Source organism: Methylocystis sp. Se48 (genome assembly GCF_056269425.1).
The window spans coordinates 1,878,295-1,932,224 of sequence record NZ_CM149850.1; the positions used below are offsets into that span (position 1 = coordinate 1,878,295).

A 53,930-nucleotide genomic window follows, 5' to 3' on the forward strand; every position below is an offset into this window, starting at 1 on the left:
GCGCGCGGGTCAGAAGCGTGTCAGCGGCGACCGGGCCGCTCATGGCCGGGAAGCAATAGGCGATGAGCGGCGGAAACGGCGCGGGCCTCGGAATTGCGAAAGGCTTGAGCGCCGCGTTCGCATCGGTCGCCGGGCCGCCTGCCGCGAGAGCGCGTCGGATCGCCTCTCGCGCCTGAGGCGAGGCGAGCCGCAGCTCATCGTCGGCGCCGCGCAGGAGAAGCGCCTTGCGCGCCGGCTCGTTGGAAAAGACCGCCTGTCCGGCTTCGTCGACGGCGACCACGCCGATGTCGAGGCGTTCCAGCGCCTCGCTGAGACGGATACTGAGCCGTTCCGCTTCAAACAGGCGCAGCGACAGCCGGAAGGCTTTTTCCACATGGCGAGCGAGAGCGTGAACGACATCCAACTCCTCGCGCGTGAACGGAGGCTTCGCCTTCGCCCGCTGCACGCTGATCATGAGACTGACCTTTGGTTCGGGCGCCACGCTCGCCGCGCCGAACCAGCCAATGCCGAGACTGGGCAGGAATTGCGTGTAGATCGGGTGCGTCTCGATCTCCTCCGGCGTGGCGACGTCCGCGTCGCACAGCACGTCCTTCTCGCCGGCGTAAAGCGCCTCGGCGCCGCGGATGGTGCGGATGTCCAGGCGCCACCAGTGCTTTTCGAAGGCTTCCTGCCCATGCTGGAGGGACGGCGAGACGATCGTGCCGAAGCCCTCGCCCTCGCGCCGCCAAATGAGCACCGCGCCCACATCGCCGAAGACGCCGGCGATCGACTGCAGCGCAACGGGCCAAAGCGAGGGATCGGCGGCTGCAGAGTAAATGGCCTCGACGGCGTGGCTGAAACGCTTGTCCATGATCGGAAATCTTCAATGAAAACGAAGCCGGCAAATAGAGGTTAGCGCGACGAACTCCTATTCAAGAAGAGCGATTCTCGCCGCGGCTTTCAGCAAATGCTCCTCGTCCGGTTTCTCAGCCTTCACGACGTCGAGCCCCAGCGCCTCCAGCGGCGCCGCGACCTCTTGGGAAAGCGCGACATGCGCGATGGTCGTGAGCCGCGGCGCCAGTCCGGCGGCTTTCGCCAGCGCGAGAAAAATTTCCACGCTGCGGCGGGAATAATGCAGGGCGACGTCGATCTCGCCAGCGGCCAGCGCCGCCCGCGCGTCCTCGGAGAGCGTGCCGGCCGCTTGCGCCGCGTAAACGTCAACCGCCGTGATCGCATGCCTGGCCGCACGGAGTCCCGCCTCGAGCGCGGCCTGACGGTCCCTGCCCGCTAGATAGAGGAAATGCGCCGGCTCGGGATAGCGGGCGAGCAAGAGCGGCAGGATCGCCTCCGCATTTCCGGCGACGATGTCCGGGCGCCATCCGCGCGCCTCGGCGACCTTCGCGGTCTTGGCGCCGACGGCGTGGAGAGACAGGGCCCTGAAAGCTTCCGCCTCGGCCCCGGCGCATTCAATTCCCTTGGCGCTCGACGCCAGAACGGCGTCGTAGTCTCCGGCGGGAATCGACGCGCCAGTGGCGGCGATGTCCAAAACGGGAGAGAGCACGGGCGCAAAGCCCATGGCCCGCAATTTCCCGGCCGTTCGCGCCGCGTCCTCTGGTGCGCGCAGCACGAGGACGCGCGTCACATCAGCCCCGCGACGCCATGAGGAAGCTTCAGCGCGATTTCGTTTCCGGCGTCCGCGCCGATCATCGCCGCGTCGATGGCGCGGCCCTTGCGGCGCGCGCTCCACATCTCGCTGCCGTCGGCTTTCAGCACCTCGCCGTAGAAGGACAGGTCGCCGCCGGCGACGGCCGCATGGCCCGCGATGGGCGTCCGGCAGGAACCGTCGAGCGCCGACAGGAAGGCGCGCTCGGCGGCGAGCGCGAGGCCCGTCGCTTCGTCGAGGAGGGGCGTGAGCGCCTCCCGCGTTTGTGGATCGTCCGCGCGCGCGGTGATCCCGATCGCGCCCTGTCCGACGGCGGGCGGGAAATCCTCGAGCGGCAGAAGCGCCGTGGCGCGGTCGGCGAGGCCGAGGCGCTTGAGGCCCGCCAGCGCAAGCAGCGTGGCGTCGATCTCTCCGCTTTCGACCTTGCTCAGCCGCGTGTGGACATTGCCGCGCAGCAGCGTCGTCTTCAGGTCCGGGCGTTTGCGTTTGACCTGAGCGGCGCGGCGCAACGAGGCCGTGCCGACCACGGCGCCCGGGGGCAGGGAGTCGATCGTCGCGCCGCCCCGACCGATCCAAGCGTCGCGCACGTCCTCCCGCGGCAGATAGCCGGCGATGACGATTTCGGCGGGAAGATGCGTCGGCAAGTCTTTTGAGGAATGGACCGCAAGGTCGATCCCGCCGGCGACGAGGGCCGAGTCGAGCTCCTTCGTGAAAAGCCCCTTGCCGCCGGATTCGGAAAGCGGGCGATCCTGAATCTGGTCGCCGGTCGTCTTGATGATCTCGACCGCGAAATGGTCCTCGCCGATGCCATGGGCTTTTGCGAGTAGGGCGCGAACCATATGGGTCTGCGCGAGCGCGAGCGGACTGCCGCGTGTGCCGATGCGAAGGCTTTTGACCGTCATGAACCGTTCCAGCGTAAGAGGCGGTCGGACTATAAGGGCGGAGACGGGAAGGGCAAGCCGGCGGACTCGTCCTTGCTTGCCCGGGCGCCGCGAGGGCGGTTTTTTGGACGGTAAAACCCTATCCCCCTACCGCTGGGCCGTGCTGGCGCTCGCGACGCTGGCTCAGGTCGGCGGCTGTTTTCTCGTGCAGGGCCTCGGCGCGCTGGGGCCGGCGTTGCAGGCGGCGTTTGCGCTGGACGCGGCGCAGGTGGGCCTTGCCATGACCGCCGCGCAGACGACGCCCATCGTGGGCCTCCTCATCGCCGGGGCGCTGCTCGACCGTTTCAGCGAGCGGCTGATCGTCGGGACCGGCGCGGCGATGGTCGCGGCCGCGCTCTTTGCGGCGGCGCGAGCGGAAGGCTACGGCGGCGTCCTGTTCTGGCTTGTCGTCGCCAGCGTCGGCTATTGCACGGTGCAGCCGGGCGGCGGGAAGGTGGTGGCGGCTTGGTTTTCGTCGGATGCGCGCGGCTTCGCGATGGGCGTGCGGCAGGCGGGCCTGCCGCTCGGCGCGGCGCTCGCGGCGCTGATCCTGCCCGTCGTCGCGGCGCGCGACGGCTGGCGCGCGGCCTTCGATCTCGGCGCCTCGGCGGCGCTTTTGAGCGGGCTTCTCTTCGCCTTCGCCTACCGGGCGCCGCCCGACGCTTTGCCGGAACGCAAGCGCGCGCGGGGACTGTGGCGGGATAGACTGAAGGAGATCGCGCCGCGCCTGCCGCGCATCGTCTGGCCGGGCGTGACGCTCGTGAGCGTGCAGTTCTGCATCACCGTCTATCTGCCGCTCGATCTGCGCGACCGATTCGGCGCGCCGCCCGAAACCGGCGTGAAGATTCTCTTCGCCGCGCAAGTCGCCGGCGCGCTGGCGCGCATCCTGCTCGCCGCCTGGAGCGACCGAAGCGCGCGGGGCCGCTATTTTCCGCTCGCCGTCAGCATGACGGCGATCGTGGCGGGGATCGCGGCCTATGTCGCCGCGCCCGGCGCGCCGCTTTGGGCCGTCGCGCTCGTCGCGGGCTGGCTCGGATTTTTCGGTTTCGGCTGGTACGGACCCTGGATCGCGCTCGTGAGCGAAGCCGCGCCGAAGGGCGCAGTCGGCTTCATGATCGGCCTCGCCATGGCGATCAATCAGATCTTCGTGGCGCTCGCGCCGCCGGCCTTCGGCGCACTGCGCGACGCGACGGGAACTTTCGCATGGGGATGGGGCGCGCTCGCGTTCGGCGTTCTCGCGGCCCTGTTGCGGGCTAGTCCGCGCTCGGCAGGCGGCGCATGACGAATTCGATGCGGCCGTCGTCGAGTTCGCGCCAGAACTCGATCTCGGTCATGTAGGCCGCTTTGGGATAGCGGTCGAACCATTCGCGCGCCTTCGCGCGGGCGTCGAGGCGCGGCAGCGTGAAGGTCTCGCGCCGCCAGCCGTCGGCGCCGGCGCGGCTCTTGCCGGCGAGCCTGCGCGCGATGTCTCTCGGCGCTTTCGATACGCTCATACTGACGCTCCCGCGATCGCGAAAGGATAACGCGCGCCGGCCGGAAAGGGGAGTCGCGATTCGCGAATGGGAACCGCTCGCGCCGCCGCCTTCCCCGGCTCGACCCGAGCCTTTATCCTCGCGCATGTTTCAGGGAGATGAACGAATGCGGCGCCTGCATCTTGCGATCCTTTTTTGTCTCGCCGCCGCGCCGCCGGCGCGCGGGACCGCCAATCTCGACTGCGAGATCGCCGACAAATCCGTCGTCGGCCGCATCGGCGCGATCATGGGAACGCTTCCCGGCCTCATGCAGATGGAAGGCGCCTTCGAGCCTCGCGCCGCGGGAGTTCCCGAGGATTTCCGGAAAGTGACGCTCTCGGGCGAAAATCTGCCGCATAGCTGGGTGCGCGGAAGGGATATCCGGCTTCACGCTTACAAGGAACGGGAGAAGGGGGCTTTCGGGAGCTTCGAGCTCGTGATCGAGGCGAAAGGAACCGGCGAAACCTATCGCGGCGGCTATGAACTGACGGTCCGCTTCATGCCGATGTAGGGGGCTCCGGAGGCGAAGACGATCACGCTGAAGGGCAGGGCGTCCTGCACCCTCGGCTGACTCGGCGCGCTTGTCGCTTTTCGCCGCTCACGTCTCACAAACGAACCGCGACCGTCGAATGGGCGCATCCCCCGCGCAACTTGGCGGGCGCCAGACTTTCCCGCGCCGCGAAAGGACGCTAGACCAACGTCATGAGCGACCGCCCCACCTATATGATCTCCACCGCCATTCCTTACGCCAATGGCGCGCCCCACATCGGCCACGCCTACGAGCGCATTGCGACGGACGCCTTCGCGCGCTTCAAACGGCTGGATGGCTATGACGTTCTGTTCATCACAGGCATGGACGAACACGGCCAGAAGATGCAGCGGACGGCCGAAAAGGAGGGGCTGACGCCGCAAGGGCTCGCTGACCGCACCGCCGCGCAGTTCGCCCGCATGGGTGAGGCGCTGAACGCCCGCGCCGACGACATCGTGCGCACCACCTCGGCGCGTCACAAGGAGACCGTGCTCGAAATCTGGCGGCGCATGGAGGCGAATGGCGACATTTATCTCTCGAAATACGCCGGCTGGTATTCGGTCCGCGACGAGGCCTATTACGACGAGAGCGAACTCGCGGAGCGGGACGGCAAGAAATACGCGCCCACTGGGACGCCGGTCGAATGGGTGGAGGAAGAGAGCTGGTTCTTCCGCCTCTCGGCCTATGCGGACCGGCTGCTGGCCCATTACGAGGCCAACCCGGATTTCATCACGCCCGAGCATTACAGGAACGAGATCGTCGCCTTCGTGAAGCGCGGCCTCTCGGATCTCTCCGTTTCGCGCACCACTTTTGACTGGGGAATTCCGATCCCGCCGAGCCCGCAGACGACAGCCAATCATGTGATGTATGTCTGGGTCGACGCGCTGACCAATTACATCACGGCGACAGGCTGGCTCACTGGCGGAGACAAGGCGCGCTACTGGCCTGCCGACGCCCATGTCATCGGCAAGGACATCACCCGCTTCCACGCCATCTACTGGCCGGCCTTCCTGATGTCGGCGGGCGCGCCGCTCCCTAAGCGGATCGTCGTACACGGCTTTCTGTTCTCCCGTGGCGAGAAGATGTCGAAATCGCTCGGCAATGTCGTGAGCCCGCAGGATTTGATCGACCGCTATGGCGTCGACCAGCTGCGCTACTTCTTTCTGCGCGAAATTCCCTTCGGTCAGGACGGCAATTATTCGCATGAAGCCATCGTAATGCGGATCAACGCCGATCTCGCCAACGATCTCGGAAATCTGGCGCAGCGCTCCTTGTCGATGATCGCCAAGAATTGCGCGGGCGCCGTGCCGAAAAAGGGCGCGTTCACGGACGCGGATCGGGAGATTCTCGCCCAGGCGGCGGGCGTGCTGGCGAAGGCGCGGGCGGCGATGGACGCCTACCAGCCCCACCATGCGCTTGCCGAGATTTTTCGCGTCGTGGCCGAGGCCAACCGCTATTTCGCGGGGGAGGAGCCCTGGGCGAAAAAGAAGACCGATCCGGCGCGCATGGAGACGATCCTCTACGTGACCGCCGAGACGCTGCGCCGCCTCGCAATCCCCTTGCAGCCCTTCATCCCCGAGGCGGCCGGCAAGCTCCTCGACCTGCTGGACGTCGGCCCGGACGAACGCGACTTCGCCCATGCGGGGGAGGCCAACGCCCTGCAGGAAGGCGCCCCGCTGCCGCCGCCGGCGCCGGTGTTTCCGAGATATGTGGAGGAGGAGGGGGCCGGTTAGCCCTCAATCGAAAAGCGGCAGGTCCAGCTCCGGCCTTCGAATCGTTCGCCTCTTCGGTCGAACCAGACCGCTATTTCGCACGAAATCTAGGCTTTCTGCGATCAAGGTAAGCCTGTCTTGAAGCCGGGAAGGGGACCAGAGTTCAAGCGACTCGAGCGAAAATCGCTTTACCACGCGCGTGCCAGTAAGTGGGTCAGCGCTTACATCTACATACTCGACATCCGACTTCGTGCCGTAGAATTCAGTGTCAAGTAGAAAAGTCTTATGGATGGTGGCTACCATCGCGATTTGCTCTCGGTTGAGCGCAAAACCTTTTCGCGGCTGCAAATAGAAAAGCTTCACAGTGCCATCCTCAACGAAAAAGAAGGGCACTCGATAGCCTGAATGGAGATCGCGCCCGAAGGCGAATTGGCGACGAGGAAGGTCGAATACCTGGGTGGAGCGCCCGAAGGCCACAGGTGCCGCAAGCCTTACAACTTCTTCATTTGAAATACGGCCTTGTTTTGTTTTCTCCCGAACGCAAGACGCCGTCAGCGCACTCAGTCTATGTAACCCCTTGTATCCTTGCTTAACGGCACGTGTGCTTGAGAGGTAATTCCAAGGGGTGCTGTCAGCATCGTAATAGCCGAGCCAATACGAGATCATCTCTTTTCGGGTTGAGCCTTCGGCCCGAGCCAATTCTGGCACAGGGGGTACCGGTAGATTAGTCATGCATAACCTTTCTTTTGTTTCTCGCTTCGTCGCTTTGCCTCCTCCCCAAACCATTTCATTATTAGTTCATTGGGGATTACCATCCCAGGTACCGCGCGCTTTTCTGCCTCACTCCATATAGTATGCCATGGCGAACCTTCTTCATGCGTCAAATCTGAAAGTGTAAAGGCGTGAAATCTCGAATAGTAATCGAAAATGTTTGCAAGAAATTTCTCCGTTTCATCGTCAAAGTGATAGGGTGTTTCCTCGAAAATACAAGTTTCGATATTAAATGAAGTGAGTTTTTCTGAAATTGGCCGCGCGCCTAGTCCTTTTAGTTGCTCGTACACAACCCGATTCACCGGTCCATGCTTCCAAGCTTCAAACGGCTGTGCGATTAAAGGCCGCTGATACTTTGCTAGATGCCAAGCATGAGCGAAATACAACACCTTTAGCAGTGTCATGACGGTTAGTTCCATCGAGTGCCGCGTGGCTCGATCGATGAAAAAGTTTGCTGCCGCTCGCGCGTCGTGGATCATCATTTAATGCTAGAACGTAATGGGAACGCAGCGCAAGGCCCAAACTCCGCCCGTCCCCAACATGCTGCCATTGCGGCGTCACGCCGGACGGCGCCGTTTCTTTCGTCTTGAAGGCGTATGGATTCACCGCCACGGTGCGCGGCAAGATGGGGCTCGAAAAAAGGGGCGGGCGAGTGGTCCGCCAACAGCCCCGTCTGCGCGCGCGGCGCGTGGAGCGGCTACGTCATTCGCTAGACGGAACTCTGAAAAACGACATGCTCATCGACACCCACTGCCATCTCGACTTCCCCGATTTCACGCCGGAACAGGCGGATATCGTCGCGCGCGCCAAAGCCCGCGGCGTCGGGCGGATGATCACGATTTCGACGCATCTCTCGCGCTTCGACCGCGTCAAGGCGGTCGCCGAAGCCTATCCGGACGTCTTCTGCACCGTAGGCACCCATCCGCATCACTCGCACGAAGAGGCGGAGCCGACCGTCGAGCAACTGGTGACGCTCTCGCAGCATCCCAAATGCGTCGGACTCGGCGAGGCTGGGCTCGACTACCACTACGACCACGCGCCGCGCGACGTGGCGCAGCGCGTGTTCCGCACCCATATTGCGGCCGCCCGCGAGACGGGGCTGCCGCTCGTCATCCACACGCGCGACGCGGACGAAGATTGCGCAGCGATCCTGCGCGAAGAAATGGGGAAGGGCGCCTTCCCGGCCCTGCTCCATTGCTTCACCTCGGGCCGCGCGCTGGCGGAAACCGCCATGGCGCTTGGCCTCTACATTTCCTTCTCCGGCGTTGTGACGTTCAAGAATTCCGCCGAGCTTCGGGAGACCGCCAGGGCGGTGCCGCTGGACCGGATGCTGGTCGAGACGGATGCGCCGTTCCTCGCGCCCGTGCCGCACCGGGGCAAGCGAAACGAGCCGGCCTATGTGGCCGACACGGCGCGCCTCCTCGCCGAACTCAAAGGCGTCACGGAGGCCGAATTCGCCCGCGTCACGACCGACAACGCCCTGCGCCTTTTTTCGAAAATGCCTCCGCTGGAGGCTGCGGCGTGACGTTGACCGTCACCATCCTCGGCTGCGGCTCATCGGGCGGCGTGCCGCGCGTCGGGCAGGGCTGGGGGAAATGCAATCCCGACAATCCGAAAAACCGCCGTCGCCGCTGTTCGATACTGGTGTCTCGCGGCGCGCCGGACGCCGCGACCCAAATCCTCGTCGACACCGGCCCGGACCTGCGCGAGCAACTCATCGCCGCCGACGTGCGGCGCCTTGACGCCGTGCTCTACACCCATCCGCACGCCGACCACACGCATGGCGTCGATGACGTTCGCGGCCTGGTGATCATGAACGGCCGCCGGATTCCGGCTTACATGGACGAGCCCACCTCGCGTGAGCTCACCCACAAGTTCGGCTACATTTTCGTCACGCCCCCCGGCAGTTATTACCCGCCGCTGATGACGGAGCACAGGTTGCGCCCCGGCCATCCGGTGGCGATCGACGGACCCGGCGGGCCGATCGAGGCGACGCCGTTCCGGCTGGACCACGGCGATATGGACGCGCTCGGTTTCCGTTTCGAGAACGTCGCCTATACGCCCGATCTCCACGCCATACCGCCGGAAAGCGCGCGGTTTCTCGAAGGGCTCGATCTCTGGATCATCGACGCGCTGCGCTGGCAGCGGCACGGCACGCATCTCTCCGTCGAGCAGGCGCTGTCCTTTATCGACCATTATCGGCCGCGCAAGGCCATTCTGACGGACCTGCATGTGGATCTGGACTACGACGCCCTCGCCGCGTCTCTGCCAGCCAATGTGACGCCGGCCTATGACGGACTGCAGGTCGAGGTCTGAGGTCGCAGCCGGACCCGCCGCCGCAATTAGCGGCGAATTTTCCATATTCCCAGAAATCGGCGCCCGGGCGGCTGCGCTGTGTTAGCGTCGCGAGATCGGCATTCCCGCGCCGCCGCGTTCTCGCCCTCCCTCACTGGGGGTTCATCGTTTGGTTCCATAATATAGATTATGCGAATCTTTGATTTCCATTCTCCCGCGGTTTTGCCGGCCGATCCGCGTTCTTCATCGCCGCCTTCATCGCCGCGCGTGTTTTGGCAGGACGCGTCATAACCGGCGACGATGCTGCGCGCGGATGTGTGATCCTCGGCGTACGCAGGCGGCTGACTGCGCGCACCGAAAAAGTCGAAGCCCCTTCGAAAGCAATGGGACGCGCGCGCCGCCGCCGCCTTTGGCCGTGCTGGATCGCGGCATTTCTTGGGTTTTTTCGATCAGCTCACGAAAAATTCTGGCCAGAAGGCGCGTCTATCTGGTAAAAGAAAATCCGCGCGGGACTATATGGCATCCAACTGGCACTCTCCCATCGTTTCCGAGCGGGCGCAGGTTGCGCGCCCGGACGAAGCCGTTTGGGCGGACGCGTTTGGCATAAAAGTCTTGCCGTTATTGGCGGAGACGAGCAGGTAGACATGAGCAAAGGTAGAGATTTCCGGGGGCCTCGCAAGCGCGGGTTCGATGACGACGCGCCGTACGGCTATGATGCGCCTCGGCAGAGTCGACCCCCGAGGACGCCCTTCGGAGGCGGCGGATTCGACGCGCCCCCGCCGCCGATGATGGATGGCCCCACGGTCGATGCGATCGTGAAGTGGTTCAAGCCGGACAAGGGCTTCGGCTTCGTCGAACTCGGAAACGGGACGGGCGACGCCTTCCTCCATATCGGAGCCGTCCAGGCGGCGGGATATGACTCATTGCCGCCGGGCGCCAAACTGCAAGTCCAGGTGACCAGCTCCATCAAGGGCCAGCAGGTCTCCCGAATCGTCGATGTCGATCTGGCAGGGGCCGCCGAGCGGGCGCCGCCACCGCGCAGCGGCGGGTTCGAAGGCGGTCCCCGTCCCCGCCGTCAGGCGCCGGATCCGTCGACGGCCGTGCCTGTCTCCGGCAAGGTCAAATGGTTCGACGAGACCAAGGGCTTTGGCTTCGTCCAGTCGAACGACGGCGGTAAGGACGTCTTCGTCCACATCTCGATCCTGGCGCCGTCCGGCGTCAATCGCCTGATGGAAGGGCAGCCTGTGACGATGCAGGTCGTCGACACCGCCAAGGGCCGCGAGGCGCTCTCGATCTCGCTGGACTGATCGCCCAGCCTTCGGTTCAACGCCGCGATCCCGAGGGGGCCGCGGCGTTTTCTTTTTGAGGAAGGGCTCGCCCCTGATATGTCTGGCGATATCAAGCGACTGATCGACATTATGGCGACGCTGCGCACGCCCGCGACCGGCTGCCCCTGGGATCTCGAACAGAATTTCCGCTCCATCGCGCCCTATACGATTGAGGAGGCTTACGAAGTCGCGGACGCGATCGAACGCGGCGACCTCGACGAACTCCGCGACGAACTGGGCGACCTGCTGCTTCAGGTCGTCTTTCATGCGCGGATGGCGCAGGAGCAGGGCGCCTTCGCCTTTCCGGACGTCGTGGACGCCATCTGCGACAAGCTCGTTCGCCGCCATCCGCATGTTTTCGGCGCCGGGGGCTCCCTCACGGCCGAGGTCGTCACGGCGCAGTGGAGCGAGATCAAGGCGGCCGAGAAATTGGCAAATGGAGCCCCTGCCCCCGAAAGCCTTCTCGACGGCGTTCCCCTTGCGCTGCCGGCGCTCACGCGCGCCGTGAAGCTGCAACAGAAGGCCGCCAAGGTCGGCTTCGACTGGGACGACGCGGCGCATGTCATTGGCAAGATCCGCGAGGAAACGGACGAAGTCGCCGCCGAACTCGCCGCGCCGGGCGTTGTCGCCTCGCCGGCGCTCGAGGAGGAGATCGGCGATCTGCTCTTCGTCGTGTCCAATCTCGCGCGCCACGCCAGAGTCGATCCCGAGCAGGCGCTGCGCGGCGCCAACGCCAAATTCGAACGTCGCTTCAAGCACATCGAGCGCCGGCTCGCCGAGATGGGAACGTCCGCCGACGCGGCGACGCTCGACGAGATGGAGGCGCTTTGGGCCGAGGCGAAGCGGCTGGAAAAGCAGGCGCCTTAATTTCATCGGGGCCGAGCGTTAAACAAGCCGTATTTGAGAGGCCGCCATGAACGCCAACGCCACGGAATTTCGCTACAGTCCCGCCGCCCAGATCTTCCACTGGCTGAGCGTTCTGCTGGTGGCCACGGCCTGGACGCTGGGCATCCTGGGCGACGAACTGCCCAAGGGATCGATCCGCCAACTTGGCGAGTTCATCCACATCATGCTGGGAGAAGCCGTCGCGCTCCTGCTCGTTCTGCGCCTTGTCTGGCGGTTCGTCTCCCCGCTCCCGCCGGACGATCCGTCGCCGTTTGGTCCTGTGGCTGACGCCGCCGCAAAACTGGTTCATCTCGCGCTCTATGGGCTGCTGTTCGCCGTTCCTGTCGTGGGCGTCGTGACTCTCTTCCACAGTGGCGAGGCGCTGTCGCTCTTCGGCCTCTACGACGTCCCGTCTCCCTGGCCGAGGAGCCGAGAACTGAAACATTACTCCAAGGAAATCCACGAATTGCTGGCGCATGCGCTGATCCTGCTGGCGTTTCTCCACGCGGCCGCCGCGCTCGCGCATCATTACATTCTCCAGGACCGGACGCTGAAACGCATGATGCCTGCTTTCTTCGGAAGCTAGCTGACGCGCGCGAGGACGGAGGCCATTACCGGCCGCCGCCGAGCTTGAGCGCGGCGACCCCGGCCCCGATGAGCAGAATGCCGAAAATCTCGACGGGGCCGAGCGTCTGCCGATAGAAGACCCAGCCGGAAAGCGAGACGAGCGCAAGACCGGCGCCGGACCACACCGCATAGGCCACGCCGAGCGGGATCGTTTCGAGCGTCAGGGAGAGGCAATAAAAGGACATGGAATAACATAGGAGAACTGCGAGGGACGGCAGCGGCCTGCGAAACCCTTGCGCCGCGGGCAGCGTGGACGACCCCGCGACCTCGGACAGAATGGCGATGGCGAGATAGAGCCAGTGCATCCGATCAGTCGCCGCGCTCCGCCGGCGCGGCGACGACGTAGCGCCGCTTGATTTCGTCGACGCGCTCCGGCGCGACCCTCACGACGAGGCGCGAGCGGCCGTCCTCGCGGGTTTCGCGCGACAGAACTTCCGCATGGGCATGGAGCCAGGCGAGCCCTTGCCCGTCCTCGGGCGCCAAATCCAGCTCCAGCGTTGTCCGGCTCGCCGCGAGCAGCGTTTCAATCCGCGCGAGGAGGTCGTCGAGCCCCTCGCCCGTCAGCGCCGAGACCAGCGCTGGTCGACGCTGCGGATCGAACCCCCTCGCGGCGAGACGCATGGCCTCAAGCCGCTCTGGATCGAGCGCGTCGATCTTGTTCCACACCTCGATGATACGGTCCTCCGCTTCGCCCTTGAGCCCGAGTTCGCCGAGAATCGCTTCGACATCGCGCGCCTGCGCCTCGGAATCCTCGTGCGAGACGTCGCGAACATGCAGGATCACGTCTGCGAGCGTGACCTCCTCCAGCGTGGCGCGGAAAGCCGAGACCAGCATGGTCGGCAGGTCGGAGATGAAACCCACGGTGTCGGACAGCAGAACCCGCGCGCCATGCGGGAGCCGGATTTGGCGCAGCGTCGGATCGAGCGTGGCGAAGAGCATGTCCTGCGCCAGCACTTCCGCCTTCGTCAATCGATTGAAAAGCGTTGACTTTCCAGCATTCGTATAACCGACGAGGGCGACGACCGGGTAAGGAACCTCGCGGCGCGTCTTGCGGTGGAGCCCACGGGTGCGCTTCACCTTCTCAAGGTCCTGCTCGATCCGGCGCATCCGCTCCTCGATGAGCCGGCGGTCCGTTTCGATTTGCGTTTCGCCGGGGCCGCCAAGAAAACCGAAACCGCCACGCTGGCGTTCGAGATGCGTCCAGGAGCGCACGAGCCGCGATTTCTGATAGGCAAGATGCGCCAGCTCCACCTGCAGCGCGCCCTCCTTGGTCCGCGCCCGCTGGCCGAAGATCTCCAGAATCAGGCCCGTGCGGTCGATGACCTTGGCGCCCCACGCCTTTTCGAGATTGCGTTGTTGCACGGGCGAAAGCTGGCAGTCCATGCTGACGAGGCCCGCCTCCTGCGCCTTCACCAGCTCGCCGATCTCCTCGACCTTGCCCTTGCCAAGATAGGTGGCCGGGCGCACTTCGCCGAGTGTAACGGAAAGCGCGCCGACGATGTCGAGATCAATAGCCTGCGCAAGGCCCACGGCCTCCTCGAGACGCGCCTGCGGGTCGCGTGAGAGCGCCGCGGCGCCGCGCGACAGATAGGGCCCCACGACGAAGGCGCGCGTGCGACGACCCGCCGGCGCGCCGACGTCTATCCCCTTATCGCCAGTCAAAATATTTACCGCTGCTTCTCCCCGGAACTCTCGTCATCTCCCGGCTCGAACATCTGGATCGGATGCCCGGGCATGATGGTCGATATGGCGTGTTTGTAGACGAGTTGCGAGTGGCCATCCCGGCGAAGCAACAGGCAGAAGTTGTCGAACCAGGTGACAATGCCCTGAAGCTTGACGCCGTTGACGAGGAAGATAGTGAGCGGAACCTTGTTTTTCCTGACGAAATTCAGAAATGTATCCTGCAGATTTTGCGAACGCTCCGACGACATCGGCTATCCTGTTCTTTTCTTGATTGAGCCGAGCGGTTTAACGCCGCCCCCCGCGCTTATCATTTCTCGATGGCCTCCGCGCGCAACATTAGAGCCCTTCGACCGCCATCGCGCAAGGCGGAAGTCGACGATTCCCGAGGATAGCGGCCCACTCTTCGTCCGTATGCCGAAAATTGAATGGGAGTGAGGCCTTGCGCTTCCCCGCGCGTTCCTTGGGCGGCTCTTTCGAAGGCCCGCTCGGGACAGCGATCGCGCTCCCCTCGGGCGCTGCTGGCGATCAGAAAGGCGAAGAGCCGCCGAATCTCTGCGACGCGACAAACCGAAGCGTCGGACGTCTGCGGCTCTCTTCGGAACCCCTGAAGCCGCCTCCGGCACGAGAACAATAATAGAATATTCGTTTTCAAAATGTTCGTAGAGGCGACGATGGACGCTCTCTTCTCAGGGCCGCAAAAATTAAACTCATACGTGTATCTTTAAATTTCCGTATCCCCGGTTCATTCGGAGGAAACGCCATCTGTCGAAGCCGCTGCGGTTCTTACGGGATGCGGCTCTTTGACTGAAAGCCTCCTCCTGTTGCATCGAAACGATCAAGGATTTTGCGACGCAACATTTTTATGTCGGCGATCCTTGCGGCTTTCCATGCGACGGCCGTCCTCTGACCGCTCGTCAAGTCGCCCACGCTCTGGGCTCGCCGCGAGGCCGATCGACCTCCTTCCGGGATGCGCTGACGACAAAGGCGCTCTGCGACCTCCCATTCTTCCGGCGCGCATATGATGCGAACCCCAACGACGAGCCAGGCTCCCCATCCGACTGACTCAGGCTGCCCAGCTCCGTCGCGCGGATAACCGCCCCGGCCGCCGCGACCCTAAAGTTCATCTATAACTTGAACTTTAATTCACAAATTTTTGAAATTGCTAGTCTATTGAAAGAGACTTCAACTTCCTGTGTAGGGCTGAGCGTTCCATCCCGATGAATTCTGCGGTTCTGGAGATATTGCCCGAAAAGCGGTTGAGCTGTGCCACAAGATATTCGCGCTCGAAGACTTCACGCGCTTCTCGCAACGGAAGGCTCATCAGCTTTTCGCCTCTTACCCCGGCCGGCGTCGCCGGCACCAGTTCCCCGACGTCGGCGGGCAGCATCTCCGCGGTGATGGTCGCGCCTGGCTCTCCCGCCGTCAGGATCATCAGCCGTTCGACATTGTTCTTCAGCTGTCGGATGTTTCCGGGCCAATCGTGCAACTGAAGAACGGCGAGCGCGTCTTCGGAGATTTTGCGGCGCGGCATGCCGGAGGCGAGGGACATATTCTCCATGAAATAGTCGATCAGCGCGGGGATGTCCTCCCGCCGCTCGGCCAGCGACGGCACGCGGATCGGCACAACCGCAAGTCGATGGAAAAGATCCTCTCTGAGCGCGCCCTCCTCGATCGCGGCCGCGAGGTCGCGCGCGGAGGAGGAAATGACCCGGACGTCGACCTGGACCTTGGTGGAGCCGCCGACGCGCTGGAATGTCTGATCCACGAGCACGCGCAGGATCTTCGCCTGAGTGTCCTTGGGCATGTCGGCGATCTCGTCGAGGAAGAGCGTGCCGCCATGGGCCTCCTCTAGCGCGCCGATCTTGCGCTCGCCGTCCGGCCCCTCCTGACCGAACAGCTCGATTTCCATGTTTTCGGGGGTGATGGTCGCCGCATTGATGACGACGAATGGGCCCCCTGCGCGCGCAGACGCCTCATGGATGCAGCGGGCGGCGAGTTCCTTGCCGGTTCCCGGCGCGCCGGTGATGAGGACCCGGGAATTCACCGGCGCGACCCGCGCGATGAGCTGCTGAAGCTGATGCACGGCGGGCGAGGACCCGACGATCCGGTCGAAAGCCCCCGCCCGCTGGCGCAGCGCCGACAGCTCCCGCTTGAGCTGATAGGCCTCGAGCGCGCGCTCGGCGACGAGAACGAGGCGATCGGCCTTGAACGGCTTTTCGATGAAGTCGTAGGCCCCGATCTTGATGGCGCTGACCGCCGTCTCGATGTTGCCGTGGCCGGAAATCATGACCACCGGCAGGCCCTTGTGCTGCTTCTGGATGACTTCGAGCACCTGAAGGCCGTCGAGGCGAGAGCCCTGCAGCCAGATGTCGAGGAAGACGAGGTGCGGCCGGCGCGCCGCGATGGCGGCCAGCGCCTCGTCGGCGTCCTTCGCGGTTCGCGTCCCATGGCCCTCATCGCCCAGAATGCCCGCGACTAGCTCGCGGATGTCCTCTTCGTCGTCGACGATCAGAATGTCGCTCGCCATCAAGCCCCGCTCGTTTCAGAGGAGTTCGCCGTCTCCGGCGCCGGCTGCCCGCCGCTCTCGGCCGCCGCGGAATGATTTTTGCCGCCCTCGGCGAGCGGCAGAATGAGACGCACGCAAGCGCCACGCCCTGCGGGCGCGTCCAGCAGTTCCAGCCGGCCGCCGTGATCCTCTATGATCTTGGCGACAATCGGGAGCCCCAGTCCCGTCCCGTCGGCGCGAGTGGTCATATAAGGCTCGAGAAGCCGCTGCCGGTTCATCGCCGGAAAGCCCTTGCCATTGTCGATGACGTCGATCTCCGCCATTCGGTCGCGCGTCGCGACGCGGATTTCCACCCTGCCCTTTTCGGCGGCGTCCTGCGGTTCGCGCGCGGCGATCCCTTCGACCGCGTTCTTGACGATATTGGTGAGCGCCTGAGACAAAAGTCGCCGGTCGAACTGGGCGTAGATTGGCGCCTCGGGGAGGGATTCGACGATGTCCACGTCCGCATTGCCGACGCGCATCAGGAAGGCGACCTGACGGACGCACTCGTTGAGATCGTCGCGCTCTGGCCGCGCCTTCGGCATCCGCGCGAAGGAGGAGAATTCGTCGACCATGCGCTTGATGTCGTCGACCTGCCGCACGATCGTATCCGTGCACTGGTCGAAAATCTCCCGGTCGACCTGTATCAGCTTGCCGTATTTGCGCTTTAGCCGCTCCGCCGAGAGCTGGATCGGCGTCAGCGGATTTTTGATCTCATGGGCGATGCGCCGAGCGACATCCGCCCAGGCGGACGTGCGCTGGGCCATGACGAGATCGGTGATGTCGTCGAGCGTGACCACGAAGCTGGGGAGGCCCTCCTCCGCGCGCGCGGAGGTCACGCGGATGTTGAACGTGCGTTCGGCGACGCCGCGCTTGATGGTGATCTGGCTCTGCACCGCGCGCGGGAACAGCTCGACCGCGTCCGTCAGCAGCGGCGCGATCTCCGGCATTACGTCGGCGATATTCGCGCCGACCGTCGCCTGCCCCTTGGCGTCGTTGAGGGACAGCTCCTCCGCGGAGCGGTTGAGGATCGTGACGATCCCGTCCGCGTCGACGCCCATGACCGCCGCCGGGACGCCCGCCAGCACGGCCTCCGTGAATTCACGGCGTTCGTTGTTGATTCTGTTGGCTTCCAGCAGCCGGCTCTGCTGCACGTTCAGCTCGGTCGTCATATTGTTGAAGACGTCGCCCAGCCGCGCAAGTTCGCCATGCGAGCGGTCGACCGCCACGCGCACGTCGAGGTTGCCGGCCGACACCTGATCGGTCGCGGCGATCAGCGTGCGGATCGGCGTGACGAGCCGGTCCGCGAAGTCGAGGCCGAACCAGACGGACGACAGGAGCATGATCGTCGTCAGCAGCGCATACATGAGAACGAAGGCCCGCTGGACAGCCGCCCGGTAACTGTCGAAGGCGTCGTAATTTTTGATCAGCGTCTCCGCCTGCTTTGGGAAGTCGATCGCCAGCGGGTCGATCGGCCGAGTGACGTAGAGAAAAGTGTTCTCGAAGGCGTGGAGCGCCCGCAGCGCCACGAAACTTTTGCCGTCGTCGATCATCAGGCAGAGCGGCTCGCCCTTGCGGGCGTTCTCGAATTCCGACTCCGGCGGGGCGATGACGATCGCCGAGGCGTTTTTGGCGACGTCGACGCGGTCGATGACTTCCCCCGTGGACTTGACGAGCGCCGCGACGGAAAAGCCCAAAAATTTCGCGCGAGAGTCGAAAATCTGGTGGAAATAGTTCCGGTCGGTGATGAACAGAACCCGCGCCCTGTCGAGGTCCGAGGCGGTGAGCTGCGCCTCCTGCAACAATGCCTGACACTGGCTGGACTGGAAGGCCTCGGCCGCTTGGGCCGTATTGTGCACGAAGACCTTGACGCCGTTCATGAAGGCGGGATTCAACGCCCGCTCGAGCGTCAAAGTCCCCGCGAAAGCGAGAAGCACCGCGGGAATGAGCGCGATGACGGAGAATATGCCGACGATGCGGACGTGGAGACGCGCCGCCGCCTCGCCCCGCCGCCAGACGCGGTAAAGCCGCGTCGCCTTGACGACCACCATCACCAGCAGCACGCCGACCAGCAGGCCGTTCGCCACGAGCAGGAGCATATGGCGATCGTCGGTCGGCGACAGCACGCCGAATTCCGCGACCACGAGGAAGGTCGCGAGCGCGCAGCCCACAGCGCCGATGGCGACCAGCGGACCAAACCAAGCGCGCGGCCCCGCGCCTTTGCCGCTCTCCGACAGTGACTGATTTCCCGGCTGGGCCATGTCAGGTTTATAGGCCCCCGGCGTCACTGTTGCAAATGTGCAACTCTTCCGTGTCGGCCTTCCCTTACCTCGGCGAGCGCATCAGCCGGATATCCAGGTCGTTGACCTTCTTGCGCAACGTATTGCGATTGAGCCCCAGCAGCTCGGCGGCCTTGATCTGATTTCCGCGCGTCGCCGCGAGCGCGGCGGAGATCAGGGGAATCTCGATCTCGCGAATGATTCGATGATAGAGGCCCGGCGGCGGCAGGCCGTCGCCGCAATCGCGGAAGAGCTTGGCCAGATGCTGCTCGACGGAGGTCGAGAGCGTCTGGCCGCTCTCCAGTTCCTTCGACGGCGCGGCGCCGGGCGCGGCCGGCTTGTCGATCGCCGCCTGTCTCAGCTCGTGGTCGAGTTCGGCTTCGACCAGCGCGTCGGAAATCACCTCCTGCGGATGCAAGGCCGCCAGACGCCGGATCAGATTTTCCAGCTCGCGAATATTGCCCGGCCACCGGTATTTCTTCATCCGGTCGAGCGCCGCCTGTTCGATGAATTTCTGCGGCAGGCCCTCGCTCGCCGCCACCTTGAAGAAGTGGTGGACGAGGTCGGGGATGTCCTCGGTGCGCTCGCGCAGCGGCGGCAATCGCAGCGGCACGACGTTGAGGCGGAAATACAAATCCTCGCGGAACAGGCCCTGCTGGATCAGTCCGCGCAAGTCCTTGTTTGTCGCCGCGATGATGCGCACATTCGTCTTGATCGGCGTGCGGCCGCCGACCGTCGTATATTCGCCCTGCTGCAACACGCGCAAGAGCCGCGTCTGCGCCTCCATCGGCATGTCGCCGATTTCGTCGAGAAACAGCGTGCCGCCTTCCGCCTGCTCGAAGCGGCCGGCGGATCTCTGGTTGGCGCCGGTGAAGGCGCCTTTCTCGTGGCCGAACAGCTCGCTCTCGATGAGGTCACGCGGAATCGCCGCCATGTTGACCGCGACGAACGGGCCCTTCTTGCGCTTTCCGTAATCGTGCAGCGCGCGCGCGACGAGTTCCTTGCCGGTCCCGGACTCGCCGTTGATCATGACCGTCAGATCGGTCTGCATCAGGCGCGCGAGCGAACGATAGATCTCCTGCATCGCCGGGGAGCGCCCGACAAGCGGCATGCCCTCCATTTCCTCGGGGGCCTCGGTTTCGCCGTTCTTGCGCGGCTCGGCCATGGCGCGGCCGACGATGCCGACGAGCTCCTTTAGGTCGAAGGGCTTGGGCAGGTAGTCGTAGGCGCCCCGCTCCGAGGCGCGTATGGCCGTCATGAACGTGTTTTGCGCGCTCATGACGATGATCGGAAGCTCCGGCCGCAACTTCTTGATGCGCGGCAGGAGTTCGAAGGCGTTCTCGTCCGGCATCACCACGTCGGTGACGACCAGATCGCCCTCCCCGGACTGCACCCAGCGCCAAAGGGTCGCCGCCGTTCCCGTCGTCCGCACCTCGTATCCAGCGCGGGACAGCGCTTGTGCGACGACCGTGCGGATCGCCGCGTCGTCGTCCGCGACAAGAATTTCGCCTCTCGTCATCGAACCGTTCTCCCGAGCTGACGAACAGTCATGAGCGCCCTTCCTCTCCCTTGTCCGTTTGCTTGGCGCGATACATAGGCATCAGAATTCGGAAGGTCGTGCGTCTGGGCAGGGATTCGCATTCAATAATGCCGCCGTGGTCGTTGACGATCTTCGCCACCAGTGCAAGACCGAGGCCAGTCCCCGAAGACTTTGTGGTGACAAAGGGGTCGAAGAGATGCGCGGCGATGTCGTCCGGCACGCCGGGACCATTGTCGCGCACGCAGAATTCGAGCGGGAGGCCGACAGGGTTTTTCGCGCCCATCGCCCGCAGGCTCACGCCCGGCCGGAAAGCCGTCGAGAGCTCGATCTCGCCATCGACCGCATCGCCGATCGCCTCGGCGGCGTTTTTCACGAGGTTCAGAAACGCCTGAACGAGCTGGTCCCGATTGGCGTAGACCGGCGGCAGCGAGGGGTCGTAGTTCTCGACGAAGCGCACGCGGCGCGCGAATCCGCTTTGCGCCACCTGCTTCACGTGATCCAGCACCGAGTGGATATTGACCCGCTCGCGCTTCAACGGCCGTGCGTCCGAAAAGACTTCCATGCGGTCGACCAGCCTGACAATGCGGTCAGTCTCCTCGCAGATGAGACGGGTCAGGGCCCGGTCGGCGTCGCTCAGGCCGCTTTCCAACAATTGTGCGGCGCCGCGAATTCCCGAGAGCGGGTTCTTGATTTCATGGGCGAGCATGGAGGCGAGCCCGGAAACCGAGCGCACGGCCCCGCGGTGGCTGAGCTGCCTGTCTATTTTATCGGCAATTGTACGTTCCTGCAGCACAACCAGCACCAGCCCGTCCGGGTCGGAAAGCGGCGCGCAATGCACGTCGACGCGACGGTCGGAATCCTGCCCGGGCCTGCCGACGTCCAGCTTGTATTCGTTCACCGGCGCGCCCCGGTCGCGGACATGCTGGATCAACGTCAGCAGTGGCGAGCCGAAGGGCAGAAGGCGGTCGAGCCTCTGGCCGATCAGCAGCGGCTTGCCCAGTTCGAAAAACGCTTCCGCCGCCGCATTCGCGTCGTCGATTACGCCCTCGCGGGAGACGGTGAGGATGGCGTTGGGAAGCGCTTCGAGCACGCAACTCCTGCCGCGCTCCTCGATCACCTTGAGCGCTGTGTAATTTTTTCGCCGCAGGCCGTCCCGGCCCGAACGATCGGAAATGCTCATGCGGCTGCCTCATGGTTCGGGGCGACGAAAATCTGGTCTATCAGGCGGAAAGCGTCCTGCGGGCAGGCGGCCGTCACGAGCGCGCGGCGCAGGTCCGCGATTTGCGGGCAGGCGTCGCCGAAGGCCGCGTCCACATAGGCGGCGAGATGTTTGCGCGCATGCCGAAGCCCTGCCCCCGCGCCCATTTGCGCGAGCAGTCCGTCAAGATGTTCGCGCGCGACGGCGCCGCGCGCCGCAAGACTAGGCTCCGGGCGACGGCGTCCCGTCGCGAGATAATGGGCGATATCGCCGACGAGCCACGGCCGCCCCTGCGCCGCGCGGCCGATCATCACGGCGTCGGCCCCGGAGGCGTTCAACATTTCCGCCGCGTCGTCGACGCTCGCGCAATCGCCGTTGGCGACGACCGGGGCGCGGACCGCGCGCTTGACGGCGGCGATGGCCGTCCAGTCCGCGCGGCCCGTGTAGAACTGCTGGCGGGTTCTTCCGTGCACCGTCATCAGCTCCGCGCCCTCGGCCTCGGCGCGGCGCGCAAGCTCCGGGGCGTTACGCGACGCGTCATCCCAGCCAAGTCGCATTTTTACGCTGATCGGAATACGTACCGCCGCGCGCGCGGCGGCGATCAGCGCCGTCGCCTGGTCGAGATCGCGCATCAGCGCCGCGCCGGCGAGGCCGCCGGTGACGCGTTTGCAGGGACAGCCCATGTTGATGTCGACCCAATCGGCGCCGGCGTCCTCGGCGCATTTCGCGGCGAGCGCGACGCCCTCGGGATCGCGCGCCGCGATCTGAATCACGCGCGGCGCCGAAATTGTATGGTCGGAGGACGGACGCAACCGCAGCGCCGTCTCCCTGTCGCCGCGCGCGACGCCCGCGGCGGCGATCATTTCGCTGACAGTGACGGACGCGCCAAATCTTTCGGCGATCCGCCGCATGGCGGGATCTGTGACGCCCGCCATGGGGGCGAGAAAGGCTCGGCCTAACAGGACGACGGACCCGATCCGAAGCGGCGCGCGGCCGAAGCGGCAGCCTAAATTTTCGGCACTAGTCATCTTGCTTACACTATAAGCAGACGCCTTCGCAGTTGCAACATGATCTTTCATTCGCCCGCAGGCAATTTGACGCAAGGCGAGAAAACCGACACAGAGCGACATGGTCGCCGATCAGCAAATTGCCATTCTTGTCGTCGCGGGGGGCCGCGGCTCGCGCGCCGGCGAAGGCCTGCCCAAGCAATACAGGCGGCTCGCGGGCCGGACGGTCCTCGCGCATACGTTGGCCGCCATGCGCGTCGCCTCCGCGCAGGCGACGTTGAAGGTCGTAATTCATCCGGACGACCTTGATCTTTACGCGGCGAGCGTGGCGGAACTGTCCGAGGCGGATCGCGTCGCCCTCTCCGCTCCCGCGCCGGGCGGCGCGACGCGACAGGAGAGTGTGCGCAACGGGCTCGAGGCGCTGGCGCGTGACGGCGCCCCGGAGATCGTCCTGATCCACGACGCCGCCCGGCCCTTTGCGACCCCTGCCCTCGTCGCCCGCGCGATCGCGGCGGCGCGCGCCCACGGCGCGGCGGCGCCGGGCGTGCCGCTCAACGACACGGTGAAGGAAATCGACACGGCCGGCTTCGTCGTCGGCACCCCGGACCGCGCCCGGCTGCGCGCGGTGCAGACGCCGCAGTCTTTCCGCTTCAACCTCATTCTCGACGCGCATCGCGCCGCAGCGGCGATGGATCGGGACTATACCGACGACGCGATGGTCGCCGAGGCCGCCGGCCACGCCGTCTTCGTCTTCGACGGCGACCTCGACAATTTCAAGCTGACGACGCCAGAGGATTTTGTCCGCGCCATGGAGCAGTTGAGAACGCCCGCCCTCGCCGCCCTGCCCGACGTTCGCACGGGTCAGGGATATGACGTCCACGCCTTCGCCGAGGGCGACAGGGTGTGGCTCGGCGGCGTCGCCATCCCGCACAGCCATGCGCTCGCCGGCCATTCCGACGCGGATGTGTTGATGCACGCCATCACCGACGCTGTGCTCGGCGCCATCGCGGAGGGCGACATCGGCGCGCATTTCCCGCCCTCGGACCCGCAATGGAAAGGAGCGCCTTCCAGGATCTTTCTCGAGCACGCCTGCAAGCTGGTGAGCGATCGCGGCGGCATGATCGCGCATATCGACGCAACGGTCGTCTGCGAGGCGCCGAAAGTCGGCCCCCACAGGGACGCCATTCGCGAGAATCTCGCGCGGATCATGGAACTCGACGTCGGCCGTGTGGCGATCAAGGCGACGACGACGGAAAAGCTCGGCTTCACGGGACGGCGCGAGGGAATCGCCGCGCTGGCGATCGCGACTGTGCGGCTGCCGGAGTAAGCGCCCGGCAGCGGAATTAACGGATGCGCTGACAATCATTAACGAACGCGAACGCGATTACGAGAGGCGGAAACCAGAAATCGACATCGCGTCAATGTTTTCCGTATTTCATAAATCCTTAATTCCCGAAATCTGGTTAAGTTCACCGTGATTGCGAGAAATTGAAGACAATTGCCGACGTCCGGCGCATCTTCGTGTCAGGAAACCGCGCCTCATCCCTGGCGCGATGTCACTTGTCACTGGAGCATGCCATGCCGTGGAGCAAGGCGGCGACTCCCCGCGACGCTGACGGGCGCGTCGACTGGGTCGATTATGCGAAGGGCTGGTGCATCGTCCTCGTCGTGCTGATGCATGCGACCTATGGCGTCGAGGACGCCTTGGGCCGGGAAAGCTGGCTTCATGGCTTCATCGCCTGGGCGAAGCCTTTCCGAATGCCGGACTTCTTTCTCGTCGCGGGACTTTTCCTCTCGCGCACGATCGGGGCGCCCTGGCGCGATTTTCTCGACCGCAAGGCGCTGCATTTCGCCTACTTCTTCGTTCTGTGGACCTTGATCCAGGGAGCGCCGAAGTTCGCCTGGTCGGGCGCCGATCCCGTCGACGTCATGCGCGGACTCGCCTTCGCGATGATCGAACCTTTCGGCACGCTCTGGTTCATCTATCTTCTGCCGATCTTCTTCGTCGTCACCCGCCTTTTGCGCCGAACGCGGATCGAGGCCGTGCTCGTCGCGGCCGCCGCCCTGCAGATGGCGGACATTTACACGGGATCGACGGTCGTCGACGAGTTCGCCGCCCGCTATATGTATTTTTTCGCCGGCTACGCCTTCGCGCCCCAAATCTTCGCGCTTGCGGAGGCGGCGCGGCGAAATGTTCGAACAACCGTTCTCATGCTCGTCATCTGGGGTCTGCTCAATTGGCTGGCGGTTCGCCACGGCGTCGCTGCGCTTCCAGTCTTTTCGCTGGTTCTCGGCTTCGCGGGCGCGGGCGCGGTGGTCTCCTTTTCCGCGCTGCTTGCCGAGGCGCGCATTCTGACGGCGCTTCGCCGGCTCGGCGCGCAGTCGATCACCGTCTACCTTGCCTTTTTCCTGCCGATGGCCGCGACGCGCATCGCTTTGCTGAATTCCGGCGCAATCGACGACGCCGGGACAGTCGCGCTCATCGTCACGGGGTGCGCGATCGTGGCTCCGCTCGCCTTGCGCCGGCTGGTCGCAGGGACGAAGTTCGAATTCTTGTTCGAACGGCCGGCTTGGCTTCGTCTCCGGCGGGCGCGATGCGAGAACGGCTTCGCGCCCGCAGGCCGTGAATGCGAGAGCGCGCGCGGCGCATAAGCTGCTCATCTCGGCTCACTCCGCCCAATCCCCGCTTTGCCGGCTTGACATCTCCGGCGGCCCGCTTCGGATAATCTAGCGCGCGGGAGAAGCCCGCTCGGCCTCGAGGCTAACAGCAGATGATCCGCGTCACGTCTTCAATCGCTCTGGACGATTCCGAAATCGGCCTGGAGTTCCTCCGCGCTTCCGGTCCCGGCGGGCAGAATGTCCAAAAGGTCGAGAGCGCCGTCCGTTTACGGTTTGACGTAAGGCATTCACCCTCTCTTACGGACTATGTGAAATCGCGACTGGAGCGACTGGCCGGCGCGCGGCTGACCAAGGACGGCGTGATCGTCATCGAGGCGCAACGTCATCGCACGCAGGAACGCAATCGCGCCGATGCAATCCAGCGGCTTGTGGATCTCGTTCGCGAGGCCGCCGCGCCGCCCCCGCCCCCGCGCCGCAAGACCAAACCGACCTTGGGCTCGAAAATCCGCCGCCTCGAGGGCAAGAAGTTGCGGAGCGGCGTGAAAGCGCTGCGCGGGAAGCCGCTCCAGGATTAGCGACATGAAAAATACAGATAACGTAAAGGCTATTATGGTTATCGTAACTGCTAAAAACGCGAAATTGCGCCTCGCCACCGCGGAATCCTGCACAGGCGGCATGGTCTCGGCCGCGCTCACCGACGTCCCGGGAGCCTCGGAGGTTTTCGACCGGGGTTTTGTGACCTATTCCAACGCCGCAAAATGCGGCATGCTGGACGTTCCCGAGGCCGTCATCGCCGCCCATGGCGCCGTCAGCGCCGAAACGGCGGGCGCCATGGCCATGGGCGCGCTGGACCATTCCCTCGCGGATGTCGCCGTCGCGATCACGGGCGTTGCGGGGCCGGGCGGAGGCTCGGCGGAAAAGCCTGTCGGGCTGGTGCATTTCGCCTGCGCCCGGCGCGGAGGGCGGGTCGTCCATCTGGAACGCCGCTTTGGCCCCCTCTCCCGCGGCGAAATCCGGGAGGCGTCGGTCGATCAGGCGCTGGACCTCCTGCTCGAGGCGATGCGGAGTTGATCAGCGGCGGCGGTAAATCTCGTCGGCGCGCTTGGCGAAGGCGTCCGCGTATTTCTGGAACGCCTTGTCGAACATCGCGCCCATGACCAGTCCAAGCGCCATGCTCTTGAACTCATAGGCAATGAAAAAGTCGACGACCGAGCGCGGCGCGGCGTCCGGCCCCGGCGCCTCGTCCCGGAAGGTCCAGCGGTTGTCGAGCTTTCGGAATGGTCCGTCGATATAGTCGACCTGCACTTCCAGCTTGTTCGAGTCGCAGGTCACGCGGCTCGTGTATCGCTCACAGATCGCCTTGAACCCGACCTGCATTTCCGCAACCAGCACCGTGACGCCCGGCGCGGTCTCGGTCCGCCGGCGCACGCGCATGCCTTCGCAGAGCGGCACGAATTTCGGGTAGGATTCGACGTCGCAGACCAGAGCGAACATGTCTGCGGCGCTGTGCGACACATGGCGGCGGGTGCGAAAACTCTTCATGGAACCGCGCTTTTACGCCATTTCCCCGCCCCCGCAAACGATCGATGCGCCGTCGCCGCCTCGCAAAGAATAAAAAATGAGATTATCCTGCCACGAATATGCAGAGCTGGAGCTTGGGGGTATTTCGTGGCCGACAAATCGAGTTTCACGCCCGATCAATGGAAAAAGATCATTCAGGCGCCGCTTCTTGCCGGGTTCGCCGTTAGCGCCGGGGATCCCAGCGGCCTCATCGGCACGATCCAGGAAGGGCTGGCGAGCGCGAAGGCGCTCGCGGAAGCCAAGGCCGACGCCGGGGCGGACGCCCTGATCAAGGCGGTCGTGGAGGAGCTTCTCACGCCGGAGGGCCGCACCTCGGCGCGTGAGGGCGTGCGCATGCTCATCCAGGGCGGCGACGCGAACGAGATGAAAGTCAAGGCGCTTGAGGAATTGCGCTGCACGGCCAAAATTCTGGATTCCGCCACGCCAATCGAATCGCGCGCCTTCAAGAACTGGCTGAAACAGATTGCCAATCTCGTCGCGGAAGCGGCTCGGGAGGGCGGCTTTCTCGGCTTCGGCGGAGAGAAAATCAGCGCGGCGGAACGGGCGACGCTCGCCGAAATTTCGTCGGCGCTCGGGGCGTAAAAAGAACGGCGGCGGGAAAAACCCGCGCCGCCGATTATGATTTGCCGGGATCCGCCGGTTCGCCCCGGCGGAGATCAGGTTCAGGCCAGGTTGCCCGAGACTTTCGCGAAGGTGCCCGACAGATTGGTGCCCAGGGCGCGGACGCCGGCGATGATGGCGACGCCGATCAGCGAGGCGATCAGGCCGTATTCGATCGCGGTCGCGCCAGATTCGTCGCGGATGAAGGTCTTGAGATATTTCGCCATTTTTTGCTCCTTCGAGTTCGAAACAGGCGGGCTGCGTTCGTTAGCGATTGGCCGCTCACCTGAGGCAGGGATACACTCGATCTGCCAAATCAAATGTTAATTCGGCCAAGTTTTACGCAGTCCCGCCCCCTCTCGTCGCTTTATGCTTGCCGATCTATTGAGCAGATCGTCAGAAGTTCCCCGGGCGCCACGCAAAAGCAAACGCCGCGCTCAGGGAGCGCGGCGCTTCGATTGGCGCGACCGATGGTCGGGATCAGGCAAGGTTGCCCGAAACAGACGCGAAGGTGCTGGAGAGACCCGTGCCGAGGGCGCGGACGCCGGCGATGATGGCGACGCCGATGAGCGAAGCGATCAGGCCGTATTCGATCGCGGTGGCGCCCGACTCGTCGCGGATGAAAAGCTTGACAATCTTTTTCACGGATCTGGTTCCCTCTTTAAGCGATGGCCCGGAAAGTTAACGAAGCCTTTTGCAACGTCGATTGTCGACGCCAGACATGAAAGAACTTTTAAGCCGACTAAATAACCCTTTCGGAGCGCGCAATTTCTTACTTGCTCTGCGGCGATGCAATGACGCCGCATTGGCGCCTTGACCCTCAACTCGCGAGGCGCTGCGATCGTACAAGCGCCATTACTTCGCGCCGGCTGCGCTGCGACTGGCCTTGAGCCGCTCGAAATCTTCGCCCGCGTGGTGCGACGATCGGGTCAGCGGCGAGGCGGCGACATAGGCGAAGCCCTTCGCATAGGCCAGCGTCTTGTATGCCTCGAATTCCTCGGGGGTCACGAAACGGTCGATCGGATGATGCTTGCGGGTCGGCTGGAGATATTGGCCGAGCGTGATGAAGTCCACGTCGGCCGACCGCATGTCGTCCATGACCTGCATGACCTCGTTTCGCGTTTCGCCAAGGCCCAGCATGATGCCGGATTTTGTGAAGACGCGGGGGTTCAGCTCCTTGGCGCGCTGCAACAGCCGGAGCGAATGGAAATAACGGGCGCCCGGCCGCACCGTCACATAAAGAGACGGCACTGTCTCCAGATTGTGGTTGAACACATCGGGCGCGGCGTCGACAACCTGCTCGAGAGCGCCTGGCTTGCGCAGGAAGTCGGGCGTCAGAACCTCGACCGTCGTGCCCGGACACACATCGCGGATGGCTCGGATCGTCGCGGCGAAATGGGCGGCGCCCCCATCGGCGAGATCGTCCCGGTCGACCGAGGTGACGACGACATGGGTCAGGCCGAGCGCTCGCGTCGCATCCGCCACCTTGCGCGGCTCTTCCGGGTCCAGCGCCTGCGGTAAGCCGGTCGCCACGTTGCAGAAGGCGCAGGCCCTCGTGCAGACCTCGCCCATGATCATGAAAGTGGCGTGCTTTTTCTCCCAGCACTCGCCGATGTTCGGACAGGCGGCCTCCTGGCACACCGTGGCGAGGCCCGATCCCTCGAGCAAGGTCCGGGTTTCGCCCCAGGCCGCGGAGCCAGGCGCCTTGACTCGTATCCACGGCGGCTTTCTTGGCGTCGGCTGGTCAGGCCGCGACGCCTTCTCCGGATGCCGAAGCGCTTGCGGCGTCTTCGGGCGCGGATCGTCGTTCAGCAGGTCGATCACGGTCACAGGGCGAACCCCCTGCGCCAAGATTTACGCATCGGACTGACGGATTGCAACGTCGCCTTCGTCCGGACGCGGATGAAGCCGCCGCCAGAAATAGGCCAGCGCGCCCGCCCCGATCAGGGCGGCGACAAACTGATGCGCGCTACCGCTCCCAGCCTGCCCGAAAAGGTGGGCAACTTCTGCGCCGAGCCATGCGCCGCAGACACCCACGAGCGCGAGCGACGTGCACCAGGAATTCCATCGGCACGGGCGTGTGAGAAGCCAGCCAACGCACATTCCTATCAGGAGATAGGCCACGAATTGAACATTCAGGGAGGTTGCCGACGCACCGGCAACGGCTTCTAGGACCGCTTTCATGAAAGACTCCCGAGACGCCCCCCGCCCCGGCGCCGCTCAAACGGCAAACCTTACTTTAACGCCAAAGTAACCGCGCCGGTTCCATCTCGCCGCCAAAAACCAGACGAGATCTATTTCCTAAATTCTCTCATGCGCCGCCGTCGAAGCGCTGACGCCGAGCCACTGGAGCTCCCGGCTGCGTCATTTGAGGCGCTGGGTGACTTTTTAATGGACACGCGGCGCGGGCGACAGGCTCCAAAATCGACCGCCTTCCCCAAAACTGCATCGCGGTCACTCATCTGATAGATTACATTAAGAGCGAAACGCATTTATTTCTTAACGTTGAAATAACTAAATTTATCTTAAATAACAAATATTTAAGTTTTAAATATAAACTCGAACATGAAGATTGGCGGGGCCGGCTTCAGAGATATTCGACTTCCAAAACGCCTGGTATGTCCCGCAAGGCGCCGGCGACCTCTGCGTTCACCGGATAGGCTCCAGGCAGACGGATTTCGATCTCTTCCGGTGCGACGTCGCGCTTGATGAGCAGAGAGACCTCGCCTTCTCCCTTTCCAGAGAGTTTGCTTTTAATCCTATCTATCGGACTTTCATCTCCGACGACGATGCGGAGGCCCCGCTGGGCGCGGGCGGCGGCGGCCGCCAGCGGCTCGACGGTGACGATGCGCGCCCGCACATCGTCGCCCTCAACATTGGCCGACAGCGTCACCAGCACAGCCGCTCCCTTTTCGAGAACGTCGCGATACTGGTTCAGCGCCTCCTGGAAAAGAATGGCCTCGTACTGGCCAGTCATGTCGGACAGTTGGACGATGCCCATCTTCGAGCCGGACTTGGTTCGCCGCTCCGCGCGATCGAGAACCACCGCCGCGAGCCGGCCGGCGGTCGCCCCGCCCTTGACGTCGGAGACGAATTTCGTCCAGCGGGACACCCTCAATTTGGGTAGGAGACTGGCGTAGGCGTCGAGCGGATGGCCGGACAGGAAAAAGCCGGCCGCCTCATATTCCCGCCGCAGGATTTCCCCCGACGACCATGGCTGAACCTTGGGCAGAACCAGGTCGTTCGTCTCTCCCTCGCCGAAGAGCGCGTTCTGGCCCGCCTTGCGGTCCTCGGCGTGGCGATTGGCCGTCGCGAGGACCGACTCGATCGCCGCAAAGGCGCGGCCGCGGTTCGGCTCCAGCTCGTCGAAGGCGCCGCAGGCGGCGAGATTTTCCAGAACCTTCTTGTTCACCTCCCGTGGGTTGAGGCGCCGGGCGAAATCGGACAGGCTTTTGAACGGCCGGTCCCCGCGGGACCGCACGATCGACTCCGCTTGCCCCTCGCCCACTCCCTTGATGGCGGAAAGCGCATAGCGGATGGCGAGTTTGCCGTCCGGCCCCGACGCGACGTCGAAATCGACCCCCGAACGCCTGATCGAGGGCGGCTCCACGGCGATGCCGAGCCGGCGGGCTTCGTCTCGGAACTCCGCCAGCTTGTCCGTCTGGCTCTTGTCGAAGGTCATCGAGGCGGCGAGGAACTCCGCCGGATAATGCGCCTTGAACCAGGCCGTCTGATAGGCGATCAGCGCATAGGCGGCGGCGTGGGACTTATTGAAGCCGTAGTCCGCGAATTTGGCGAGGAGGTCGAAAATGAAATTGGCGAGGTCCGCCTTCACCTCCCGCTCGACCGCGCCCTTCACGAAACGCTCGCGCTGGGCGTCCATCTCGGCCTTGATTTTTTTGCCCATGGCGCGGCGCAGCATGTCGGCCTCGCCGAGCGAGTAGCCCGAGAGCGCCTGGGCGATCTGCATCACCTGCTCTTGGTAGATGATGACGCCGAAAGTCTCCTTCAGGATGGGCTCGATCTTGGGGTGGTAGTAATCCGCCTCCTCGTCGCCGTGCTTGACCGCGCAATAGGTCGGAATGTTCGCCATGGGCCCGGGCCGATAGAGCGCGACGAGGGCGATGATGTCTTCGAAACGGTCGGCGCGCATCTCCACGAGCGCCTTGCGCATGCCCGCGCTTTCGAGCTGGAACACGCCCACCGTCTCGCCGCGCCCGAGCATCTCATACGTGGCCTTGTCGTCGAGCGGAACCTTGGCGAGATCGAAATCCGGGTCGCGCCGGCGCGCCAACTTGCTCGCCATGGCCAGCACGGTGAGAGTCTTGAGGCCCAGAAAGTCGAATTTGATCAGTCCTGCCGGCTCCACCCACTTCATGTTAAACTGGGTGGCCGGCATGTCGGACTTCGGATCGCGATAGAGCGGCGTCACCTCATGGAGCGGCCGGTCGCCGATGACGACGCCGGCGGCGTGGGTCGAGGCGTTGGAGTAGAGCCCCTCGAGCGCCCCGGCGATCTTGAAAAGCCGCGCCACCCGGTCGTCCTGCTCGGCGGCCTCGCGGAGTTTCTGCTCCCCGGCCACGGCTTCGGCCAGGGTCACTGGCTTCGCCGGGTTCTGGGGCACGAGCTTGGCCAGCTTGTCCACCTGCCCCAGCGGCATCTCCAGCACGCGGCCGACGCTGCGCAGCACGCCCCGCGCGAGGAAGGAGCCGAAGGTGATGATCTGCGCAACCCGGTCCGCGCCGTAGCGCTCGCGCACATAGTCGATCACCTCCCCGCGCCGGGTCTGACAGAAGTCGATGTCGAAATCCGGCATCGAGACGCGCTCGGGGTTGAGGAAGCGTTCGAAGAAGAGGCCGAAGCGCAGCGGGTCGAGATCGGTGATGGTGAGGGCGTAGGCCACGAGCGAGCCGGCGCCCGAGCCGCGGCCGGGTCCGACCGGAATGCCCTTCGACTTCGCGTATTTGATGAAGTCGGAAACGATCAGAAAGTACCCGGGAAAGCCCATCTTTTCGATGGTGCTCAACTCGAAGTCGAGGCGTCTGAAATACTCCCCGCGATCGTGGCCCTCCGCCGGACCGTGCGCCGCGAGCCGCGCCTCCAGCCCCTCGGTCGCCTGACGGCGCAACTCCTCCGCTTCGACCTCGGTCAGCGGGCGGTCGCCCGGCGCGTCGCGCAGAAAGCGCGGCATGATCGGCTTGCGCGTCCGGGGACGGTAGCTGACCCGGCGGGCGATTTCGACGGAGTTGGCGGTCGCCTCCGGCAGGTCGGCGAAGAGCGCCAGCATCTCCGCGCGCGTCTTGAAGTAGTGCTCGGGCGTGACGCGGCGCCGGTCCGCGGCGCTTGTGACCGTGCCCTCGGCGATGCAAAGCAGCGCGTCATGCGCCTCGAAGTCGCCGCGCGAGGCGAAATAAGGCTCGTTGGTCGCGACCAGCGGGACGCTCCGGCGATAGGCTAGGTCGACAAGCTGAGGCTCCACCTCCAGTTCAGCTTGAAGATTATGTCTTTGAATTTCAATGTATAATCTATCTCGAAACAGATCGAGCAGCGTCTCGAGCCGGGCGCGGGCCAGTTCTGGCCGACCGGCGGCGAACATGCGGTCGAGGGCGCCGTCCGGACCGCCCGTCAGCGCGATCAGTTCCGCCGCGTCCTCCGCGAGCGCCGCGAGACAAACATGCGGCTCGTCGCCCTCGGCCGTGTCAAGATATGCGCGCGACGCGACGCGCATCAGGTTGAGGTAGCCCGACTCCGTTTTGGCCAGCAGCACGACATTGGCGAAGCTCTCCCCTCGCCCAACAGCCGTCGCCACCTTACCGTCAGAGAAATCAACGCGAAGCTGAACGCCCACGATGGGCTGAAGACCGGCTTTGGCCGCTTTTTCGGAAAACTCGAGCGCCGCGAACAGATTGTTCGTATCGGTGACGGCGAGCGCCGGCTGCTCGTCCCGCACCGCGAGATCGATCAGCTTGCCAAGGCCCAGCGCGCCTTCGCGCAGCGAAAAGGCCGTATGAACGTGAAGATGGACAAAGCCGGCGGCTGCGGCGGCGGACATGACGAGACTTTAGCCCCTGTCGCTGCCGCCCGAAACCGGCGATCTTGCGCCGTCCACAGCATCGAAAATGCACAAAACCCGGCGGAGCGGAGCTCGCCGGGTTCGTGATGCGTGGGGCTGCGCCCCGGACGAAAGGGGCAGTAACGCTCGAAGTTACTCGGCCGCCGTGAAGTTCTTCGCGACCGATTCCATCGGCTTGAAAGCTTCCTTGGCCATCGAGCTGTAAAGCTCGCCGATCTTCGTCGCCTCGGCGATGAAATCCTCGTAGGCGGTCTTGGCGAAATCGGTCTGGAGCTGGAACGCCTCGTCGATCTTCTTCACGGCGATCAGCTTTTCCGCAAGCAAGCGGCTCTTCTCGAAGGACTTCTTCGAGTAATCGGTCGTCTCGGCCGCAATGCTCTGCCAGCCCTTCGTGACGGCCGCAGCGGCGGCGGAAACAGCTTCGAATTGCTCTTTCCCCAACTGCTGCACGCTCTCGAAATTGGCCACCATCGGGTTCGTCCTTATGAAATGGCGCCGGATCTCCAACTGCCGCCCCCTGGCGGCGCGGCATGAGCGCCTGCTAACAAAACCGAATATATGCGTTGCACAAAAGTTCGTCAATAAAAATGTTGCGGCGCAAAATTAATCCAAAAAATTCTGAATCCGCTTAACCCACGGGTAACCGCGTTCTCTTACCCTGAATAACTGTGGCGTTTTGGCGACGCGTATCCCCAGTTGTGTCGTCAGCGCATGTGCCTGTTCCGTAAGGGGCGAGTAGCAAATGTTGAAACCGAGTCTGTTGGACCGCCTGGCGCAGCCCCGCTCCCTTGCCGCCATCTTCGCGGTTATCCTCGCTTTCATCGCGATTACGGCGATCCCGGCGGAAGCGCGCCGGCACGGCTATCGCCATCACCCATCCTACAGCCGGCACGTTTACCACCGCTATTTTGCGCATCACCGCGGCTATGCGCATCACGCGCGCAGCCATCGCTTCTACGCCGCCACCCGCTCAGCCGACGCCGGCGACGAGCCCAGACCGGTCGGAGAACATCGCGGCTTCGCGGCGATCGTCGTCGACGGCAACAGCGGCAAGACCCTTTTCGCCCGCAACGAGCACGAGTTGCGTCACCCGGCGTCCGTCACCAAGGTCATGACGCTTTATCTCCTTTTCGAGCAGCTCGAAAAGGGACGCCTGCGCCTCGACTCGCCGCTGATGATTTCGGAACACGCCGCAGCCCAGGCGCCTTCGAAGCTCGGCCTTCGGCCGGGCGAGACGATCAGCGTCGAGAACGCCATCAAGGCGGTCGTCACCAAGTCAGCCAACGACATCGCCTGTGCGATCGCCGAAAACATTGGCGGAGACGAACGCACTTTCGCTCAGATGATGACGCGCAAGGCGCATGCGCTCGGCATGACGCGCACGCATTATGAAAACGCTTCCGGCTTGCCCGACCCTGGACAGATCACCACGGCCTATGATCTCGCCATCCTCGGCCGCGCGATACAGGATCGCTTCCCGCGCTATTATCGTTACTTCTCAACGCACAGTTTTGCGTATAATGGCGCGCTGCACCGCAACCACAACCATCTCCTCGGCCGCGTCGAGGGCATGGACGGCATCAAGACCGGATACACCCGCGCCTCCGGCTTCAACCTGCTGACGTCGGTTCGCCGCGGCAACCATCACATCGTCGCCGTCGTCATGGGCGGCGCCACCGCGGGCGGCCGCGACCGGATCATGGCCGATCTAATCGAACAGCATATCGGCGGCGGCGCGTCGGTGCGCACGGCCGCAGCCATCACCGAGGACGGCGCGGCCGAACAGGTCGCCGAGGAGCCGACCTACGAGCGCGCCGCGGAGCGTATGGTCGTCGTGGAGCGTCCTGTCGAACGCGCCGTCGAGCCGGTCGGCGAACGCGAGCCCGAGCGCCTCGCTTATGCCGAGCAGCCTGAAGCGGCGGACTCGGAGAGCGTCGAAGCGGCTCCGACCCCGCGTCCCGCGCGCCGCGCCGCCGCGCCCGTGGCCCCCGCCCCGATCCCCGCGCGGGAAAAGACCGTCGAGCGCATTTTGGAGAAGCCGTCGGTCAAGGCGGAGAAGCCCGAGAAATCCGAAAAGCCAGGCCAGGTGCGCCCGGCGTTCGTCTCCGGCGTGCAGAAGCGCGTCGCCGAGGCGCCCGTCGCGGACAAAAAGAGCAAGGCCGCCAATCTCGCCAAGCAGGACCTCGCCGCCGTCATCGACGGGTCCACGTCGAGCCGGTCGTCGAAGGGTCGCGAAATCACCATGGCGACCACGACGCCCTCGGCCATCCGTTCGAGCGCCAACAATTCGCAGGTCGCGAAGGCCGAGCCCGCGCGTCCTTCCAAGCCCGGCTGGATGATCCAGATCGGCGCGGCGGAGGATCCGGAGAAGGCCAATCAGATGCTCTCCCGGGCGCGCAGCCAGCTGCAGGGCTTCCCGCCGAGCGCCAAAGCCTTCACGGAGAAAGTGCAGAAGGGCAAGGAGACGCTTTATCGCGCCCGTTTCGCCGGGCTCGAGGAGCAGAGCGCCGAGTCGGCCTGCAAGGCGCTGAAACGTTCCGGTTTCGCTTGCTTCACCACCAAGAACTGAGAGCGCGCCGTCATGTCCGTGACCTGGGATCACCACCCCGAGGCTGGTCGGCGCGCCTCAGTGATGACGCCGCATCAAGACGTCCTTGGCTTCATTTACCCGGGCCGCAAGGTCCGTCGTCCCGCCAAGATCTGGATGAAGCTTCTTCATCAGATCGCGATGGGCCCTCGTGATGTCCGCCGCGGCCGCGCCCTTCTTAAGGCCGAGAATTTCGTAAGCTTCATCCTCGGTAATCGTGCCGGAGCGACGCGCGCGCGTTTCGCCGCCGGTCCGCGCGTCTCGGTGCGCATCGCTTGCCGAACGCCATCCGGCAAACCGGCGGTCGAGATACGCCTCTAGCAGGCGGGCGCCGTCTGGGTCGTCGCGAAGGCAGACGTCGTAAAGCTCCATCAACGCCGGGCGCGTCAGCGCGTCCAGCTTTTTACCTTCGTCCTTGCCCGCCAGAATCATGCCGCGGATTGCGCCGGTGGAATGGTCCAGCTCCATCTCGATCATCGCCGATCGCACGCGGGAAACGCCAGCGCCGCCCGCGCCCGCATTGCGCAGCCCGGCGGGCGATCCAAGGCCCATCAGCCAGAGGCCGACGCCCCCGAGCGCCATTCCGAAATCAAGCCTACCCCGCGCCATCAGCAAGCCGCCGAGCGCCATCAGCAGGAAGCCGCCCCCACGTTTGATGGCGAGGGCCAGAAAGGCGGGCGACGCGCGCGTATAGGCGTTGAGAGCGAAGAGCGTGAGCACAAGGGCGAAAAATCCGAGCAAGACCGGCATGGCTTATCGTGACCCCATCTGCGACAGCAGCAGGCGCGCGGCGCCTTCGCCCTGCCCCGCGCGCTTCTCCAGTTCCGGCAGGCCGCCGACGGCGTAAGCAGCCGCGGCGCCAAGCAGCTCCGCGAGACGGCGCGGCGCGGAACGGTCGAAAGCCGCATAGGCGCCGCCCGTGAGCCGCGCGATTTCCTGAAAGGCGGCGCGCGCGGTTGCGTCCTGCCCCTCCTGAAACATGAAAGCTCTTAGCCCGAGCAGGCCCAGTTCTCCGGCGGCCGCCGCGAGATGGTCGATCTTTTCCTCCATCGCGTCGCCGATGTAGACGAGCGCGCCGACCCGCCGCGCCCGCGTCTCGTCGAGTGCGTGGCTCAACACGCGGCCGATCTGCGTCTGCCCGCCCCGGCAGGAAATCTGCGCCATCAGCGCGCCAAGCCCCTCTCCCTGCGACACGAACCGGGACGCGCGGCACTCGCGAAATCCCCGGAAATAGACGAGCTGCACGTCGAGGCCGCCCTGAGCGGCGGTCGCGCGGAACATTTCGCCCTGTATGGATTGCGCCAAATCCCACGTCGGCTGGCGGCTCATCGTGGCGTCGAGCGCGAAGATCAGCCGCCCGCGCGTCTCCCGGGGCTCCGCGACGGCGCGGGCTTTTTCGAGAAACGCGTCGATAGCGCCGTTCTCTGCGCGGCGCGGCGCCGGCGCCTTGTTCAGGTCATCGCCCACGGCTGTTCACGTCACCTGTTGGCAGCACTATAAGAAATCGGGTTCGCCGCCAGCAAAACAAGGGGCCGAAACGGATCGGCGCGTCAGCGCGAGAACCCGAAGATAGATGAAAGCCCCCGCCCCGGCGAGGGGACATGCAGCCGCGAGTAGCGCACATGCAACTGGAAAATTCGCCCCCGACGCCCATCGCCGCGCTGCCGGCCGAACTCAAGGAAAACGCGCAGGACTTGATGCGCCTTTTCGCGCTCGAACTGGCGAAGTCGGGCGTTCACGTGGCCGGACTGACGCAAATGCGGGCGCCGGACGCCGCGGGGCGCGCGCGCATCTTTTTGCGTGAACTGGGCTCCGGAGCCGAATTCGCGATCTCGCAGGATCTCGGACCCGGCTCCGTCGCCTGCAATCTGGACACGGGCGAACTCGCCCTGGCCTGCGCTGCGGTCGAACGGGCGGCGCGCGCCGGCGCCGAACTCATCGTCATCAGCAAATTCGCCAAGCAGGAGGCCGAGCGAGGCGGACTTTGCGACGCCTTCCGCGCGGCGATGTCGGCCCGCATCCCGGTGATAGCGGCCGTGTCGCCGCATTTTCGCGACGAGTGGCGTGTTTTCGCCGGGCCGCTCGCGCAGGACGTCGCGCCGACGCGCGAGGCGCTCGCGGAATGGTGGTCGCAGACACGCATCCTGCGCTGAGGGGGCCAAGACCCGAGAGTCGGCGCGTCGGGATGCGCGGACCGACGCGCATGACGCGAAGAAGGCCCCGCCCGGGCCCGCTCATCTGACTGGCGGCGCATACATCAGTCCGCCCTTTTTCCAAAGAGCGTTCGTCCGACGCTCCATCGCGAGCGGCGAAGCTTGCCCGAGATTTCGGTCGAACACATCGGCGTAATTGCCGACATGCTTGATGATTCGGTAAGGCCAGTCGCCCGACAGCGCGAAACCGGCGCCGCGATCGCCTTCCACGCCGAGCAGATGGCGGATGCGCGTTTCGTTCGATTTCAGCGCCGCATCGACATTCGCCATAGAGACCTCGAGCTCCTCGGCCTCGATCATGACGAAAAGCGTCCAGCGAACGATCTCAAGCCACTGGTCGTCGCCCTGGCGCACGACCGGCCCGCGCGGCGCCTTCGTCACGAAATCCGGGAGAACGTCGTGCTCCGCAGGATTTGCGAGTTTCGCGCGCGCGCCATAGAGAAATAACGCATCCGAGGCGAGCGCGTCGCACTTGCCCGCTTCATAGGCCGCGGCGGCGTCTTCGAAGGTCGGAAAGGATCTGGCCTCGTAAGGGGTCTTGCGCGACCGAAAATATTCCGCGAGCTCCAGCTCGTAGGCGGTATCTTGTTGGACGCAAACCGAGGCATTCGCCAGATCCCGCGCGGAAGCGAAGTTGCGCTGGCGGCGGACGAGAAACGCCTGTCCGTCGTAAAGCGAAACCCCGGCGTAGATGAGCTTCTGGGCGCTGTCCCGGGATTGCGTCCAGGGCGCGCCGCTCGCGAGAATGTCGACCCAGCCCGACTGAAGCGCCGCGACGCGCTCGCGCGGCTGCAGCGACGTAAAGCCGACCTTGTCGGGGTCGTCGAAAATGGCGCTTGCGAGGGCGCGGCAAAAGTCCACCTCGAAGCCGCGCCAACCGCCCGCCTCCGAATATTCGGCGAGGCCGGGCGCGAGCGTGACGCCGCAATTCACGTAGCCGCGCCGGACGATTTCCGACGCCGTGGGGCCCGCATCCGACGCCGCCAGCGCGTCGGAGCAGGCGACGAGCGCGAAAACGACCGCTGTTGCGACAGGAAGGAAAAAGCGTCGAGCGATCATATGTCGGGCTCGGATTTGGACGGCCGGTATATTAGGGTCGCTCCGAACGGGCGCAAGCAGAAGCGCCGCGCGTCGAGGGCGACAATGGCAGCCAATAACGAGCAAAAGCGGCGAAAAAAGCGAATGGCCACGCTCGTGACGCAGGCCGGCCGCGCGCCGTTCGATCACTTCGGCTTCGTCAATCCCCCCGTCTATCGCGGCTCGACCGTGCTATTTCCGACCGTCGCGGACATCGAGACGCTGAATCAGCCCTATACTTACGGCACGAAGGGCACGCCCACGACGCGCGCGCTGGAGCAGGCCTGGTGCGAAATCGCCGGCGCGCAGGATACGGTCCTCGTTCCCTCCGGCCTTGCGGCAATCGCCCTCGCGCTCCTCACCGTCACGAAAGCGGGCGCGCATCTTCTCGTGACGGATTCGGCCTATGCGCCGACACGCAGCTTCTGCGACGGCTTTCTCGCGCGTTTCGGCGTGGCGACGACCTATTACGACCCCGCGATCGGGGCCGGAATCGCGGCGCTGATCCGGCCGGAAACGACCGCCGTGCTCGTCGAGTCGCCCGGCTCGCAGAGCATGGAGATTCAGGATGTCCCGGCCATTGCGGCGGCGGCGCGCGAAAAGGGGGTCTGCGTCGTCATCGACAACACCTGGGCGACGCCGCTCTTCTTTCCCCCGCACGAACGCGGCTGCGACCTCGCCATCGAGGCGGGCACGAAGTATCTTTCCGGCCATTCGGACATTCTGATCGGCCTCGTGTCGGCCAACGCCAGATGGGCGAAGCGGCTGCGCCATACCTTCAACATGTTCGCGATCGGCGCGAGCCCCGACGACGCTTCTCTGGCGCTGCGCGGCCTGCGCACCATGGCGCTCCGGCTGCGCGAACAGGAGCGCGCCGCGATCGAGCTCGCGCGGTGGCTCGCGGCCCGGCCCGAGGTCGCGCGCGTGCTGCATCCCGCCCTGCCCGAGCATCCCGGCCACGCCCTGTGGAAGCGCGATTTCTCCGGCGCGTCCGGCGTCTTTTCGATCATCCTGAAGCCGGTTCCCAGGGAAGCCCTCCACGCTTTCGTCGATGGGCTGGAGTTGTTCGGCATCGGCTTTTCCTGGGGCGGCTACGAGAGCCTCGCGCTGCCCTTCGATTGCGCGCCCTACCGCACGGCGACGCGCTGGGCCCCGGAGGGGCCGGCCGTGCGCTTCTCCATCGGCCTGGAGGACGTCGCGGATCTGAAGGCGGACCTCGATGCGGGTTTCGCGCGGATGACGTCTAATCGCGGTTCGTGAAGCTTTCAACGAAGCCCCGAAGCCCCGGCGACGGCGCGCCGTAACTGACAATCCGGACGTCGAGATCGAAGGAAGAAACCACCTCGAGCGCCCTGCGCATCGCGCTCAGAATCCAGCCTTCGTCATTGCCGAACGCGCCTCCGCCGAGTTGCGTTAGCAAAACCGTGTCCGATGCGCCTCGATCGGCGTTCAGGACCGCCGCCCACATTGTCGCTTCATAGGCCGCTTCGAGGACAAGCGTGGCGAAGGGCCGCCAATGCTTGGGCGCGATCCCGGTGTAGGCGACGGGGAGAGCGGAGCAAAAGGCTTGTGAAACCAGAGGACGCGGCTCAATCTCCGCCTCCGTGGCTTCCGTGTCGCTCTGCACGCCGATCGACAGCCGGCCGCGCAGCGCGTCTGCCTTTTCCGGACCCGCCTGCGCGAGGAAATCGGAAATGGCGTCGAGCCCGGCGCGACGGCACAACGCATAGCCGTTGCGCATCTCCCAGAGTTCTCGAACAGGCGCGCCCAGCGCCTTGCTCAACGCCTCGCCAATTCCGGCGAGGCCGTCGAGCTGACGGCGCGCGCTCTGGCCGACGCCGCCTTGGACCGGCGCGAAATAGTTCCGGTAGATCGTCGCCGCCCCGGCCGCGATGGCGCAGGCGGGTCCCTGCGTCCGGTCGTATTGGTAACGCGTGACACCATCCTCCGGCGTCACGTCCGGACCCGTCATTTCAAGCATGTTGAACTGGGACGCGACCTGAAACAGCGCGCCTCGATATTGCGCCTCACGATGCATGGCCCTGACGTCCCCCTGGACCAGGGTCAAACGGAGCTTTCCGGCCCGCCGCGCCGGCCGCGCCCTTTCTCGCAGTGTTTCGAGCGAAACGAGTTCGAAGGCGCCGGCGCGATAGGTGGCGCCGTTGACGAGAGACCGGAGGCGTCCGCGGTCCAGCGACAATTTCGCGCGCGTGCGTTCGTATTCCTCCTCGCGAAAGCCGGTCAAACGCTCGAACCAGTCCATCGCCCCCGCCTCTCTCCCGGCCGGCTTATCTGGCAAAAGCCGCGCCGAAAGCCAGAATGATCTCACGCAATTGCGGCTCGTCCACCTGCGCCGCGGCGGTCGCGTAGGGAAACCAGTAAATCGCGCGCTGGCCCTTTTCCGGCCACTTCTTGCGCTGCATGTCGACGCGCAGCGGGAAAACCTCGACGCGGCACGTCACGGACGCCCCGCCCTTCAGACGTTTTTCATATTCGTATTCGCCGATTTTTTCCTTCTCAACCTTGCCGTGGAGTCCCGCTTCCTGCTGGGCCTCGATTGCCGCGACGATATGCGGCTTTCTCCCTTTCATCGGCCAGCCCTTGGGGATCACCCAGCGCTTCGTGTCCCGCGAGGTGGCGAGGAGGATTTCGACGCCGCACGCCTCGTCCGCGCGCCAGGGCAGCGCTGCGTATTGCGTCCGCGGCGCCGCGGATGAACCGCCCTTCTTCGCGCTCTTCGGCGGCTTTTTGGCGGGCTTCATGGGGAGACGCTCGTCAGCGCGTAGAACGCCGCGGCAAGCGCCTCGGGATGTCGCTCAAAAAGGTCGAAGAAACGCTGTTCCCTGGGCGTAAGCGCCTGAAACCACGACAGCATCCGCGCCCCCACCCCTTCGACCCGCGCCGCCGAATCCTGTCACAAAACTGTCATAAATCGGCTCGGCCTCATAGCCGCTAGCGCAGCCGCGTGTAAAGCTCTAAATCGCGTCAGCGCGTCGTGCTGCCCGTGCGGTCGGCCTTGCTCACTTCCACCTCCGGCTTCGTCGAAACGCCGCCGGCCGCCTCGTTCACAGCGGGTTTCGCCGCCGCGGTCCGGCGCAGCATCAAACGAAGACGGTCGCGCAATTGGGAGGACATGAAGGACGCGCTTCGCAGCGGAACGAGAGTCGTGCCGCTGTAGACGAACGCCCCCTCGTCCTCCACCACGACGTCGCCGGAGCGCAGCGTCGGGTCCGAGCGCGCCATCTTCTCGAAATACGCCTGGGAAGACCGGGGATCGTTGCAGGAGCAGTTGTTCGCCGTCCGGTCCCGGAACGCGAAGGCGACCGGCAGGGACGAATAGCGCTGGCCTTTCGCATTTCGCGCGGTTTCGATCGTCGCGCCGTCGTAGATTTCCATCGGCGCGGAGGGACAAGCGAATTCGCAGGACTGCTGCCGCGTCGCCTCGGTCGATTTGATCAGCGGGAAGAAATAGCCGTCACAGGTGCGGACGCAGAACCCGCCTGTCGATGGCTCTGAAAATCCGGAGCTGGAGTCGCTCTCGCGCGGCTTCGCGAAACGTATCTCGCCGACGGGCGCCTTCTGGAATGACTTCGCGCGTCGGCCCGCGGCCGAGTCGCGCGGCGCGCGCTGGGGGGCGGCCGGCGCCGGCGCCGGGTCGGAGGGGCCGAAAAGGAAGTCGAGAAGCCCCTCGGCGCGGCCCGGCGACGCCGCCGCCAGCGCAGCGAGCGCGAGAAGCGCAGCGATTCGCATCGATTTTGACCGGATGAGCCGCATCTTCGCCGTTTCCATTCCCCTGTTTCCGCCGCGCTGGCGACCCCGGCAGGATTCGAACCTGCGACCTACTGCTTCGAAGGCAGTTGCTCTATCCAGCTGAGCTACGGAGCCTTTTCGCTCCCGCGCCGGCCCTGGCGGCGGAAAATTTCTCATTTGGCCGTCGCCCTCGGCCAAGCCTGTTTCCTCGCCTCGGCGGCTCGTCTGGCATGCTGCTAGCAAAAAATGTCGATTCTGGCGACAGGACAAAAAAAAATCGCTTGCCATAGCCACGCGCTCCGGGGGCTGACCCCGCCGGCCCGGATCACGCTATCCATGAACGGGGTTCGGTCCGTCGTCCTGCCTTGCTGGCGACCCCGGCAGGATTCGAACCTGCGACCTACTGCTTAGAAGGCAGTTGCTCTATCCGGCTGAGCTACGGGGCCGAGTGGACGCGCTGTTTGTCAGTGCGTCCACAAACCAATGCGATTGGTCTTGAAGTTGTCCGAATAGGACGCGAGGCGGCGTGACGCCGTGTCCGGCTTGGGCTCCTCGACGCGATAAGGCACGCCGGCGCGCTCGGCGTAGGCGACCGCCTCTTCTTTCGAGGCGAAGCGCAGGCGAATCTGCTGCTTCATGTCGCTCGAACTGGTCCAGCCCATCAGCGGATCGAGCGAGCGCGGCGTCTCCGGATCGAAATCGAGCCGCCAGGGCCTGGCGGGGCCGGGGCCTGACTGAGTCACGCTGGGCGACTGACGATAGATGCGGGCGGTCATCTCAACCTCTTGCTTCGACTGCGGCGGGGCGCCCGGCTTCGTCGGTTTCACATTTCCCGGCGGCAAGCGACGCGGCGGACTTCTTCGTATTCGGACAGCGAAAAATTGCAACCTCGTTGCGGAAACGCTTGGTCCTGGGCGTCCAGAAGGCTGGTCGGGGCAGCAGGATTCGAACCTGCGACCTGAAGTACCCAAAACTTCCGCGCTACCAGGCTGCGCTATACCCCGACGGAACCGAACCCCGGCTCCCCTAGCCTCGCCGCCTTGGCTACCATGCGGCGCCGCGGCTCACAAGGCGGACGCCTCACCGTTTGAACGCCGGATGGCGAACTTCGTCGCCGGGCTTCAGCCCGATGCGGCGCGCGGTTCCCGCATTGAATTCTATCACGGCGTAAACCGGCCCGCCGGACGAAATGATCTCTTCCGACATTGGAACCGTATCCGCGGCGACGTTTGTGACGACGCCCGCGCGCGAAACGAAGACCATGTCGAGCGGGATATAAGTGTTCTTCATCCACATCATGACCGACCCTTCGGCATGGAAGTCGAAGAGCATGCCCTGATCCTGCGGCATGGCGCGTCGATGCATGAGCCCGCGCGACCGTTCGGCCGGCGTGTCCGCGAGTTCGACGCGGAAATCGTGGGTTCCGCTTGCGGTGACAATCTGAAGCTTTTGAAGCGCCGCCTCCGCGCCCGCGGCCGGCGCGGCGGCGAGAAGCGCGCTCGCCAGCATGAAGACGAGCGCAAGCTTTGCTGTAAGCCTTGCGAGGATCGGCGCTGGAAAGGGCATGGTGCGCCTCTGAGAAAAGTTGCGCGCCCCCTTTGATCGCATCACGAAACGAGCGCGACTCGACGGGAGCCCGATCAGTGAGACGGGTTCTTGGCCTCAAGCGGACGCACTTCCGCGGCCATCAATCCCTTCGGACCGTCGCCGTAGCGAACGAGCACGCTGTCGCCGGGTTTCAGCTCCGTCATGCCGAAGCGGCGCACGGTCTCCATGTGCAGGAAAATGTCTTCCGTGCCCTCTCCGCGCGTAAGAAAGCCGAATCCCTTCACGCGGTTGAACCACTTCACGATCGCGATCTCGTAGCCGCTCGTCGCCTTGACCTGCACATGCGTGCGTCCGGCGGAAGACTGCGCCGGATGCACGGCGGTCGTCTCGTCCATCGCGATGACGCGGAATACCTGCATGCCCTTCGACCGCTTTTGCGCTTCGCACACGATGCGCGCGCCCTCGAAAGCGGTTTGCAGGCCGCTACGGCGAAGAATGGTCACATGCAGCAAAATATCCGGCGCGCCGTCGTCCGGCACGACGAATCCGTAGCCTTTCGCGACATCGAACCATTTGATGCGACCTGCTACCTCGACGAGATCGAGGGCCTCTTCCCCTTCGGCGGCGGTGGACGTAGCGCCCAACTCATCCTGAAAAGTCACCTTCGCTCCCAACCGACCAACTCCCCAGTGCTGATCCAGAGCATTCGACCGGCGCAGACAGCGAGTTTATGCAATCTCGAATCGCTGCGTGGCAAATGAATCACTGGGCAGAACATAGCATTGGTCGCGGCTCATCCAACCAGAGATTTCACGCTCTCGACCGAATGGCTGTGGATACACGCGCCACGCGCGCCGACCTGCCGGCCGGAGCCTTTGCGCATGTCTTTCACAAGCGATTCAAAACAATTCGACTTCCACCGCCGGCTGCGCGGCGTTTCGTTTCATGGCGTTCGTATGCTCCCTCGCCGATGCGGCCGCGCGTAGCGCCGTCCCGGAACGGGCGGCGGCGTCCGAGGCGCCGATTCGCCGGATTTGACAAATTTCGCCATGCGCGCAATCGAAACGGGCGCGGATTTGTCGGGACGACCCGCGCCAATCTTCGCCACATTCTGGAGCCGCCGCATGACTGATCTGTCGACCACGCAATCGAGCGTTTCCGTTGCGGACGGAGCCGGCGCGCGCGCTCCTTCGCCTTACGATCTCGCCGCGCTCGCGGCCGCGCGCGAGGGCGAGCGCTTTTCCCTGCACGCAAAGTATCTCAACGAAATGTGGGTGCGCGTGCTGAGGACGATCGGCTACGACGTCGGCTTCGTGCGCGGGCTCGGGCCCTATTTGTGGGACCGCAAGGGCGACCGCTATCTCGACCTCCTGAGCGGCTGGGGTGTGTTCGCGCTCGGCCGCAATCATCCGGCGGTGCGAGACGCGCTCGTCAGCGTGCTGGATGGCGAATTCGCCAATCTCGTTCAGCTCGACGTCTCTACGCTCGCGGGCGTGCTCGCGGAAAAGCTGATCGGGCGGGCGCCCTATCTCGAGAAGGTTTTCTTCGCGAATTCGGGCGCGGAGTCGATCGAGGCCGCGATCAAATTCGCCCGCGCCGCGACGGGACGCCCCGGCATTCTGCATTGCGCGCATTCCTTTCACGGCCTGACCTATGGCTCGCTGTCCATGAACGGCGACGAGATTTTCAAGAAAGGATTCGGCCCGCTATTGCCGAACGCGCAGGAAATTCCCTTCGACGACCTGCCGGCGCTCGAGCAGGCGCTGGCCGGCCGCGACGTCGCCGCCTTCTTCGTCGAGCCGATCCAAGGCAAGGGCGTCAACATCCCCTCGGACGATTACCTCGCCGGCGCGCAGGCGCTTTGCCGCAAATACGGCACGCTGTTCGTCGCCGACGAAATCCAGACCGGGCTCGGCCGCACGGGCAAATTCTTCGCGATCGAGCATTTCCCCGGCGTCGAACCCGACATGGTGGTCGTCGCGAAGGCGCTTTCTGGGGGGCATGTGCCGGTCGGCGCCGTGCTCACGCGCAAATGGATCTTCGACAAGGTCTTCGACCGAATGGATCGCGCGGTTGTGCACGGCTCGACCTTCAGCAAGAACGACCTTGCGATGGCGGCGGGCGTCGCGACGCTCGACGTGCTGGAGAACGAGCGCCTCATTGAGAACGCCGCCGCGAAGGGCGAGCGCCTGCTCGCCTCCTTCCGAAAGATGGCCGAAGGCTACGAACTCATCTCCGACGTGCGCGGCAAGGGATTGATGATCGGCGTCGAATTCGGCCCGCCGAAGTCGCTCATGCTGAAAGCCACTTGGAACCTGCTGGAGACGGCGAACTCCGGCCTGTTCGGCCAGCTCATCTGCATTCCGCTCTTCAAGAACCACAAGGTTCTCACCCAGGTCGCCGGGCACGGAAATCCGACGATCAAGCTTCTGCCGGCGCTCACCCTGAGCGACGCCGACTGCGACTGGATCGAAACCTCATTCGACGCCGTGATCGCCGACGCCCACAACGCCTCGGCGGTCTGGTCGCTCGGCAAGACGCTTGCGGAACATGCGATCAAGGCGCGCATGAACGGCTGACGCCGCGCGCGCCGCTGGGCCGCCGGAACGGGAACGCTATTTGCCCGATGTATCAGGGACGCGGTCAAGGCGTCCCAAATTCGGTCGACTTCGGCTCATCGCCGCGGAAGTCGAACCGTTGCGATACGAAAGGGCCTCGGTCATGCGTTTCATTTCGGGAATCCGGTCAGCCGCATTGGCGGGAGCGCTCGCGCTGATGTCCGGCGCCGCGCTGGCGCAAGCGGCCGGCGCCGGCGGCGCGGGAGGAGGCGGCGGAGGCGCCGGAGGCGGCGGCGGAATGGGCGGCGGCGCGCCGGCTTATGGGGCTGGAGCTTACGCGCCCGGACAAGGCCCGACCGGGGCCGCCGGATGGTATGGCGGGAGCTGGCGCGGCTATCAGCCGGTGATCGGCCCGCTGTGGGGCGGTTACGGCGGCTATGGCGGCGGTGGAGGCGGCGGCAACGTCGCCTATGGCGGCGCAGCCAACATTTATACTTACAACCATTACGACAATCGCCGCCGCGACGGCGGATTCTACGGCGGCGGCGGTGTTTTCTATGGCGACGACGGTTACAGCCGTCTCTATGTCTCGCGTCCGTCCTACGACGATCGCTATGTCGATGACGGTTACTATCGGCGCCCGACAGGCTATGCCCCGGTTACCGTTTACCGTCCTTCGCAGCACATCTTTTACCTGCCCGAGAACAAGAGCCGCGCAATGCGAAAAGGCGCTCGCCATCACGCGCAGGATTGAGCTTCAATGGCGCATGAGCGCTTCTAGTAGAGGGTGAGTGTCATGAGTTTCGTTTCCATGTTCCGGTTTCTGGCGCTGGCCGGCGCCGCGGCGGGCGTTTTCGCGGCGAGCGAGGTTTCGGCGCAGGATTTCACCTCGCCCTTCTTCGGCGGCGGCTATGCGCCGGGTCCGACCTATGGCTATGGCGCCGGCGTCGGCTTCGGCGGCGGAATCGGAGTCGGCGGCGGGGCCGTTTACGGCGACAGCTACTACACTGGCGCCTATCAGCATCCGGCGGCTGGTTATGGCGGCGCCCCTTACCGGCGCGCGGCCTACAGCGCGGCCGACGTTTATGTGAACGGCGGCTATGGCTACGACCAGACCTACGAACGCGCCTATGCTGTGCCGCAGACGGTCTATCGCCCCTATGTCCGAACGCATTACGTGCCGGTGACGACCTATCGCGCCTACAATACGGTGCAGTACCAGCCGGTCACGCAGTATCGCGTGGTGCGCAAGCGCTGCCACTGCGAAACGGTTTACTGAGACAAAAAAGCGGCGGCCCGGGAGGCCGCCGCAATTATTTCGGCGCGGCTAAAGGTCCAGGCCCTGAGAGGCCGCGTTGACCTCCTTTTCGTAGTCCTCGACCAGCGCGCGCGACACGGCGCCGGGCGTGAACTTGTAAGGTCCGATTTCCGAGACCGGCGTGACTTCTGCGCCCGTGCCGCAGATGAAGCATTCCTGGAAGCCTGCCATTTCTTCCGGCACGATCCGGCGCTCGACGACTTCGATCCCGCGGCGCCGGGCGAGGTCGATGACCGTTCGACGTGTGATTCCGTCGAGGAAGCAGTCCGCGATCGGCGTGTGCAACGCGCCATCCTTCACGAAGAAGACATTCGCGCCGGTGCACTCGGCCACCCTGCCCTGCCAGTCCAGCATCAGCGCGTCCGCGTAGCCCCGCCGCTCGGCCCGGTGCTTGGAGATGGTGCAGATCATATAGAGGCCGGCGGCCTTGGCCATCGACGGCGCCGTGCGCGGATCGGGACGGCAATATTCCGCGATGTCGAGCTTGACGCCCTTCATCTTGGCGGCGATGTCGAACATGCTCGGCCAGTCCCACACCGCGATGGCGACGTGGATCGTCGAATTCTGTGCGGCGACGGCCATCATCTCGCTGCCGCGCCACGCGACCGGGCGGACATAGGAATTGACGAGATTGTTGGCCTTCAGCGTCGCGTCCTTGGCGGCGTCGAGTTCTTCGACCGTATAGGGGATCTCGAAATCGAGCAGCTGCGCGGATCGTTTGAATCGCTCGGAATGCTCGCGCGACTTGAAGATCACGCCGCCGTAGGCGCGCTCGCCCTCGAACACGCAAGAACCGTAGTGAAGCCCATGCGACAGGACATGCAGCTTGGCGTCGCGCCACGGAACGAGCGCGCCGTTTTGCCAAATGAATCCGTCGCGCTGATCGAAGGGCGGGACCATCATTGCAAGCTCCGGGAAAGCGGCGTCTTCGAGAGGACCGGGCGGCCGCTGCGACGCTTCGCCAGCACTAGCCATCGGTCAGAAATATGTCAATATAGCTGACGTATAAGCGCTCCCCGCGGCGATGCGGAAGCGACAGCCAACAGCCGGGAAATCAGTGTCTTGAGCGAAGTGCTCCAGCGAAAGACCGCCCCGAGGGCGCCGATCGGTCCGGCGGCGCCCTGTGCGCGGACCCTGCATCCTGCGACGCGGGAAGACGACGCGGAAGCCCTCGATCTCGTCGAGCTGTTTTTCTTCGCCTATCGCGACTTCGTCGGCGACGCGGACCGGTTGCTCGAGAATTACGGTTTTGGCCGCGCGCATCATCGCGTTCTGCATTTCGTGCATAGGCGCCCGGGCCTCGCCATCGCGGCGCTGCTCGACATTCTGAAAATCACGAAGCAGAGCCTCAATCGCGTTCTGAAGCAGCTTCTCGACGCGGGTTTCGTGGAGTCGCGGGCCGGCGCCGTCGACCGGCGTCAGCGCCTGCTCTATCCCACGCCCAAGGGCGCCAAGCTCGCCCGCGAGCTCGCGGCGCTTCAGTCGGCGCGCTTTCGCCGCGTGCTGGAGGAAATGCCGGCGGCGTCGCGCGGCGCGGCGGCGGCCTTTCTTTTCGCGATGGTCGACGCGACGGAAAGGGACCGGGTGCGCGCGCATCTCGGGCGCCCCGATCTTGGCCGGGAAAAGAGATGAGCGCGCCATGGCCATGATCTCCACGCGCGCCGCCGCGCCGTTCAAGGCCGCGAACGCCGCCAAAGGCGCGCATATCCTCGTCGTCGACGACGATCGGCGTATCCGCACGCTGCTTTCCCGTTATCTCGTCAGGGAGGGCTATTTCGTCAGCGCCGCCGCCGATACGGCGGAGGCCGCGGAGCGGATGCGGGACTTCGTCTTCGATCTGATCGTCCTCGACGTCATGATGCCCGGCGAAAGCGGCGCCCAATTCGCGGCGCGGCTGCGCGAAGGGCCGGAGCCCCTGCGTTCCGCGCCGATCCTCATGCTCACCGCGCTCACGGAGACGGCGAACCGCGTCGAGGGTCTCGAGGCCGGCGCCGACGATTATCTCGCCAAGCCTTTCGATCCGCGCGAACTCTCCCTGCGCATCGCGAGCATCCTGCGTCGCGCGCGCCGGACGGAGCGCGCCGATGCGCTCGTTCGCTTCGGGTTCTTCGCTTTCGACCCTTTGCGCGGCGAACTCACCAAAGCCGGCGCGCCGGTGCGGCTGACCACCCGCGAACGCGACCTGTTGCGGACGCTCGTCGACCACGCTGGCGCCATCGTTCCGCGCCAGACTCTCGCGCGTCGCGCCTCTGACCAGAACGCGGCCGAGCGCAGCGTCGACGTCGAAATCGCGCGGCTGCGACGCAAGATCGAGAGCGACCCGAATGCGCCGCGCTATCTTCAAACCGTGCGCGGTCAGGGTTACCGGCTGCTGTCGGAGCCGCCGCGGTCCGTCAGCTTGCAAAGCTAGAGGCGCCAAATGTCCCTCGTCATCGGTCAGTTCCTTTCCGCGCCGCGCCAGCTCTGGCGCCGCTTCGCAGACTGGCTGCATGCGCGGATGCCCAAGGGGCTATACGCGCGGGCGCTGCTCATCGTCATTCTGCCCGTCGTGCTGCTCCAGTCGGCGGTGGCCTATGTCTTCATGGAGCGGCATTGGGAGGTCGTCACCTATCGCCTCTCGGGCGCGGTGGCGCGGCAAGTCGCCGCCGTCGTGGACATCTATCAAACCTTTCCGGACGACGCGGCCCATAGCCAGCTTCGCCGCATCGCGGCGCTCGACCTCAACATGGAGGTCTCAGTACTGCCGAAGGAGCCGTTGCCGCCGCCTGCGGCGAAGCAATCGATCCTTGCGCTGCTCGACAAGGCGCTGACGGCCGAACTCGCGCGCAAGCTGCTTCAGCCCTACTGGATCAACGCCAATCTGCCCGGCAATCTCATCGAGATTCGGGTCGCGCTCGACGATGCGACGCTGCGGATGCTCGTCACCCGCACCCACGCCTACGCCTCGAACTCCTACATCTTCTTCATGTGGATGGCGATCGCCTCGATCATCATTCTGGCCATCGCCACCTCTTTCCTGCGCAACCAGATTCGTCCGATCCTGCGTCTCGCCCATGCGGCGGAGGAATTCGGCAAGGGCCGCGACGTGCAGTTCAGCCCGCGCGGCGCGCGCGAAGTTCGTCAGGCCGGCCACGCCTTTCTGGAAATGAAACGTCGCGTCGAGCGCGCGATCGAGCAGCGTACGACCATGCTCAACGGCGTCTCGCATGATCTGCGCACCATCATCACGCGCTTCAAGCTCTCGCTCGCGTTGATGGGCGACAGCAACGAGGCGGTCGAGATGCGCAAGGACGTCGACGAGATGGAGCGCATGGTCGAGGCCTATCTGGCTTTCGCGCGCGGCGACGGCGGCGAAACCTCGGCGCCCACGGACGTCGGCCTCATTCTCGAAGAGCTGAAGGCCGACACCGAGCGCCGCGGCATTTCGGTCGAGATGACGACCGACGGCGCGCCGGTCATACTCGCCCGTCCGGCGGCGATCAAGCGGCTTCTCGCAAATCTGGTCGGCAACGCCCAGCGCTACGGCAAGAGGATGGTGTTCACGGCGATCAACGACGGCGAGTCGTTGACTATCCATATCGACGACGACGGCCCCGGCATTCCGGTCGAACGGCGGGAGGACGCCTTCCGGCCCTTCTATCGTCTGGACGAGTCGCGCTCTCAGACGGAGGGCGGCAATTCGGGGCTGGGTCTCGCCATCGCCAGGGACATCGCGCGGTCGCACGGCGGCGAGATCGCCCTGGACCGCAGCCCGCTCGGCGGCCTGCGGGCGACCGTGACGTTGCCGATCTGACGGCGCGATCGCTCTTTTACCGCGGCGCGCCGACCGGTCGGCCCGCGCTGGTCACGCGTTCGGGTGCGGATAGTCCTCGTCCGCATCATGATGGCGGCGACGGCGCAGGCCGCCCCACTCGAACAGCCTGGCCGCCATATCCGCGAAGGGCCGCGTGAAGCGGGCGATGTCCTCGACATGCTCGACGTAGCGCTCGCCGCGCGCGATCTCGCGGTCGAGCGTCTCGAGCGCGGCTGAAAATCCCTCCTCGAACCAGGCGTCGAGGACACGGCCCCAGGCGAGCGCGAGGCCCTGCAACTTCACCGAACCGACCGGCCCGTCACAGTCTATCTCCGCAGCTTCGAGCATGAAGCGCATGGAGTTCACCGTTTCCCTGTTGAGGGCGGTCGCGATCAACGGGTCGCGCCCCGCCCAGCGCGCCACGCTCGCCAGCGCCTCGCGATGCGGCTCCAGCGCCTCGAGGCGCTTGCGCAGCACCTCGTAGAGACGGTCGCGCGCGGGGTCATGAGAACCGTCGCCCGCGACCTTTTCCAACACTTCGCGGTCGATCCGCCGGTTGAAACCGCCGATGATCGCCCCCTTGGAGGGGAAGAGGTCGCGCAAATCCGCGAGCGAAATCTCCGCCTCGTGAGCAATGTCGGCAAGGCTGACGTCGCCGAAATCGCGACGGGCCGCCAAAGCGAGGGCGGCGTCGATCACTCTGTTGCGCGCGCTCATCTTCGTCTCCGGTGTCTACTGATTTTCACTGTAGTTATCGTCGGGGGTGCGCTTGGCAAGGCGCGCCGCGGCAGGCTCAGCCGGAGAGTTCGGCCGCCCGCGCCCTCGCTGCGGCGACGGCGCGGGCCATGAGCGGCGCAAGTCCATCGTCGGCCATCAGCACGCCGAGCGCCGCCGCCGTGGTGCCGCCGGGCGACGTCACGCGCTGGCGCAAGGTCTCGGCGCTGACTTCCGGCTGGCGGTGCAGGAGTTCGCCCGCGCCCTCGATCGTCGCGCGCGCCAGACGCGCCGCGAGCTCGGCGGGAAGCCCCGCGTCCGCCCCGGCGGCGGCGAGGCACTCGACGAGATAAAAGACATAGGCCGGACCGGAGCCGGAGACCGCCGTCACCGCGTCGATCAGCGCCTCGCTTTCGACCCATTCCACCTGCCCGGCGGCGGCGAGCAGCGCATGGGCCAGAGCTCGCTGCGCCTCGCTCGTGGCGGCGCTCGCGAAGGCGCCGGTCATTCCGCGCCCGATGGCGGCCGGCGTATTCGGCATGGCGCGGACGATGGCGCAGGCGGCGGGCAGTCGCGCCGAGAGGTCGGCGATGCGCTTGCCGGCGAGGATCGAAACGACGACGGAATCCGGCCCTATAAAAGGCGCTGCGGCGACGGCTCCCGCCTCGAGCATCTGCGGCTTGACCGCCAGAATCACGGCGTCGCAGGCCGCCCCGGCGCCGGGCGCGGCGGACAGCGCATAGCCCCGAGCGGCGCACAAGTCGCGCAGGCGATTCGACGGGTTCGGCTCGATCACCGTGACCCTGTCTTCGGCGAGGCCCTGCGCCGCCCAGCCTTCCAGCAGGGCGAGGCCCATGTTGCCGGCGCCGATCAGCGCGACCGCGACGCCGTTGAGGGCGGCGCTCACGCTTCGCCCTTCGTCTCGAAATTAGCCGTGTCGAGCGCTTCCCGCGCGGATTTGCCGGCCCACAGCACGAACTGGAACGCCTGATAATAGCGTTCGCAGGCCGAGAGCGCGTTTTCGAGC

The 53,930-nt window shown here is 65.0% G+C and carries 56 protein-coding genes, 3 tRNA genes and 1 pseudogene (2 of these 60 only partly in view); 22 read left to right on the plus strand and 38 right to left on the minus strand.

Going from position 1 to position 53,930, the window contains the following annotated elements; genetic code table 11:
• The 3 genes in view from ACV959_RS09215 to hemC are tightly spaced (at most 57 nt apart) and all read right to left on the minus strand, a layout consistent with a single transcriptional unit that may run on beyond the window.
• Window positions 1-850, minus strand: partial view of a helix-turn-helix transcriptional regulator gene (locus tag ACV959_RS09215; RefSeq protein WP_475736322.1) — the 5' portion only. Its footprint begins 284 nt before the window's first position; the window shows 850 of its 1,134 coding nt (coding positions 1-850); the start codon lies at window positions 848-850; its stop codon lies off the left edge, out of view.
• A 57-nt stretch (window positions 851-907) separates the two neighbouring features.
• Entirely contained in the window at window positions 908-1,621 is a 714-nt protein-coding gene (locus ACV959_RS09220) for a uroporphyrinogen-III synthase (protein WP_475736323.1), read from the minus strand.
• Window positions 1,618-2,544: a hydroxymethylbilane synthase gene (hemC, locus tag ACV959_RS09225; protein WP_475736324.1), complete on the minus strand. Its 927-nt coding sequence runs from the start codon at window positions 2,542-2,544 to the stop codon at window positions 1,618-1,620. Before hemC ends, ACV959_RS09220 begins: the two co-directional genes overlap by 4 nt.
• A gap of 103 nt (window positions 2,545-2,647) precedes the next feature.
• Here hemC and ACV959_RS09230 point away from each other — a divergent pair, with 103 nt between their 5' ends.
• On the plus strand, window positions 2,648-3,844 hold the full coding sequence (locus ACV959_RS09230; RefSeq protein WP_475736325.1) for an MFS transporter: 1,197 nt from the start codon (window positions 2,648-2,650) through the stop codon (window positions 3,842-3,844).
• On the opposite strand, the gene ACV959_RS09235 is transcribed toward ACV959_RS09230, so the two are convergent.
• Window positions 3,816-4,055 carry a hypothetical protein gene (locus ACV959_RS09235; RefSeq protein ID WP_475736326.1) on the minus strand — a complete coding sequence of 80 codons (240 nt, stop codon included), beginning with the start codon at window positions 4,053-4,055 and terminating at the stop codon, window positions 3,816-3,818. The two genes, ACV959_RS09230 and ACV959_RS09235, sit on opposite strands and share 29 nt — an antisense overlap.
• Window positions 4,056-4,200: 145 nt before the next feature.
• Between ACV959_RS09235 and ACV959_RS09240 the strand changes: the two genes are divergently transcribed.
• A complete protein-coding gene (locus ACV959_RS09240; protein ID WP_475736327.1) occupies window positions 4,201-4,584 on the plus strand; it encodes a hypothetical protein in 384 nt (127 codons plus the stop codon).
• A 191-nt stretch (window positions 4,585-4,775) separates the two neighbouring features.
• Window positions 4,776-6,335 carry a methionine--tRNA ligase gene (gene metG, locus ACV959_RS09245; RefSeq protein ID WP_475736328.1) on the plus strand — a complete coding sequence of 520 codons (1,560 nt, stop codon included), beginning with the start codon at window positions 4,776-4,778 and terminating at the stop codon, window positions 6,333-6,335.
• Window positions 6,336-6,338: 3 nt separating this feature from the next.
• On the opposite strand, the gene ACV959_RS09250 is transcribed toward metG, so the two are convergent.
• Window positions 6,339-7,046 (minus strand): hypothetical protein, encoded by a 708-nt coding sequence (locus ACV959_RS09250; RefSeq protein WP_475736329.1) that lies wholly within the window; start codon window positions 7,044-7,046, stop codon window positions 6,339-6,341.
• A complete protein-coding gene (locus ACV959_RS09255) occupies window positions 7,043-7,489 on the minus strand; it encodes a Panacea domain-containing protein (protein ID WP_475736330.1) in 447 nt (148 codons plus the stop codon). The genes ACV959_RS09250 and ACV959_RS09255 overlap by 4 nt, the downstream gene beginning before the upstream one ends.
• A gap of 329 nt (window positions 7,490-7,818) precedes the next feature.
• Between ACV959_RS09255 and ACV959_RS09260 the strand changes: the two genes are divergently transcribed.
• From ACV959_RS09260 to ACV959_RS09280, 5 genes are all read left to right on the plus strand, one after another.
• Window positions 7,819-8,610, plus strand: a complete 792-nt coding sequence (locus ACV959_RS09260; RefSeq protein ID WP_475739626.1) for a TatD family hydrolase — start codon at window positions 7,819-7,821, stop codon at window positions 8,608-8,610.
• Window positions 8,607-9,401: an MBL fold metallo-hydrolase gene (locus ACV959_RS09265; RefSeq protein WP_475736331.1), complete on the plus strand. Its 795-nt coding sequence runs from the start codon at window positions 8,607-8,609 to the stop codon at window positions 9,399-9,401. The genes ACV959_RS09260 and ACV959_RS09265 overlap by 4 nt, the downstream gene beginning before the upstream one ends.
• A gap of 623 nt (window positions 9,402-10,024) precedes the next feature.
• The gene (locus ACV959_RS09270) at window positions 10,025-10,687 is read left to right on the plus strand and encodes a cold-shock protein (protein WP_475736332.1); all 663 of its coding nucleotides are present in this window, start codon (window positions 10,025-10,027) and stop codon (window positions 10,685-10,687) included.
• Window positions 10,688-10,765: 78 nt separating this feature from the next.
• A complete protein-coding gene (gene mazG / locus ACV959_RS09275; protein WP_475736333.1) occupies window positions 10,766-11,575 on the plus strand; it encodes a nucleoside triphosphate pyrophosphohydrolase in 810 nt (269 codons plus the stop codon).
• A gap of 46 nt (window positions 11,576-11,621) precedes the next feature.
• Entirely contained in the window at window positions 11,622-12,179 is a 558-nt protein-coding gene (locus ACV959_RS09280) for a cytochrome b (RefSeq protein WP_475736334.1), read from the plus strand.
• A 25-nt stretch (window positions 12,180-12,204) separates the two neighbouring features.
• Here ACV959_RS09280 and ACV959_RS09285 read toward each other — a convergent pair whose 3' ends face one another.
• From ACV959_RS09285 to dusB, 8 genes are all read right to left on the minus strand, one after another.
• The gene (locus ACV959_RS09285; protein ID WP_475736335.1) at window positions 12,205-12,525 is read right to left on the minus strand and encodes a DMT family transporter; all 321 of its coding nucleotides are present in this window, start codon (window positions 12,523-12,525) and stop codon (window positions 12,205-12,207) included.
• Between the two features lie 4 nt (window positions 12,526-12,529).
• The gene (hflX, locus tag ACV959_RS09290) at window positions 12,530-13,882 is read right to left on the minus strand and encodes a GTPase HflX (RefSeq protein WP_475736336.1); all 1,353 of its coding nucleotides are present in this window, start codon (window positions 13,880-13,882) and stop codon (window positions 12,530-12,532) included.
• Between the two features lie 5 nt (window positions 13,883-13,887).
• On the minus strand, window positions 13,888-14,151 hold the full coding sequence (gene hfq, locus ACV959_RS09295; protein ID WP_475736337.1) for an RNA chaperone Hfq: 264 nt from the start codon (window positions 14,149-14,151) through the stop codon (window positions 13,888-13,890).
• Between the two features lie 914 nt (window positions 14,152-15,065).
• Window positions 15,066-16,430, minus strand: a complete 1,365-nt coding sequence (gene ntrX / locus ACV959_RS09300; RefSeq protein ID WP_475736338.1) for a nitrogen assimilation response regulator NtrX — start codon at window positions 16,428-16,430, stop codon at window positions 15,066-15,068.
• Entirely contained in the window at window positions 16,430-18,709 is a 2,280-nt protein-coding gene (locus tag ACV959_RS09305; RefSeq protein ID WP_475736339.1) for a sensor histidine kinase NtrY-like, read from the minus strand. Before ACV959_RS09305 ends, ntrX begins: the two co-directional genes overlap by 1 nt.
• 64 nt (window positions 18,710-18,773) lie before the next feature.
• On the minus strand, window positions 18,774-20,246 hold the full coding sequence (gene ntrC / locus ACV959_RS09310; RefSeq protein ID WP_475736340.1) for a nitrogen regulation protein NR(I): 1,473 nt from the start codon (window positions 20,244-20,246) through the stop codon (window positions 18,774-18,776).
• Between the two features lie 28 nt (window positions 20,247-20,274).
• A complete protein-coding gene (locus ACV959_RS09315) occupies window positions 20,275-21,447 on the minus strand; it encodes a two-component system sensor histidine kinase NtrB (protein ID WP_475736341.1) in 1,173 nt (390 codons plus the stop codon).
• Window positions 21,444-22,544, minus strand: a complete 1,101-nt coding sequence (gene dusB / locus ACV959_RS09320; RefSeq protein ID WP_475739627.1) for a tRNA dihydrouridine synthase DusB — start codon at window positions 22,542-22,544, stop codon at window positions 21,444-21,446. Before dusB ends, ACV959_RS09315 begins: the two co-directional genes overlap by 4 nt.
• Before the next feature lie 49 nt (window positions 22,545-22,593).
• Here dusB and ACV959_RS09325 point away from each other — a divergent pair, with 49 nt between their 5' ends.
• From ACV959_RS09325 to ACV959_RS09340, 4 genes are all read left to right on the plus strand, one after another.
• The gene (locus ACV959_RS09325; protein WP_475736342.1) at window positions 22,594-23,799 is read left to right on the plus strand and encodes a bifunctional 2-C-methyl-D-erythritol 4-phosphate cytidylyltransferase/2-C-methyl-D-erythritol 2,4-cyclodiphosphate synthase; all 1,206 of its coding nucleotides are present in this window, start codon (window positions 22,594-22,596) and stop codon (window positions 23,797-23,799) included.
• A 251-nt stretch (window positions 23,800-24,050) separates the two neighbouring features.
• The gene (locus ACV959_RS09330) at window positions 24,051-25,124 is read left to right on the plus strand and encodes an acyltransferase family protein (protein ID WP_475736343.1); all 1,074 of its coding nucleotides are present in this window, start codon (window positions 24,051-24,053) and stop codon (window positions 25,122-25,124) included.
• A gap of 119 nt (window positions 25,125-25,243) precedes the next feature.
• The gene (gene arfB / locus ACV959_RS09335; protein WP_475736344.1) at window positions 25,244-25,666 is read left to right on the plus strand and encodes an alternative ribosome rescue aminoacyl-tRNA hydrolase ArfB; all 423 of its coding nucleotides are present in this window, start codon (window positions 25,244-25,246) and stop codon (window positions 25,664-25,666) included.
• Between the two features lie 4 nt (window positions 25,667-25,670).
• Window positions 25,671-26,162 carry a CinA family protein gene (locus ACV959_RS09340; RefSeq protein WP_475736345.1) on the plus strand — a complete coding sequence of 164 codons (492 nt, stop codon included), beginning with the start codon at window positions 25,671-25,673 and terminating at the stop codon, window positions 26,160-26,162.
• Here ACV959_RS09340 and ACV959_RS09345 read toward each other — a convergent pair whose 3' ends face one another.
• Window positions 26,163-26,633 (minus strand): type II toxin-antitoxin system RatA family toxin, encoded by a 471-nt coding sequence (locus ACV959_RS09345; RefSeq protein ID WP_475736346.1) that lies wholly within the window; start codon window positions 26,631-26,633, stop codon window positions 26,163-26,165.
• Window positions 26,634-26,759: 126 nt separating this feature from the next.
• On the opposite strand from ACV959_RS09345, the gene ACV959_RS09350 reads away from it, so the two are divergent.
• Window positions 26,760-27,254, plus strand: coding sequence for a hypothetical protein (locus ACV959_RS09350; protein WP_475736347.1), 495 nt, complete (start codon window positions 26,760-26,762; stop codon window positions 27,252-27,254).
• 80 nt (window positions 27,255-27,334) lie between these two features.
• On the opposite strand, the gene ACV959_RS09355 is transcribed toward ACV959_RS09350, so the two are convergent.
• From ACV959_RS09355 to ACV959_RS09380, 6 genes are all read right to left on the minus strand, one after another.
• The gene (locus ACV959_RS09355) at window positions 27,335-27,499 is read right to left on the minus strand and encodes a Flp family type IVb pilin (protein WP_475736348.1); all 165 of its coding nucleotides are present in this window, start codon (window positions 27,497-27,499) and stop codon (window positions 27,335-27,337) included.
• 253 nt (window positions 27,500-27,752) lie between these two features.
• Window positions 27,753-27,917, minus strand: coding sequence for a Flp family type IVb pilin (locus ACV959_RS09360; protein ID WP_475736349.1), 165 nt, complete (start codon window positions 27,915-27,917; stop codon window positions 27,753-27,755).
• Between the two features lie 210 nt (window positions 27,918-28,127).
• Window positions 28,128-29,102 carry a lipoyl synthase gene (lipA, locus tag ACV959_RS09365; protein ID WP_475736350.1) on the minus strand — a complete coding sequence of 325 codons (975 nt, stop codon included), beginning with the start codon at window positions 29,100-29,102 and terminating at the stop codon, window positions 28,128-28,130.
• Between the two features lie 24 nt (window positions 29,103-29,126).
• The gene (locus tag ACV959_RS09370; RefSeq protein ID WP_475736351.1) at window positions 29,127-29,456 is read right to left on the minus strand and encodes a hypothetical protein; all 330 of its coding nucleotides are present in this window, start codon (window positions 29,454-29,456) and stop codon (window positions 29,127-29,129) included.
• A gap of 403 nt (window positions 29,457-29,859) precedes the next feature.
• Window positions 29,860-33,324, minus strand: coding sequence for a DNA polymerase III subunit alpha (gene dnaE, locus ACV959_RS09375; protein WP_475736352.1), 3,465 nt, complete (start codon window positions 33,322-33,324; stop codon window positions 29,860-29,862).
• 153 nt (window positions 33,325-33,477) lie between these two features.
• On the minus strand, window positions 33,478-33,816 hold the full coding sequence (locus tag ACV959_RS09380) for a phasin family protein (RefSeq protein ID WP_475736353.1): 339 nt from the start codon (window positions 33,814-33,816) through the stop codon (window positions 33,478-33,480).
• Window positions 33,817-34,087: 271 nt separating this feature from the next.
• Here ACV959_RS09380 and ACV959_RS09385 point away from each other — a divergent pair, with 271 nt between their 5' ends.
• Window positions 34,088-35,914, plus strand: coding sequence for a serine hydrolase (locus tag ACV959_RS09385; RefSeq protein WP_475736354.1), 1,827 nt, complete (start codon window positions 34,088-34,090; stop codon window positions 35,912-35,914).
• A gap of 57 nt (window positions 35,915-35,971) precedes the next feature.
• Here the strand turns inward: ACV959_RS09385 and ACV959_RS09390 are convergent, their stop codons facing one another.
• On the minus strand, window positions 35,972-36,682 hold the full coding sequence (locus ACV959_RS09390; protein WP_475736355.1) for a DnaJ domain-containing protein: 711 nt from the start codon (window positions 36,680-36,682) through the stop codon (window positions 35,972-35,974).
• Between the two features lie 3 nt (window positions 36,683-36,685).
• The gene (locus ACV959_RS09395; protein WP_475736356.1) at window positions 36,686-37,399 is read right to left on the minus strand and encodes a VWA domain-containing protein; all 714 of its coding nucleotides are present in this window, start codon (window positions 37,397-37,399) and stop codon (window positions 36,686-36,688) included.
• 155 nt (window positions 37,400-37,554) lie between these two features.
• Between ACV959_RS09395 and ACV959_RS09400 the strand changes: the two genes are divergently transcribed.
• Window positions 37,555-38,085: a DUF2478 domain-containing protein gene (locus tag ACV959_RS09400; protein WP_475736357.1), complete on the plus strand. Its 531-nt coding sequence runs from the start codon at window positions 37,555-37,557 to the stop codon at window positions 38,083-38,085.
• Between the two features lie 81 nt (window positions 38,086-38,166).
• Here the strand turns inward: ACV959_RS09400 and ACV959_RS09405 are convergent, their stop codons facing one another.
• The gene (locus tag ACV959_RS09405) at window positions 38,167-39,204 is read right to left on the minus strand and encodes a transporter substrate-binding domain-containing protein (protein ID WP_475736358.1); all 1,038 of its coding nucleotides are present in this window, start codon (window positions 39,202-39,204) and stop codon (window positions 38,167-38,169) included.
• 123 nt (window positions 39,205-39,327) lie between these two features.
• Between ACV959_RS09405 and metC the strand changes: the two genes are divergently transcribed.
• The gene (metC, locus tag ACV959_RS09410) at window positions 39,328-40,482 is read left to right on the plus strand and encodes a cystathionine beta-lyase (protein WP_475736359.1); all 1,155 of its coding nucleotides are present in this window, start codon (window positions 39,328-39,330) and stop codon (window positions 40,480-40,482) included.
• Here metC and ACV959_RS09415 read toward each other — a convergent pair.
• The 10 genes and pseudogenes from ACV959_RS09415 to ACV959_RS09460 all read right to left on the minus strand — a co-directional run bounded on the left by ACV959_RS09415 (window position 40,466) and on the right by ACV959_RS09460 (window position 45,182).
• Window positions 40,466-41,485 (minus strand): hypothetical protein, encoded by a 1,020-nt coding sequence (locus ACV959_RS09415; protein ID WP_475736360.1) that lies wholly within the window; start codon window positions 41,483-41,485, stop codon window positions 40,466-40,468. The two genes, metC and ACV959_RS09415, sit on opposite strands and share 17 nt — an antisense overlap.
• Window positions 41,486-41,510: 25 nt before the next feature.
• Window positions 41,511-41,984 carry an NUDIX hydrolase gene (locus ACV959_RS09420; protein WP_475736361.1) on the minus strand — a complete coding sequence of 158 codons (474 nt, stop codon included), beginning with the start codon at window positions 41,982-41,984 and terminating at the stop codon, window positions 41,511-41,513.
• A gap of 14 nt (window positions 41,985-41,998) precedes the next feature.
• Window positions 41,999-42,097 (minus strand): annotated as a pseudogene (locus tag ACV959_RS09425) (nuclease PIN); the annotation flags it as partial.
• A 110-nt stretch (window positions 42,098-42,207) separates the two neighbouring features.
• Complete coding sequence (locus tag ACV959_RS09430; RefSeq protein ID WP_475736362.1) at window positions 42,208-43,011, minus strand: DUF2865 domain-containing protein; 804 nt, start codon at window positions 43,009-43,011, stop codon at window positions 42,208-42,210.
• A gap of 19 nt (window positions 43,012-43,030) precedes the next feature.
• Window positions 43,031-43,107: transfer RNA gene (locus tag ACV959_RS09435), tRNA-Arg, on the minus strand.
• A 234-nt stretch (window positions 43,108-43,341) separates the two neighbouring features.
• Window positions 43,342-43,418: transfer RNA gene (locus tag ACV959_RS09440), tRNA-Arg, on the minus strand.
• An 18-nt stretch (window positions 43,419-43,436) separates the two neighbouring features.
• On the minus strand, window positions 43,437-43,748 hold the full coding sequence (locus ACV959_RS09445) for an ETC complex I subunit (protein WP_475736363.1): 312 nt from the start codon (window positions 43,746-43,748) through the stop codon (window positions 43,437-43,439).
• A gap of 151 nt (window positions 43,749-43,899) precedes the next feature.
• A tRNA-Pro gene (locus tag ACV959_RS09450) sits at window positions 43,900-43,976 on the minus strand.
• Window positions 43,977-44,052: 76 nt separating this feature from the next.
• Window positions 44,053-44,538, minus strand: coding sequence for a DUF192 domain-containing protein (locus ACV959_RS09455; RefSeq protein WP_475736364.1), 486 nt, complete (start codon window positions 44,536-44,538; stop codon window positions 44,053-44,055).
• Window positions 44,539-44,612: 74 nt separating this feature from the next.
• Window positions 44,613-45,182, minus strand: coding sequence for a cold-shock protein (locus tag ACV959_RS09460; RefSeq protein WP_475736365.1), 570 nt, complete (start codon window positions 45,180-45,182; stop codon window positions 44,613-44,615).
• 462 nt (window positions 45,183-45,644) lie between these two features.
• Between ACV959_RS09460 and ACV959_RS09465 the strand changes: the two genes are divergently transcribed.
• From ACV959_RS09465 to ACV959_RS09475, 3 genes are all read left to right on the plus strand, one after another.
• Entirely contained in the window at window positions 45,645-47,099 is a 1,455-nt protein-coding gene (locus tag ACV959_RS09465) for an aspartate aminotransferase family protein (protein WP_475736366.1), read from the plus strand.
• Between the two features lie 142 nt (window positions 47,100-47,241).
• Entirely contained in the window at window positions 47,242-47,832 is a 591-nt protein-coding gene (locus ACV959_RS09470; RefSeq protein WP_475736367.1) for a hypothetical protein, read from the plus strand.
• A 42-nt stretch (window positions 47,833-47,874) separates the two neighbouring features.
• Window positions 47,875-48,357: a hypothetical protein gene (locus ACV959_RS09475; protein ID WP_475736368.1), complete on the plus strand. Its 483-nt coding sequence runs from the start codon at window positions 47,875-47,877 to the stop codon at window positions 48,355-48,357.
• Window positions 48,358-48,405: 48 nt separating this feature from the next.
• Here ACV959_RS09475 and ACV959_RS09480 read toward each other — a convergent pair whose 3' ends face one another.
• On the minus strand, window positions 48,406-49,299 hold the full coding sequence (locus ACV959_RS09480) for a branched-chain amino acid aminotransferase (RefSeq protein WP_475736369.1): 894 nt from the start codon (window positions 49,297-49,299) through the stop codon (window positions 48,406-48,408).
• 201 nt (window positions 49,300-49,500) lie between these two features.
• Here ACV959_RS09480 and ACV959_RS09485 point away from each other — a divergent pair, with 201 nt between their 5' ends.
• Genes ACV959_RS09485 through ACV959_RS09495 form a run of 3 tightly spaced genes read left to right on the plus strand, consistent with a single transcriptional unit; the run spans window position 49,501 to window position 52,189 of the window.
• On the plus strand, window positions 49,501-50,028 hold the full coding sequence (locus ACV959_RS09485; protein WP_475739628.1) for a MarR family winged helix-turn-helix transcriptional regulator: 528 nt from the start codon (window positions 49,501-49,503) through the stop codon (window positions 50,026-50,028).
• Window positions 50,029-50,041: 13 nt separating this feature from the next.
• A complete protein-coding gene (locus ACV959_RS09490) occupies window positions 50,042-50,806 on the plus strand; it encodes a response regulator (RefSeq protein WP_475739629.1) in 765 nt (254 codons plus the stop codon).
• Between the two features lie 9 nt (window positions 50,807-50,815).
• Window positions 50,816-52,189 carry an ATP-binding protein gene (locus ACV959_RS09495; protein WP_475736370.1) on the plus strand — a complete coding sequence of 458 codons (1,374 nt, stop codon included), beginning with the start codon at window positions 50,816-50,818 and terminating at the stop codon, window positions 52,187-52,189.
• A gap of 51 nt (window positions 52,190-52,240) precedes the next feature.
• Here ACV959_RS09495 and ACV959_RS09500 read toward each other — a convergent pair whose 3' ends face one another.
• The 3 genes from ACV959_RS09500 to ACV959_RS09510 all read right to left on the minus strand — a co-directional run.
• Window positions 52,241-52,906, minus strand: a complete 666-nt coding sequence (locus ACV959_RS09500) for a TetR/AcrR family transcriptional regulator (RefSeq protein ID WP_475736371.1) — start codon at window positions 52,904-52,906, stop codon at window positions 52,241-52,243.
• Window positions 52,907-52,982: 76 nt separating this feature from the next.
• The gene (gene proC, locus ACV959_RS09505; RefSeq protein ID WP_475736372.1) at window positions 52,983-53,810 is read right to left on the minus strand and encodes a pyrroline-5-carboxylate reductase; all 828 of its coding nucleotides are present in this window, start codon (window positions 53,808-53,810) and stop codon (window positions 52,983-52,985) included.
• On the minus strand, window positions 53,807-53,930 hold the final stretch of the coding sequence (locus ACV959_RS09510) for a type III secretion system chaperone family protein (protein ID WP_475736373.1). 380 nt of this gene lie beyond the right edge of the window; only the last 124 of its 504 coding nucleotides appear in the window; the start codon falls outside the window, past its right edge; the stop codon is at window positions 53,807-53,809. The genes proC and ACV959_RS09510 overlap by 4 nt, the downstream gene beginning before the upstream one ends.

What these genes read in the sequence shown, in the direction of transcription:
- ACV959_RS09405 (WP_475736358.1), bottom strand. Translation starts at nt 39,204, where the DNA reads ATGATCGCTCGACGCTTTTTCCTTCCTGTCGCAACAGCGGTCGTTTTC.
- ntrC (WP_475736340.1), bottom strand. Translation starts at nt 20,246, where the DNA reads ATGACGAGAGGCGAAATTCTTGTCGCGGACGACGACGCGGCGATCCGC.
- ACV959_RS09400 (WP_475736357.1), top strand. Translation starts at nt 37,555, where the DNA reads ATGCAACTGGAAAATTCGCCCCCGACGCCCATCGCCGCGCTGCCGGCC.
- ACV959_RS09415 (WP_475736360.1), bottom strand. Translation starts at nt 41,485, where the DNA reads ATGGACTGGTTCGAGCGTTTGACCGGCTTTCGCGAGGAGGAATACGAA.
- ACV959_RS09470 (WP_475736367.1), top strand. Translation starts at nt 47,242, where the DNA reads ATGCGTTTCATTTCGGGAATCCGGTCAGCCGCATTGGCGGGAGCGCTC.
- metG (WP_475736328.1), top strand. Translation starts at nt 4,776, where the DNA reads ATGAGCGACCGCCCCACCTATATGATCTCCACCGCCATTCCTTACGCC.
- ACV959_RS09495 (WP_475736370.1), top strand. Translation starts at nt 50,816, where the DNA reads ATGTCCCTCGTCATCGGTCAGTTCCTTTCCGCGCCGCGCCAGCTCTGG.
- ACV959_RS09285 (WP_475736335.1), bottom strand. Translation starts at nt 12,525, where the DNA reads ATGCACTGGCTCTATCTCGCCATCGCCATTCTGTCCGAGGTCGCGGGG.
- ACV959_RS09445 (WP_475736363.1), bottom strand. Translation starts at nt 43,748, where the DNA reads ATGACCGCCCGCATCTATCGTCAGTCGCCCAGCGTGACTCAGTCAGGC.
- ACV959_RS09465 (WP_475736366.1), top strand. Translation starts at nt 45,645, where the DNA reads ATGACTGATCTGTCGACCACGCAATCGAGCGTTTCCGTTGCGGACGGA.
- ACV959_RS09455 (WP_475736364.1), bottom strand. Translation starts at nt 44,538, where the DNA reads ATGCCCTTTCCAGCGCCGATCCTCGCAAGGCTTACAGCAAAGCTTGCG.
- ACV959_RS09315 (WP_475736341.1), bottom strand. Translation starts at nt 21,447, where the DNA reads ATGAGCATTTCCGATCGTTCGGGCCGGGACGGCCTGCGGCGAAAAAAT.
- ACV959_RS09280 (WP_475736334.1), top strand. Translation starts at nt 11,622, where the DNA reads ATGAACGCCAACGCCACGGAATTTCGCTACAGTCCCGCCGCCCAGATC.
- ACV959_RS09500 (WP_475736371.1), bottom strand. Translation starts at nt 52,906, where the DNA reads ATGAGCGCGCGCAACAGAGTGATCGACGCCGCCCTCGCTTTGGCGGCC.
- ACV959_RS09355 (WP_475736348.1), bottom strand. Translation starts at nt 27,499, where the DNA reads ATGGCGAAATATCTCAAGACCTTCATCCGCGACGAATCTGGCGCGACC.
- ntrX (WP_475736338.1), bottom strand. Translation starts at nt 16,430, where the DNA reads ATGGCGAGCGACATTCTGATCGTCGACGACGAAGAGGACATCCGCGAG.
- ACV959_RS09345 (WP_475736346.1), bottom strand. Translation starts at nt 26,633, where the DNA reads ATGAAGAGTTTTCGCACCCGCCGCCATGTGTCGCACAGCGCCGCAGAC.
- dusB (WP_475739627.1), bottom strand. Translation starts at nt 22,544, where the DNA reads ATGAAAGATCATGTTGCAACTGCGAAGGCGTCTGCTTATAGTGTAAGC.
- ACV959_RS09475 (WP_475736368.1), top strand. Translation starts at nt 47,875, where the DNA reads ATGAGTTTCGTTTCCATGTTCCGGTTTCTGGCGCTGGCCGGCGCCGCG.
- ACV959_RS09390 (WP_475736355.1), bottom strand. Translation starts at nt 36,682, where the DNA reads ATGCCGGTCTTGCTCGGATTTTTCGCCCTTGTGCTCACGCTCTTCGCT.
- hfq (WP_475736337.1), bottom strand. Translation starts at nt 14,151, where the DNA reads ATGTCGTCGGAGCGTTCGCAAAATCTGCAGGATACATTTCTGAATTTC.
- ACV959_RS09235 (WP_475736326.1), bottom strand. Translation starts at nt 4,055, where the DNA reads ATGAGCGTATCGAAAGCGCCGAGAGACATCGCGCGCAGGCTCGCCGGC.
- hemC (WP_475736324.1), bottom strand. Translation starts at nt 2,544, where the DNA reads ATGACGGTCAAAAGCCTTCGCATCGGCACACGCGGCAGTCCGCTCGCG.
- ACV959_RS09305 (WP_475736339.1), bottom strand. Translation starts at nt 18,709, where the DNA reads ATGGCCCAGCCGGGAAATCAGTCACTGTCGGAGAGCGGCAAAGGCGCG.
- ACV959_RS09260 (WP_475739626.1), top strand. Translation starts at nt 7,819, where the DNA reads ATGCTCATCGACACCCACTGCCATCTCGACTTCCCCGATTTCACGCCG.
- ACV959_RS09430 (WP_475736362.1), bottom strand. Translation starts at nt 43,011, where the DNA reads ATGGAAACGGCGAAGATGCGGCTCATCCGGTCAAAATCGATGCGAATC.
- dnaE (WP_475736352.1), bottom strand. Translation starts at nt 33,324, where the DNA reads ATGTCCGCCGCCGCAGCCGCCGGCTTTGTCCATCTTCACGTTCATACG.
- ACV959_RS09250 (WP_475736329.1), bottom strand. Translation starts at nt 7,046, where the DNA reads ATGACTAATCTACCGGTACCCCCTGTGCCAGAATTGGCTCGGGCCGAA.
- ACV959_RS09325 (WP_475736342.1), top strand. Translation starts at nt 22,594, where the DNA reads ATGGTCGCCGATCAGCAAATTGCCATTCTTGTCGTCGCGGGGGGCCGC.
- arfB (WP_475736344.1), top strand. Translation starts at nt 25,244, where the DNA reads ATGATCCGCGTCACGTCTTCAATCGCTCTGGACGATTCCGAAATCGGC.
- ACV959_RS09340 (WP_475736345.1), top strand. Translation starts at nt 25,671, where the DNA reads ATGAAAAATACAGATAACGTAAAGGCTATTATGGTTATCGTAACTGCT.
- ACV959_RS09380 (WP_475736353.1), bottom strand. Translation starts at nt 33,816, where the DNA reads ATGGTGGCCAATTTCGAGAGCGTGCAGCAGTTGGGGAAAGAGCAATTC.
- metC (WP_475736359.1), top strand. Translation starts at nt 39,328, where the DNA reads ATGGCCACGCTCGTGACGCAGGCCGGCCGCGCGCCGTTCGATCACTTC.
- ACV959_RS09420 (WP_475736361.1), bottom strand. Translation starts at nt 41,984, where the DNA reads ATGAAGCCCGCCAAAAAGCCGCCGAAGAGCGCGAAGAAGGGCGGTTCA.
- ACV959_RS09270 (WP_475736332.1), top strand. Translation starts at nt 10,025, where the DNA reads ATGAGCAAAGGTAGAGATTTCCGGGGGCCTCGCAAGCGCGGGTTCGAT.
- ACV959_RS09240 (WP_475736327.1), top strand. Translation starts at nt 4,201, where the DNA reads ATGCGGCGCCTGCATCTTGCGATCCTTTTTTGTCTCGCCGCCGCGCCG.
- ACV959_RS09370 (WP_475736351.1), bottom strand. Translation starts at nt 29,456, where the DNA reads ATGAAAGCGGTCCTAGAAGCCGTTGCCGGTGCGTCGGCAACCTCCCTG.
- ACV959_RS09490 (WP_475739629.1), top strand. Translation starts at nt 50,042, where the DNA reads ATGATCTCCACGCGCGCCGCCGCGCCGTTCAAGGCCGCGAACGCCGCC.
- ACV959_RS09480 (WP_475736369.1), bottom strand. Translation starts at nt 49,299, where the DNA reads ATGATGGTCCCGCCCTTCGATCAGCGCGACGGATTCATTTGGCAAAAC.
- ACV959_RS09330 (WP_475736343.1), top strand. Translation starts at nt 24,051, where the DNA reads ATGCCGTGGAGCAAGGCGGCGACTCCCCGCGACGCTGACGGGCGCGTC.
- ACV959_RS09385 (WP_475736354.1), top strand. Translation starts at nt 34,088, where the DNA reads ATGTTGAAACCGAGTCTGTTGGACCGCCTGGCGCAGCCCCGCTCCCTT.
- mazG (WP_475736333.1), top strand. Translation starts at nt 10,766, where the DNA reads ATGTCTGGCGATATCAAGCGACTGATCGACATTATGGCGACGCTGCGC.
- ACV959_RS09255 (WP_475736330.1), bottom strand. Translation starts at nt 7,489, where the DNA reads ATGACACTGCTAAAGGTGTTGTATTTCGCTCATGCTTGGCATCTAGCA.